This window comes from Kribbella sp. ALI-6-A (genome assembly GCF_001984195.1).
Classification (GTDB): Bacteria; Actinomycetota; Actinomycetes; order Propionibacteriales; family Kribbellaceae; genus Kribbella.
Map to the genome: position 1 here is coordinate 1 of NZ_MTQN01000010.1, position 57671 is coordinate 57671.

Consider the following 57671-nt stretch of genomic DNA (forward strand, 5'->3'; position numbering starts at 1 on the left):
TGGTTTTCCTGCCCGTATTTTGAGAACTGTATAGTGGACGCGAGCATCTTTTGTAAGCGATTTTATTGTTCCTTTGTATGTGTGACAAGCTACTAAGGGCAATCGGTGGATGTCTAGGCACCAAGAGCCGATGAAGGACGTAGGAGCCTGCGATAAGCCCCGGGGAGTTGGCAACCAAGCTGTGATCCGGGGGTGTCCGAATGGGGAAACCCAGCTGGCATTCTAAAGCCAGTTACCAGTTCCTGAACACATAGGGTTCTGGAGGGAACGCGGGGAAGTGAAACATCTCAGTACCCGCAGGAAGAGAAAACAATAGTGATTCCGTGAGTAGTGGCGAGCGAAAGCGGATGAGGCTAAACCATGTGCGTGTGATAGCCGGCGTGCGTTGCGTATGTGGGGTTGTGGGAGCATTCAGACACTAATGCCGTGGTGTCAGGGAGTTATAAATCATTGTTGAAGCCGAACCGGTTGGAATGCCGGGCCGTAGTGGGTAATGGCCCCGTAGGTGTAAGACAGTGACTTCCGAGTGTTTTCCCGAGTAGCACGGGACTCTTGAAATCTCGTGTGAATCTGGCGGGACCACCCGCTAAGCCTAAATACTTCTTGGTGACCGATAGCGGACTAGTACCGTGAGGGAAAGATGAAAAGTACCCCGGGAGGGGAGTGAAATAGTACCTGAAACCGGTTGCCTACAATCCGTCGGAGCGCTCACCTTGTGTGGGTGTGACGGCGTGCCTTTTGAAGAATGAGCCTGCGAGTTAGTGGTATGTGGCGAGGTTAACCCGTGTGGGGTAGCCGTAGCGAAAGCGAGTCTGAATAGGGCGTTTTAGTCGCATGCTCTAGACCCGAAGCGGAGTGATCTATCCATGGGCAGGTTGAAGCGCGGGTAAGACCGCGTGGAGGACCGAACCCACCAGGGTTGAAAACCTGGGGGATGACCTGTGGATAGGGGTGAAAGGCCAATCAAACTCCGTGATAGCTGGTTCTCCCCGAAATGCATATAGGTGCAGCGTCGCGTGTTTCTTACCGGAGGTAGAGCACTGGATGGTCTAGGGGGCTTACCGGCTTACCGAAATCAGCCAAACTCCGAATGCCGGTAAGTGAGAGCGCGGCAGTGAGACTGCGGGGGATAAGCTCCGTAGTCGAGAGGGAAACAGCCCAGATCACCAGCTAAGGCCCCTAAGCGATTGCTAAGTGGAAAAGGATGTGGAGTTGCCCAGACAACCAGGAGGTTGGCTTAGAAGCAGCCACCCTTGAAAGAGTGCGTAATAGCTCACTGGTCAAGTGATTCCGCGCCGACAATGTAGCGGGGCTCAAGCAATCCGCCGAAGCTGTGGCATTCACATTAGTACTCGGCACCGACTTGATTGGTGTCCAGGTGTGTGGATGGGTAGGGGAGCGTCGTGCAGCGTGTGAAGCAGCAGAGTGATCTAGTTGTGGATGCTGCACGAGTGAGAATGCAGGCATGAGTAGCGAATGACGGGTGAGAAACCCGTCCGCCGAATGATCAAGGGTTCCAGGGTCAAGCTAATCTGCCCTGGGTAAGTCGGGACCTAAGGCGAGGCCGACAGGCGTAGTCGATGGACAACGGGTTGATATTCCCGTACCGGCATTAACACGACCCGACCGAGGTCACTGATGCTAAGACCGAGAAGCTAGGCGGCTTTCGGGCCAAGTAGTGGATCTGTTGACCCTAGGTGGTATTAGGTGCACTAAGGAGTGACGCAGGAGGGCAGTCCAGCCGCGGCGATGGTAGGCGCAAGCTGATCCGCGGGCAAGGTGGTAGGGCGAGGCATAGGCAAATCCGTGTCTCATGGAGCCTGAGAACCGAGGCGGACCCGTTTAGGGGAAGTGGATGATCCCATGCTGCCAAGAAAAACTTCGTAGTGAGTGTTAGAGCCGCCCGTACCCCAAACCGACACAGGTGATCAGGTAGAGAATACCAAGGCGATCGAGTGAACCATGGTTAAGGAACTCGGCAAAATGCCCCCGTAACTTCGGGAGAAGGGGGGCCGGATGCGTTACACCACTTGCTGGTGGAAGCGTTGATGGCCGCAGAGACCAGGCCCAAGCGACTGTTTACTAAAAACACAGGTCCGTGCGAAGAAGTAATTCGATGTATACGGACTGACGCCTGCCCGGTGCTGGAACGTTAAGGGGACAGGTTAGCTGGTTTAGGCCGGCGAAGCTTTGAACTTAAGCGCCAGTAAACGGCGGTGGTAACTATAACCATCCTAAGGTAGCGAAATTCCTTGTCGGGTAAGTTCCGACCTGCACGAATGGCGTAACGACTTGGGCGCTGTCTCAACCATGGACTCGGCGAAATTGCATTACGAGTAAAGATGCTCGTTACGCGCAGCAGGACGGAAAGACCCCGGGACCTTTACTACAACTTGGTATTGGTGGTCGGTACAACTTGTGTAGGATAGGTGGGAGACTGTGAAATCCGGACGCCAGTTCGGGTGGAGTCATCGTTGAAATACCACTCTGGTTGTTCTGGCTGTCTAACTTCGGTCCATTATCTGGATCAGGGACAGTGCCTGGTGGGTAGTTTGACTGGGGCGGTCGCCTCCTAAAAGGTAACGGAGGCGCTCAAAGGTTCCCTCAGCCTGGTTGGCAATCAGGTGTCGAGTGTAAGTGCACAAGGGAGCTTGACTGTGAGACAGACATGTCGAGCAGGGACGAAAGTCGGAACTAGTGATCCGGCGGTGGCATGTGGGAGCACCGTCGCTCAACGGATAAAAGGTACCCCGGGGATAACAGGCTGATCTTCCCCAAGAGTCCATATCGACGGGATGGTTTGGCACCTCGATGTCGGCTCGTCGCATCCTGGGGCTGGAGTAGGTCCCAAGGGTTGGGCTGTTCGCCCATTAAAGCGGCACGCGAGCTGGGTTTAGAACGTCGTGAGACAGTTCGGTCCCTATCCGCTGCGCGCGCAGGAGACTTGAGAAGGGCTGCCCCTAGTACGAGAGGACCGGGGTGGACGAACCTCTGGTGTGCCAGTTGTTCCGCCAGGAGCACGGCTGGTTGGCTACGTTCGGGAGTGATAACCGCTGAAAGCATCTAAGCGGGAAGCACGCTTCAAGATGAGGTCTCCCACCGAGTTAATCGGGTAAGGCCCCCAGTAGACCACTGGGTTGATAGGCCAGAAGTGGAAGCGCCGTAAGGTGTGGAGCTGACTGGTACTAATAGGCCGAGGGCTTGTCTCAACACCACATTGTGGTCATGTATTGGGACATTTATTGCTGCGTAACGATGTTCGCGTTCACTGTACGGTTCCCGGAATACGGTCAACCCCAGCCCGTTTGTGGTTTGTGTGTGTTGGTTGATATTTCTATAGAGTTACGGTGACCATAGCGTCGGGGAAACACCCAGTCTCCATTCCGAACCTGGAAGTTAAGCCCGACAGCGCCGATGGTACTGCGACCGGGAGGTCGTGGGAGAGTAGGACGTCGCCGGACATTCACACTGTTAAGGGCCACCCCATCCGGGTGGCCCTTAACATTTGTCGGGGGTCCGAGAGCACGTCCGGCACCCTGTACTTTTGTCTGAGCGCTACAACCTCGTACGACCGTTAGGAGTCACCGTGGCTACGCCACCTCGCAACCCCCGTTCCGGCTCGGGTGATCGCCGTGGTTCGTCCGGCGGTGCCGGGCGTCCCGGTCGAGCAGGCGGTGGGCGTTCCGACTCCACTGACCGTGGTCGACCGGGCGCCGGCAGCTCGGGTGGATCAAGCAGTTCTGGTTCCTCTGGTGGCTCGGGCTACCGAGGCGCTTCCAGCCGTGGAGACGGTCCTCGGACCGGAGGCCCGCGCAGTGGCGGTGCGCCGCGCTCTGGTGGAGCTCCCCGTTCCGGTGGAGCTCCCCGTTCGGGTGGCGCTCCTCGAACGGGCGGACCGCGGACCGGTGCTCCCCGTGACGGTGACAACCGTCGGGGATTCGCTGGTTCCCGTGGGGACGACAAGGGCGAGCGGGACCCGTTCAAGGGTCAGCTGTCCGGGGACTCCCGGGGTGACGACCGTGGTGGGTACCGCGGCCGGCGTGACCAGGACGGTTTCCGGCGCGACGAGCGTCCCTCAGGTCCGCGTGGAGGTCAGCGCGACGACCGTGGAGGCTCGAGAGACGACCGCGGTGGGTCTCGCGCAGGCGGTGGCCGTGACGATCGCGGAGGATTCCGGGACGACCGCGGAGCTTCGCGCGACGACCGGGGCGGCGCCCGTGATGGTGGCTTCCGGCGGGACGATCGGTCCGGTGGACGCGCTGAGCGGCCGGCCGGCGGTTTCCGCCGTGACGACCGGGACGACCGCGGTGCGCGTGGTGGTGAGCGGTCCGGCGGTTACTCGCGTGACGACCGTGGCGGTTCCCGTGGTGGCGAGCGGTCTGGTGGGTTCAACCGCGACGATCGCGGTGGTTCCCGTGGGGCTGAGCGGTCCGGTGGGTTCCAGCGGGACGAGCGCGGTGCTTCGCGTGGTGGCGAGCGGTCTGGTGGGTTCAACCGCGATGACCGTGGTGGCGCCCGTGGGGCCGAACGGACCGGCGGCGCCCGGCGCGAAGAACGTGGCGGTCGGGACAAGCGGGGAACCGGTGGGCCTCGGCGGGACGAGCGGGTTGCGGGACGGCGGGACGTCCGCGGCCGTGACAATCGGCGGGACGACCGGCGGGACGAGGAGAAGGCCGGTCCGCGGCGCGACGATCCGCCGATTCCGGCCGGGATCACCGGTGCGGAGCTCGACCGGGGGGTCAAGGCGGAGCTGCGGTCGTTGCCGCGCAGTCTGGCCGACCTGGTCGCTCAGCACCTGGTCGCGTCCGGACAGTTCCTCGACGACAACCCCGAGCTGGCCTACCAGCACGCCCGGACCGCGCGCCGGCTGGCCGCGCGACTGGGTGGTGTCCGCGAGGCGGTCGCCATCACGGCGTACCTGGCTGAGCACTACGACGAGGCGCTGACCGAGTTCCGTGCGGTTCGGCGGATGACCGGTAACAACGAGGTGCTGCCGATGATGGCCGACTGCGAGCGTGCGCTCGGCCGGCCGGAGAAGGCGCTCGCGCTGTCGCGGGAGAAGATCGTGCTGCAGCTCGAGGAGGCCTCGCAGATCGAGATGCTGATCGTCGCGGCCGGCGCCCGGCGGGACATGGGCCAGACCGCGGCGGCGATCCAGACTCTCGAGGTGCCGGAGCTGACCAAGCGGACGCGCGCCGAGTGGCTGCCGCGCCTGCGGTACGCGTACGCCGACGCGCTGGCCGAGGCGGGCCGGACCGAGGACGCGTTGATCTGGTTCCACCGTGCTGCCGGTGCGGACGCCGATGGTTCCACCGGTGCGGCTGAGCGCGCGGCGGAGCTGGAAGGTCTGCGCTTCACCGACCTCGACGACGAGGACGACGACGTGATCGTCGAGGTCACCGACGAGGACGACGAGCTCGACCAGGACGACCTGGACGAGAACATCGACCTCGACGACGACGGCGCGGACGCTGACACCGCCGACGACGCCGAGGACGACTCGGTGGCCGGCAGCACGGACGAGATCGTGGTCGACGACGCACTCGACGGGCAGGTCGACGTCGACGCCGAGGACACCGGCAAGAACTGATCGAACGAAAAGCCCGGGACACCATGTCCCGGGCTTTTCTGCGTTCTGGATCAGTCGAGCGTGCGGAACAACAACCCAACCCGCGGCTTCGGCCCGAACGACGTCGCCTTCTGCGGCAGCACGATGCCCCGGACAGCAGACTGCAGCACCTGGTCCAGCCGGGGCGCCACAAGCTCCACAGCGGCCCGTGACGGCCCGGCCAGCGCCAGTGCGTCCGCCAGCGCGTGGTGGAACGTCACGTCGTCCACCGGCACGCCCCACGCCGGCAGGAGCTCCTCGTGCAGCAGCGCCACCGTCGGCTCCACCCGGTACGCAGTGGACCGCAGAGTGACCCAGGACGACCCGTCGGAGACAGCCACCCGGTCCGGTACGTCGTCGACGCGCCCAGGCAGCACCTGCCAGCTCCCCGGCGTACGGCGCTGCACTGTCTCCAGCGACAGCCCAGGCACCAGCCGGTGGATCGGGTCCAGGGTGAGCGGATGCCGCTCGTTGTCGACCAGCATGGCGAGCCCCGCCGACGTCCCTGGGCGGTGCGGCTCGCGCCGCGCCCTCTCCAGGTACGCCGCGTACCGGTGGTGGCCGTCGGCGATCAGTGCCTCGTGCTGGGCGAGCTCGGCGGCGATCACCGCGAGCTCGTCGGGGTCCTCGATCCGCCAGATCCGGTGGTGCGCGCCGTTCTCGGTGTCGGCGACCAGCCACGGTTCACCCGAGCGGGCCGCGTCGACGGCGTCGCTGGCCGCGCCACCACCGCCGTACGCGAGCAGGATCGGTTCCAGGTCCGCGTCGGTGGCGGTCATCAGCTCGAACCGGTCATCGACCCACTGGGGCATGACGTTCTCGTGAGGGAGCACTACGCGGCGCTCGGGGTCCAACGACAGCGCCCCGACCAGACCGCACAGCACTGCCCCCTGGAACTGCTGCTCGTAGACGTAGAGAGCGGGCCTGCGGTCCTGGACCACGACGCCGGCGCGCTGCCAGTCAACCAATCGCCGGGCGGCGCCGTCGTACCGGCTGGAACCGAGTTCGGGGTCGCGTGGAAGGATGAGCCTCACCATGTTGTGCAGATCAGAATCAGTCAGCCGCCGGACCAGCGCCGGTTCCAGCACGTCGTACGGCGGTGACGTGACCGCGCCGAGCCCGCTCACCTTGCCCGCGACGAACCGCCAGGCACGCAACGGCTCCAGGCGCAGGGTGGCATCCGACATGGGCGGCATCGTACGGGGGGACCGATGACGGCGAAACGCGAAGCGCCCGCACCACTGTCGGCCTGTGACGAACCGCTCGCCGCCCGGTACGACGTGGCGCTGCTCGATCTCGACGGCGTCGTCTACGTCGGACCCGACCCGGTCCCGGACGCGCCGGAGAACCTGCGCAAGGCCGCCGAGGAAGGCCTGCGGATCGGGTACATCACCAACAACGCGAGCCGGCCCGCCTCGGTGGTCGCCGAGCACCTCGCGTCGTTCGGGCTGGACGTGACCGCCGACGACGTGGTCACCTCGGCGCAGGCCGCGGCGAAGCTGATCGCGGCGGAGTTCCCGGCCGAGTCGCCGGTGCTGGTGGTCGGCGGCGAGGGGCTGACCTCGGCGCTGGAGGAGTACGGGATGCGCCCGGTGCGGTCGAGCGACGCGCACCCGGTCGCGGTGGCGCAGGGTTTCCACCCGGACGTCAGCTGGGTGATGCTCGCCGACGGTGCGCACGCGATCAACGAGGGCGCCAAGTGGTACGCGACGAACCTCGACCTGACCATTCCCACCGCGGGCGGCATGGCGCCGGGCAACGGGACGCTGGTGCAGGCGATCCGGGCCGCGGTCGAGGTCGACCCGGTGGTGGCCGGCAAGCCCGAGCCGCCGCTGCTGGAGACCAGCATCGAACGCCTGCAGGCGAAACGGCCGCTGATGATCGGCGACCGGCTCGACTCGGACATCGCCGGCGCGCACGCGGTCGGCATCGCCAGCCTGTGGGTCGCCACCGGTGTGCACGACGCCCACGACCTGGCCCGGGCGCCCAAGGACCAGCGGCCGACGTACATCGCGCCGGATCTGAGTGCGCTCGCGCTGCCGCAGCCCGGCGTCCAGGTGGAAGGTGGCAAGCACACCTGCGGGGGCTGGACGGCCGAGGTCGTGAACGGCTCGGTCACGGTGAAGGGCGAGGGCGAGCCGTACGACGGACTGCGCGCGATCCTGTCCGCCGTGTGGGCCGCCACCGACCAGCCCGCGAAGACCACCAAGCCGACCGCGAAGTCGGCCACCCGCGGTCGCCGTCCGCTGCCGAAGCCGGGTCCCGCGCTCGGCTCGATCGCGATCGACGCCGCGCTGCACCGGGTGGGACTCGACAAGTAGGTCGATTCGGCCTCGCTGTCAGAGGTGCTGTCTGAGCTGGTGCGCGATCCGGGCGATGCGTCGGCTGCGCGTGGTGGCGACGACGGCTCGCACGGGTACGGGGTGCTCGCGGCCGTGGAGTTCTAGCTCCAGCTGGTTGAGGCAGTCGCAGTTCACGCCCCACCAGCCGTCGTAGTACGCGGAGTGCACGGCGGCGATGTCCGCGAGCACGAATCGGCGGGTGGTGAGCAGTTCGGTTCGCTGGCCGGGGGGCGTCCGGGGTGGTGTCGGACGGCCGGCGCGATACCGTTGCTGGGACGACGCGAGGAGGCAGTCATGGTGATGGACGCACTGCGCGGCTACGTACAGCTGGCGAACGGCCTGACCGAGGTGACCCGGCAGCGGGCCCAGCAGGCGGCGAAGGCGCTGCTGCAGCAGACGGGGGCCGACGCGCTGACGACCAAGGTCACCGACCTGGCCGACGAGATCGTTGCCACCAGCAAGAGCAACCGGCAGTTGCTGCAGGCGATCGTGGCCAACGAGGTCGAGGGCGCGGTGTCGCGGCTCGGGTTCGTGCGCAGCGAGGAGGTCGGCGTACTGGAGCGGCGGGTGGACCGGCTCGAGCGGGAGCTGGCCGTGACGCGGGCGGCTGCCGAGGCGGCCGGATCGGTCGCGGCGACGGCAGCCGGTACGGCGGCGGCCGCGGCGGAGAAGTCCGAGCCGCTGGCGAAGCCCGCGGTGAAGAAGTCCGCGGCGCCGGTGGCGAAGAAGCCCGCGGTGAAGAAGGCGGCCAAGAAGGCGCCGGCGAAGAAGGCGTGACGTGACCGACCACCCTGGCGAGCAGGCGCCCGCCATCGACCCGGACGTCGAGCCCGGCTTCGACCCCGAGCCGGGCGAGCGCCCGGCCCCGGACTACGACACCGAGCCGGAGCCGGAGGACACCGAGCAGACCTTCGCGGCGTCGGTTGACGACGCGGCTGTCGCGGAGGCCGAGCGGCGCGCTGAGGCGGAGTTCCAGGCGGAGCTCGAGGCCGAGGAGGCTGAGCGACGCGCCGCGGCGGAGCTGGAGGCCGAGCTGAGAGCCGAGGCGGAGTTCCAGGCGGAGCTGGAAGCCGAGGAGGCCGAACGCCGTGCCGCGGCGGAGCTGGAGGCCGAGCAGCGCGCCGAAGCCGAGCTGATGGCCGAACTGGAGGCCGAGGAAGCCGCCAAGGCCGCCGCGTCCGCACCGGAAACCCCTGCTCCCAGCCCGGCCGCACCGGCGGCGGACACGCCGAAGCCGGGTGTTCCGGACGGGTTCGCGCCGAAGCCGGCTGCGCCGGGCGGATTCGCGCCGAAGCCCGGTGCCCCGGGCGGCTTCGCGCCGAAGCCCGCGGCTCCGGCCGGTACGCCGCCGCGGCCTGGGCCGCCGGCGGGATTCCCACCCCGGCCGGCGCCGCCGACCCAGGGCTTCGCGTCTCGCCCGACTCCGCCGTCGCCAGGATTCCCACCCCGTCCGGCTGCGCCGTCCGGCCAGCCGGGTTCCGGCGCCCAGCCCACGCCGGTCTCGGCTGCAGACGGGCGCGACACACTCGGCCAGAGCGCCTACGACGAGGCACGCGGCAACGCGGCGGCGCCTGCGAGCAGCTACTCGGCAGCGGAGGATTCCGCAGGTCGCGAGTCGAGCGGGGCTGAATCGGCCGGTCGGAGCCGCGAGTTCTCCGAGGACGACGTCCATCCTCTGGTGGAGGAGACGATGACGCGGCTCGACGGGTTGCGGGACCTGCCGGTGAGTGAGCATGCGGAGGTTTACGCCGAGCTGCACGAGCGGTTGCAGTCGGCGCTGGTGGAGGCGGACGCCGAACCGGGCGACCGGGGCTGACTGGAAAGGGTCGCGTGGCCAAGGGAGGCGTCAAGCGGTCTCGGCTGGATGCGGAGCTGGTACGGCGTGGGCTGGCCCGATCGCGCGAGCACGCCAGCGAGCTGGTGGCTGCGGGGCGCGTGAAGGTCGCGGGGACGGTGGCGACGAAACCCGCCACCGGCGTGGGCGCCGACGCGGCGATCCTCGTCGACACCTCCGAGGTCGACGACCCGGGCTACGCGAGTCGCGGCGCGCACAAGCTGATCGGCGCGCTGGAGGCGTTCAGCGGCGTACAGGTGAAGGGGCGGCGGTGTCTTGACGCCGGAGCGTCCACCGGCGGATTCACCGATGTGCTGCTGCGCAACGACGCCGCCAGTGTGATCGCGGTCGACGTCGGCTACGGCCAGCTGGTGTGGGCGTTGCAGACCGACGAGCGCGTCACGGTGATGGACCGGACGAACGTCCGCACGCTGACGCTGGAGGCGATCGGCGGTGAGCCGGTCGATCTGGTGGTCAGCGACCTCAGCTTCATCTCGCTCACGCTGGTGATGCCGGCGCTGCTCGCGGTGGTGAAACCCGACGGCGACCTGGTGCTGATGGTGAAGCCGCAGTTCGAGGTCGGCAAGGAACGGCTCGGCAAGGGCGGCGTCGTGCGCGACCCCGAGTTGCGGGCCGACGCGGTGCGCGGCGTGGCGGCGAAGGCGGCCGAGCTGGGCTGGGGTGTGCAGGGTGTCGCGGCCAGCCCGTTGCCCGGTCCGTCCGGAAATGTCGAGTACTTCCTGTGGATACGGCGTTCGGCACCACCTCTCGATGAGACGATGCTCCAGAACGCCGTCGAGAACGGTCCCCGATGAGTCCCCGGTGAGTGACGCTGTGAGCGAGCAGAAGGCAGGTCCGCGTGGTTGAGCCGGTCGGCACCGAGCCACGGCGCGTCCTGCTGGTGACGCACACCGGCCGGGACCTGGCGGTCGAGGTCGCCCGCCAGACGCACCGGCTGCTGACCGCCGCGGGCATCGTCGTCCGCCTGGTCGGCGCGGAGGCCTCGGAGCTCGACCTGCACCCGGCCGAGATCGCCGACGACGCGGACCAGGCGGCCCAGGACGTCGAGCTGATCATCGTGCTCGGCGGCGACGGCTCGATCCTGCGCGGCGCCGAGCTGGCCCGCCCGCACGGTACGCCGGTGCTCGGCGTCAACCTGGGCCACGTCGGCTTCCTGGCCGAGGCCGAGGTGGAGGACCTGGAGCGGATCGTCGAGGTCGTGGTCGACCGCAGCTACACCGTCGAGGAGCGGATGACGCTCGCGGTCGACGTGTTCGTCGGCGACGACCTGATCTTCGACACCTGGGCGCTGAACGAGGCGTCGGTGGAGAAGGCGGCCCGGGAGAAGATGCTCGAGGTGCTGGTCGAGGTCGACGGCCGGCCGCTGTCGCGCTGGGGCTGCGACGGTGTCGTCCTGGCCACCCCGACCGGCAGTACGGCGTACGCGTTCTCCGCCGGTGGACCGATCGTCTGGCCGGACGTCGAGGCGATCCTGCTGGTCCCGCTGAGCGCGCACGCGTTGTTCTCCCGGCCGATCGTGGTCGCGCCGAACTCCCAGCTGACGGTCGAGCTGATCGCCGCCTGGCACGGCCGCGGCGTGCTGTGGTGCGACGGGCGCCGGATGGTCGAGGTGCCGCCGGGCGCCCGGATCCAGGTCCGGCGCGGCAAGACCCCGGTCCGGCTGGCCCGGGCGCACGAGGCGTCGTTCACCGACCGGCTGGTGGCCAAGTTCGACCTGCCCGTGCTGGGGTGGCGCGGCGCGGCCGAGCACCGCCGCAAACGAAGTGCACAAGAGGAGACCTAGATGTTGTCGGAGATCCGCATCACCGGGTTGGGCGTGATCGAGGACGCCACGCTGGACCTCGATCCGGGTTTCACCGCGGTCACCGGCGAGACCGGCGCGGGCAAGACAATGGTCGTGACCGGCGTGAACATGCTGCTCGGCGGCCGGGCCGACAGCGGCCTGGTCCGGCACGGCGTTCGGCGGGCGCGGGTCGAGGGCCGGGCGAGTGCTGTGCCGCGGTCGATCGTGCAGCAGGCCGAGGACCGCGGGGGCGAGCTGGACGACGACGAGCTGCTGATCGCGCGGGAGTTGTCGTCGGAGGGTCGTTCCCGGGCGTTCCTGGGCGGCGCGTCGGTGCCGGTGTCGGTGCTGGCCGAGGTCTCCGGTGACCTGGTCGCGATCCACGGACAGGCCGACCAGTGGCGCCTGCTCCAGCCGGCCCGTCAGCGCGAGACGCTGGACACCTTCGCGGGCAAGCCCGTGCTGGCGCCGCTCGGCGAGTACACGACGGCGTACCGGCGGCACCGGGAGGTCGAGGCCGAGCTGACCGAGCTGACCACCCGCCAGCGCGACCGGCTGGCCGAGGCGGATCTGCTGCGCTTCGGGCTCGACGAGATCGCCAAGGCGGATCCGCGGCCGGGCGAGGACGTGGAGCTGGCTGCTGAGGAGGACCGGCTCGCGTACGCCGACGGTCTGCGGACGGCGGCGACGACGGCGGGCGAGGCGCTCGCGTCCGAGGACCTCGACTCGACCCGGCCGAGCGACGTACTCGGCCTGCTGTCGCTGGCCAAGCAGGTGCTCGACGGCGAACGGGAGCACGACGCGAAGCTGGCCGAGCTGGCCGATCGCGCCGGGGAGCTCGGTTATCTCGCGGCGGACCTGGCCGGCGAGCTGTCGTCGTACGTGGCGGACGTGGACACCGACCCCGCGCGACTGGCCGTGGTCAGCGAACGCCGCAGCCTGCTGACCGGCCTGATCCGCAAGTACGGCGACGCCGAGGGCACCGTCGACGAGGTGATCGAGTGGGCGAAGCGGTCCGCCGAGCGGCTGATCGAGCTGGACGGCAGTGACGAGCGGGTCGAGCAGTTGACCGCCGAGAAGGCCGAGCTGCAGGCCCAGCTGACCGAGCTCGGCGCCACCATCGGTGCGGCCCGCCGGGAAGCGGCGCAGCGGCTGGGTGTCGCGGTGTCGGAGGAGCTGACCGGGCTGGCGATGCCGCACGCGACGCTGACCGTCGAGGTGCACGAGACGGCGCCAGGCCCGTACGGCGCGGACGAGATCGAGTTCTGCTTCGCGGCGAACCCTGGCAGCCCGGCCCGGCCGCTGCAGAAGGCGGCGTCCGGCGGTGAGCTGTCACGGGTGATGCTCGCGCTCGAGGTGATCCTGTCCGACACCCATCCGGTGCCGACGCTGGTGTTCGACGAGATCGACGCCGGAATCGGCGGGCGGGCCGCGGTCGAGGTCGGCAAGCGGCTGGCCCGGCTGGCGGAAAAGGCGCAGGTCATCGTCGTCACCCACCTGCCGCAGGTGGCGGCGTTCGCGGATCGTCACGCGGTCGTGCTGAAGAGTGACGACGGTTCGGTGACCACCAGCGGTCTGGTCGCGCTGGACGACGAAGGCCGGCTGAAGGAGCTGTCGCGGATGATGGCCGGCCTGGAGAACTCCGACGCGGCCCAGGCGCACGCCGAGGAACTGCTCGCGCTGGCCGCCGAGCGTCACACCAAGCGGCGCAAGAAGAAGCGCTGACGCCCTCCGCCGAAAGAATGATTTGACCCCACGGCGCGCGGGTATCAGTCGATGAATGCGCTCTCCCGGCCGCAAAAGGCGGGCAGGGGGCTCTTGACATGGCAGGATGAGAGCGCGATGAAACTGCCCAGCCTGCGTAGAGCACGACCGACTGAGCTGCCCGGGATCGCCGGAGTGGTTCGGCTGGACCGCCGTACCAAGAATCTCACCAAACGGCTGAAGCCGGGCGAGATCGCCGTCATCGACCACGTCGACCTGGACCGGGTCAGCGCCGAGGCGCTGGTCGACTGCCAGGTCGCGGCGGTGGTGAACGTCGCGGACTCGATCAGCGGCCGCTATCCCAACCTCGGCCCGGAGATCCTGGTCGAGGCCGGCATCCCGCTGGTGGACGGGATCGGCCGCGAGGTCTTCTCGGTGCTGCACGAGGGCGAGCGGGTCCGCCTGCACGACGGGGTGCTGTACCGCGGCGAGGAAGTGGTCGCCAAAGGCGTCATCCAGGACAGCCAGAGCGTCGCGCAGCTGATGGACGACGCCCGGGCCGGACTGTCGACCCAGCTCGAGGCCTTCACCGCGAACACGCTGGAATACCTGCGGCGCGAGCGGGATCTGCTGCTCGACGGCGTCGGCGTACCGGACGTGCACACCGCGATGGACGGCAAGCACGTGCTGATCGTCGTCCGGGGCTACGACTACCGCGAGGACCTGGTCGCGCTGCGGCCGTACATCCGCGAGTACCGCCCGGTGCTGATCGGCGTCGACGGCGGCGCGGACGCCCTGGTGGAGAACGGGTACGTGCCCGACCTGATCGTCGGCGACATGGACTCGGTCAAGGACGAGACGCTGAAGTGCGGCGCCGAGGTGGTCGTGCACGCCTACCGGGACGGCCGCGCGCCGGGTTCGGAGCGGCTGGAGCGGCTCGGGGTTGACCTGGTCGAGTTCCCCGCGGCCGGCACCAGCGAGGACGTCGCGATGCTGCTGGCCGACTCCAAGGGCGCGTCGCTGATCGTCGCGGTCGGCACGCACAACTCGCTGATCGAGTTCCTGGACAAGGGACGCGCCGGGATGGCCAGCACGTTCATCACCCGGTTGCGGGTGGGTGCCAAGCTGGTGGACGCCAAGGGTGTCGGCCGGCTGTACCGCAGCCGCGTCTCCACATCCCAGATCGTCGCGCTGATCGCGGCCGGGCTGTTCGCGCTCGGGGTGGCGATGGTGGCCATCGGGGCCGACGACGTGCTCTGGTCGATCCTGCGGGCGCGCTGGAACGAAATCTACTTCCATATCCGGGAGCTGTTCACGTGATCGACTTTCGCTACCACATCGTCTCGATCGTGGCGATCTTCTTCGCCCTCGGAGCCGGCGTGGTGCTCGGTGCCGGACCGTTGAAGGGCACCGCGTCCGAGGTCGTCCAGGCCCAGGCCGAGCGGGACCGGCAGGCCCTGGAGCAGGCGCGGGCGGACGCGATCCAGGCCAAGTCGCTGGACAAGTACCGCGACGACTACGTGTCGAAGGTGACCGCCGGGCTGACCGACGGCAAGCTGGCCGGCCGCCGGATCGCCATCGTCACGATGCCCGGTTCGGACGGCGACATGACCAACGCGATCCAGGAATCGCTGGAGGGGGCCGGCGGTCAGGTCACCACCAGGGTCGCGCTGGACAGCAAGATGTTCGACCAGGGCCAGCGTCAGTTGATCGAGCCGCTGGTGAACGAACTCGTCACCCCGGACATCACCTTCCCGGCCGACAGCAACACCTACCAGCGGGCCGGACTGATCCTGGCCCGCGGCGTGCTGGCCCGTGAGCAGAACAAGGCGATCGACGCCGAGTCGACCAAGATCCTCAGCGGGATGTCGGACTCGAAGCTGATCTCGGTCAAGCCGACGCCGAAGGACCGCGCCGATCTGGTCGTCGTGGTCGCCGCCAAGCCGCCGACGCCGGCGCCGGACAACTCGTCGTACACCGACAGCGTGGACTTCGCCGAGGGCCTGGACCTGGGCAGCGCGGGGTCGGTCGTCGCGGGCATGCCGGAGAGCGCCCAGAACGGCGGCCTGCTGAAGGCGTTGCGCGGGGACAGCGACGCGACCAAGATCATCTCCTCGGTCGACGTCGCGAACATGCCCAGCGGCCAGGCCACGATCGTTTTCGCCCTGGTCGAGCAGGTCGGCGGCAAGGCCGGTCAGTACGGCGGCGTCGACGCGAAGAACGGTGTCGCGCCGTCGGCGGTGCAGGCGAAGGAGAACTGATGGGGCTGGTCGGAGCGGTCGTCGCGGCCGCGGCCACCGCGGGGCTGGAACGCGCCGCCGCCAAGCTGCCGAAGGACAAGCGGGCGCCGTTCGAGCGCACGAACCACCGCGGCGAGACCGTCACGCTGCTGGAGGGACCGGTCGCCGTACTGGGAGCCCTGGCCGGTGTCGCGGCGGGCAGCGGCAAGGGACGCGTCAAGGCCGCCGCGCTGCTGGCCGGTTCGGTGTCGGGTGCCGTCGGCGCGTACGACGACCTCGCGGGAGCCACGGAAACCAAGGGGTTTCGCGGTCATCTGTCGGCCCTGAAGCGCGGCGAGGTGACCAGCGGTGCGGTCAAGATTCTCGGCGTGGGTGCGGCCGGGCTGGCCGCGGCGGCACTGCTGCCCCGCAAATCCACAGGCTTCGGCGCGCTGACCGAGATCGTTGCCGACGGCGCCTTGATCGCCGGCACGGCGAACCTCGCGAACCTGCTGGATCTGCGGCCCGGTCGTGCGCTGAAGGCGATCACCGCGGCGAGTGCGCCTGTTGCCGGTGGACCGGCCGCGGCGGTGGTCGGTGCGGCTGTCGCCGCTGCTCCGTCGGACCTGGGCGAGCGCTCGATGCTCGGTGACTGCGGCGCCAACGGACTGGGAGCGATCACCGGTACGGCGCTGGCCGCGTCGCTGCCGCGCCCGCTCAAGACCCTTGCCCTGACAGCGGTTGTCGCGCTCAACCTGGCCAGCGAGAAGGTCAGCTTCACCAAGGTGATCGCCGGCAACCCGACCCTGGACAAGATCGACCAGTGGGGCCGACGACCCCGGTGAACAGTGCGGGCGGGCGGATCGCCCGGGCCGCGTTGCTGGTCGCGGGTGTCACGGTGCTGGCCCGCGTGGTCGGCTTCGGCCGGTGGCTGGTCTTCTCGAAGACGGTCGGCGCCGGATGTCTGGCGGAGGCCTACGCCACGGCCAATCAGCTGCCCAACGTGTTGTTCGAAGTCGTTGTCGGTGGTGCGCTGGCCGGTGCGGTCATCCCGATTCTGGCCGGCCCGGTGGCCCGCGGTGACAAAGCCGCACAGGGCCGGATCATCGGTGCGCTGCTGACCTGGTCGCTGGTGCTGCTGGCGCCTTTCGCGTTGCTGGCTTGGCTTCTGGCGTCGCAGTACACCTCGGCCATGCTGGACTCGGGTGCTGAGTGTGGTGGCTCTGGTGCGACCGCCACCAGGATGCTGGTGATCTTCGTCCCGCAGGTGTTCGGCTATGCGGTCGCTGTGGTCGCGACGGCCGTTCTCCAGTCCCACAAGCGTTTTGCGGCCGGTGCGCTGGCGCCGTTGATTTCCAGCCTGGTCGTTGTCGCGACCTACCTGGTGTTCGCGGTGGAAGCTCCGGTGGCGGACCAGGCGTCGCGCGGTGCCGCCGATCTGCTGGCCTGGGGTACCACTGCCGGCGTACTGGCGCTGGCGCTGACCGTGCTCGTGCCGATGCTCCTGCTGCGCTTGCCGATCCGCCCGACGCTCCGGCTGGACCCGGGAGTCGGTCCGGTCCTGCGGAGGCTCGCTGCCGCAGGCCTCGCCGTACTGGTCGCGCAGCAGGTCGCGTTCCTCGTCACCACCTACCTGGCCAACCACCGCGGCGTACCGGGCAGCATCGCGGTCTACACCTGGGCCAACGCGGTCTACCTGCTCCCGTACGCCGTACTGGCGGTGCCGATCACCACCGCGGTCTTCCCGCGCCTGGCAGCGGCTTTCGAGTCCGAGGACAACTCGGCCTTCGACCTGTACGCCGCGACGTCCACCCGGGCGGTCATGCTCGCCGGGGGAGCCGGTGCCGCGCTCCTGGTCGGTACGGCGGTCCCGGTCGCCCGCATCTTCGCGTACGACGACGGGCGCGTGCAGGAGCTGCAGGCGTCGTCGCTGGCCAACGGTTTGGTCGCGTTCGCCCCGGCGATCATCGGGTTCGCCGTCCTGATGCACGTCGGTCGGGTCCTCTACGCGCGGCACACGGGTCGCGCGGTCGCAGTGGTGACCGGTGGCGCCTGGCTGCTCGTAGCCGTCGCCGGGCTCGTCCTGACGCTGAAGTGGGACGCCGTACCGGCGCTGGCCGCGGCCATGTCGGTCGGCATGCTCGCTGGTGCTGTTGTCCTGCTGGTGGTGTTGCAGCGGGTCGCCGGAGCTGGTGTGCTGCAGGGGTTGTCCCGTGCGACTGTCGCGGCTGTGGTCGGTGCGGCGTTGGCCGGTGCGGCCGGCTGGGCCGTCTCGCTGCCGGCTGACGGCGGAGGCTGGGAGAGCGCGCTGCTGTTCGCCGTACTGTCCGGGCTTGCTGTCGTTGTCGTGTACGCCGCGGTCGCCGTACTGGTGGACCGTCCGGATGCTCGGGCGCTGCTGCGCAGGGGTGTTCCAACTGTGGTGGAGGAGAAGCAATGAGGATCGGCTTGCTGCTGGCGGAGTCGCGGGGCGGGATCGGCCAGCACGTCGCCTCACTGGTCCCTCGCTTCCTGGCGGCCGGTCACGAGGTCGTGGTGTGCGCACCGCCGGGGACAGCCGAGCACTTCGACTTCGGCGCGGCAGCTGTGGTCGCGACGGCCGCCGGTCTACGTGGCGCCGACGTGGTGCACGCCCACGGCTACCGGGCCGGGATGGCCGCGCTGCGCGACCGGTCCCATCTGCGGCCGCTGGTGGTGACCTGGCACAACGCGGTGATCGCACCAGGCCCTCGCGGTCTTGTGATGCGGCTGGGACAGCGCCTGGTGGCCCGTGGCGCCGACTTGACGCTCGGTGCGTCCTCCGACCTGGTCGAGCTCGCCCGACGCCTGGGAGCCCGTCAGGCCCGGCTGGCGCCCGTCGCGGCGCCGGCCATGCCGCAGGTGCGTAAGCCGTCGGCCGCTGTCCGTGAGGAGCTGGGGATCGGCGACGCGCCGCTGGTGCTCACCGTGGGCCGGCTGGCGCCGCAGAAGGACTACCCGACGCTGCTGTCGGTCGCGGCCGAGATCGCCACGACCGAACCGGGCGTGGTGTTCGCCGTGGTCGGCGACGGGCCGTTGCGGGACAACCTGCAGGCCCGGATCGACGCCGAGAGCCTGCCGGTCAGGCTGCTGGGCCACCGCAACGACGTGGCGGACCTGCTCGGCGCGGCCGACGTCTTCCTGCTCACCTCGCACTGGGAGGCCCGGGCGCTGGTGCTGCAGGAGGCGCTGCTGGCCGGCGTACCGGTGGTGGCGACGGCGGTCGGCGGCGTACCGGAACTGGTCGGGGACAGCGCGATCCTGGCTTTTCCGGGCGACACGCGCGGGCTCGCCGACGGCGTTCGGAAACTTCTTTCCGAGCCGGAAACGGCCGCGCTACAGCGCGCCGAAGGCCTGCAGCTGGCCTCCGGATGGCCGGACGAGGACGCCGTGGCGAAGAATCTGCTGGACATCTACGGGGGTCTCGTCGCCGGAACCGCTTGACAAGCGGTAGGCTGGAGGCCCGTGGACAGGGCTTCGAATTCCCAGCAGACCAAGCACGTATTCGTCACCGGTGGCGTCGCCTCCAGTCTCGGCAAGGGGCTGACGGCGTCCAGCCTCGGCAGTCTGCTGACGGCACGGGGCATCCGGGTCACCATGCAGAAGCTGGATCCGTATCTCAACGTGGATCCCGGCACCATGAACCCGTTCCAGCACGGCGAGGTGTTCGTCACCAACGACGGCGCCGAGACCGACCTGGACATCGGTCACTACGAGCGGTTCCTCGACCGCGACCTGTCGCAGGTCGCGAACGTGACCACCGGGCAGATCTACTCCTCGGTGATCGCCAAGGAGCGCCGCGGCGAGTACCTGGGCGACACCGTCCAGGTGATCCCGCACATCACCAACGAGATCAAGGACCGGATGCTGGCGATGGCCGGTCCGGACGTCGACGTGGTGCTGCACGAGATCGGCGGCACGGTCGGCGACATCGAATCACTGCCGTTCCTGGAGGCGGCCCGGCAGGTCCGGCACGACGTCGGCCGCGACAACGTCTTCTTCCTGCACATCTCGCTGGTGCCCTACATGGCGCCCAGCGGTGAGCTGAAGACCAAGCCGACCCAGCACTCGGTCGCCGCGCTGCGCTCGATCGGCATCCAGCCCGACGCGATCGTCTGCCGCGCCGACCGGCCGATCCCCGACGGGGTCAAGCGCAAGATCTCGCTGATGTGCGACGTCGACGTGGAGGCCGTGGTGGCCGCCGTGGACTCGCCGAGCATCTACGACATCCCGAAGGTGCTGCACTCCGAAGGCCTGGACGCGTACGTCGTCCGCCGGCTGAACCTGCCGTTCCGCGACGTCGACTGGACCCGCTGGGACGAGCTGCTGCGGGTCGTGCACCACCCGAAGGACCAGGTCACGGTCGCGCTGGTCGGCAAGTACATCGACCTGCCGGACGCGTACCTGTCGGTGGCCGAGGCGCTGCGCGCGGGCGGGTTCGACAACGACGCGAAGGTGACGCTGCGCTGGATCGCCTCCGACGAGTGCGCCACCCCGGAGGCGGCCGCCAAGCTGCTCGGTGACGTGGACGCGGTCTGCATCCCGGGCGGGTTCGGTGTCCGCGGGATCGAGGGCAAGATCGGCGCGATCCGGTTCGCCCGCGAGGCCGGCATCCCGATCCTCGGGCTGTGCCTGGGGCTGCAGTGCATGGTGATCGAGGTCGCCCGCGACCTGGCCGGCCTGCTCGACGCGAACTCCAGCGAGTTCGACCCCGACGCGGAGCAGCCGGTCGTGGCCACGATGGAGGAGCAGAAGCACATCGTCTCCGGCACCGGCGACCTCGGCGGCACGATGCGCCTGGGCCTGTACCCGGCGAACCTGGCCGACGGATCGATCGTCCGTTCCCTGTACGGCGCACCGTCGGTGCAGGAGCGGCACCGCCACCGCTACGAGGTCAACAACGCCTACCGGGACAAGCTGGAGAACGCCGGGCTGGTGTTCTCCGGGCTGTCGCCGGACAACGAGCTGGTCGAGTTCATCGAGCTGGACAAGTCGCTGCACCCGTTCTTCGTGGCCACCCAGGCGCACCCGGAGCTGCGGTCGCGGCCGACCAAGCCGCACCCGCTGTTCTCCGGGCTGATCGGCGCTGCACTGGTCCGGCAGCGTGAGTCGCGGCTGCCGGTCGAGGAGGTCCCGCCGGCCCCGAAGACCGCAGAGACGAAGGCCGCCGAGGCCAAGGAGCCGGTGAAGGCCGGGGCCGCCAAGGCGAAGGCCCGATGACCGACGGCAAGACGCCGGAGGTCGCCGAGCTGCGGTTCGGGGCCGGGCTGGCCGACGCGCCGGCGTCCTGGCAGGTGACCTCGTCGCAGACCGTGCACGCGACCGGCCGGGTCATCTCGGTACGGCGGGACCAGGTGGTCCCGCCGAACGGCGGCGAGCCGTTCACCCGTGACGTCGTCGTGCACCCCGGCGCGGTCGGCGTGGTGGCGCTCGACGAGAACCACCGGATGCTGCTGGTCCGCCAGTACCGGCACCCGGTCGGCTACCGCCTGCTCGAACCGCCCGCGGGGCTGCTCGACGTACAGGGTGAGGCGTACCGGATCGGCGCCGAGCGGGAACTGTGGGAGGAGGCCGCGACCAAGGCCGCCGACTGGCGGATCCTGGTGGACGCGTTCACCTCGCCAGGGCTGACCAACGAGGCGGTCCGGATCTTCCTGGCGCGTGAGCTGTCGGCGTCCGACGAGGCCTACGACCGGCTGCACGAGGAAGCCGACATGGAAACTGTCTGGGCTCCGCTCGAGGACGTCGTCAAGGCGGCGCTGGCCGGCGACCTGCACAACCCGATCCTGGTGATGGGCTCCCTGGCCGCGTGGACCGCGCTCAACGGCGACGGCTTCGACGCGCTGCGTCCGGCCGACGCGCCCTGGCCCGCTAAGGACCGCTGACGCCCGGCGAAGTATCGGCCGCTGTCAGGCAGCGGCCGCGAAGTAGTGGCGGGCCCCCGGGAGTCGTCGGCAACGAGCGCAGCACCTCGCCCGTCGGCAGGCATCCCGGGGGCCCGCTCTCGTGTTCGAGTATATGTTCGAATACGCTGCACTGGCAAGTCAGTCCGGCCGGCGGCAGGAGTACGCGACGGCGTCGCGGCCGATCCGGGTGACGATCAGCGTGGCGGACCGAGAGCCCTTGGGGGACAGCTTCTTGCGCAGCACCGCGGGGTCCACGTCGACACCGCGCTTTTTGATCTCCAGCGTGCCGATGTCGTTGGTCCGGACCCACGCTTTCAGCGTCTTCTCCCGGTACGGCAGCGTCTCGATCACCTCGTACGCCGACGCCAGCGCGGTCTCGACCAGGAACGGCCCGGTGACGTAGGCGATCCGCGGGTCCAGGAGCCAGCCGTCGACCTCGGCGGCGACCGCCGTGACGAGTCCGGCCCGCACGACCGCGCCGTCCGGCTCGTAGATGTACTGGCCGACCGGACCGACTTCAGCCTCCGGTGCATCGGCGATCGTGGCTCCGCTCGGCAGCAGGGTCGCGCGGCGGGCAGCACCGCCGTACAGCTTGCCGGACCACAGAGCGGCCTCCTTGACCTCACCGGCGTCGCTGACCCACTCCGCTTCGACCCCCTCCGGTACGGCGTCGTGCGGGATGCCCGGCGCGACCTTGACGCAGGCTGTGCCCTCCAGCAGCGACGTGATGAACGACCAGGGCGGGGAGTACGCGTTGTGGTCGAACACCCGCCGGCCGTCCGCCCGTCGCGCCGGATCCGCGAACACCACCTCGTACGGCGTGAGGTCCTGCTCCTCCGCGTCGCCCAGCAGCACCTCGCCCGGCAGGTCCAGCGCTGACAGGTTGGCCGCAGCCGCGGCGGCCGTCGCCGGGTCGCGTTCGACGCCGGTGACGCGCAGTCCGGCTCGCGCTGCGCTGATGAGGTCGCCGCCGATCCCGCAGCCCAGGTCGATCACCGATGTGCCGGGCAGTGCGCCGGCGATCCGCGTGGAGCGGTGCGAGGCGACAGCGGAGCGAGTCGACTGCTCCAGGCCGTCCGGGGTGAAGAACATCCGCGCCGCGTCGTCCGCGCCGAACTTGGCGACGGCCCGGTGCCGCAGCGAGGCCTGCGTGACCGCGGCGGTCACCACCGCAGCGTCGTACCGGCGGCGGAGCTTCTCGACCAGCTGCAGCTCGCTGCCGGGGGTGTAGGCCGCGCAGGCTTCGGTCAGCACGGCGGACCCCGGCGGGGTGAGCAATGCGGTGATCGAGTCGGGTGTCACGCGCTCATTCTGCGCTGAGCGCTCACAGCGGGCTGTAGCAGCCGCTGCTCCAGATCCGCTTGGCCGAGTGGTAGAGGCGCCAGTTCATCGCCGAACGGGTCTGCGGGCCGTAAATGCCGTCAGCTGCGAGTTTGTGCCGCTGCTGCACCTGCTTGACGACCGCACGGGTGTTGCTGCCGTAGACGCCGTCGACTGTGAGCTTCGAGCCGTAGCAGTAGTTCAGGTTGCGCTGGAGTGTGCGGATGGCGGTGTCCGGATCGCCGAACCGCTCGTTGCCGCGCTGCGGGTCGTCGCCGTACATGAGGTTGCAGCGGGTGCTGCTGCTCTCCCAGACCGAAGGAGCCGGCACGCCCCACCCGTTGCCCGCGGGCACGAGCCGGGCGCTCCGGCATTGCTCCATCGCGGCCGCCGCGGCAGCCCGTACGCCGGCGTCGCCGGTCACTTCGGCCGGCGCGGGTTCCGGTGCGGTCCGGGCCGCCGGAGCTCCGGCGCCGTTGGCCTGGTCGGAGTCCGTGCCGGAGTGGCCGCCGGCGGCAGCCGCTCCGACGGCGATCGGGCTGATCACCAGCGCGGCGATCGTGACCAGGGCCTTGCCCGACGGCCTGGACGGTTTCGGGAACGCGAAGCGGAGTTTCATCTGAGCTCCTCGTGCTGGTGATCGCTCAGACCCAACGGTCCCACGTCAAGGCCGCTTCCGCCCAGGGTCTGGTCGCGGAAAGTGCCTACCAGGTCACAGCGGGCTGTAGCAGAGGTCGCTGGACACGCCGAGCCGGGGGTTCCACAGCCGCCAGTTCATCGCGGACCGGGTGGCCGGGCCGTAGACGCCGTCCGCCGTGATCCCGTGCCGCTTCTGGACCGTCGTGACGGCGGTGCGGGTGGCGCTGCCGTACCGCCCGTCGACCGTGAGCTTCGCGCCGTAGCAGTAGTTGAGGTTGGTCTGCAGCGCCTTGATCGCCGACGCCGGGTTGCCGAACGGGTTGCTCGGGTCGCGGTACGGCAGGTCGCCGTACTTGAGGTTGCAGTTGGTGCTGCTCTCCTCCCACAGCGACAGCGCCGGCACGGTCCAGCCGGCGCTGTTGACGGTCTTGTTGTAGACCTGCTCGCACTGCCACAGGGCCTGCGGGGCGGCCGACGCGCTGGTGACGGCGGCGGTCAGCGGCACCGCGGCGACCGCGGCGGCGGACACGGCGACGGCGACTCGGCGGACGGTGGTGGTGCGCCAGGACTTGAGGACAGCAGCCATGATGGGTTCCCTCCCGAGTGGCCACCGGTGGGCCGGCGACCTGTGTGCTACCAGATGACGCGGCCCGCCACGAAGGTTGAGCCGGTGCCCGGCTCGAGATGTTCGCCGGGGGCGGACTTTCTGGCACTCGAGTTGACCGAGTGCTAATCGCGGCCTAGATTCGGTGTTGGCACTCTCCACCCGAGGGTGCCAGCGGCCCCGGCCCCTGACCCCCGCGACGGCAGGCGGCGGGACGGCCGTCTCGACGCACTGTGAATCACAAGAACTCGACCGTGGAGGTCAGCAAGTGTCGGTCACGATCAAGCCGCTCGAGGACCGCGTCCTCGTTGCGCCGCTCGAAGCCGAGCAGACCACGAAGTCCGGCCTGGTGATCCCGGACACCGCCAAGGAGAAGCCGCAGGAGGGCGAGGTCCTCGCGATCGGTCCCGGCCGCATCGACGACAACGGTAACCGCGTCCCGCTGGACGTCGCCGTCGGCGACAAGGTCATCTACTCCAAGTACGGCGGCACCGAGGTCAAGTACGACGGCCAGGACTACCTGATCCTGGGCGCCCGCGACATCCTCGCCGTCGTCAGCAAGTGACGACTGCTCAGAGTTCCTGACTGACACCGCCCCGGTGCCGATCACCGGCGCCGGGGCGGAGTCGGTCCAGGACCGGCTGGGCCATTGAACGCAAGAATTCAGAGAGGGACTGGTTTTTCCATGCCGAAGATCCTCGAGTTCGACGAGAACGCGCGGCGCGCCCTGGAGCGCGGCGTCGACAAGCTCGCGAACACGGTGAAGGTGACGCTGGGGCCCAAGGGCCGCTACGTCGTGCTGGACAAGAAGTGGGGCGCCCCGACCATCACCAACGACGGTGTCACCGTCGCCCGTGAGGTCGAGCTGGACGACCCGTTCGAGAACCTCGGTGCGCAGCTGGCCAAGGAGGTTGCCACCAAGACCAACGACATCGCGGGTGACGGTACGACGACCGCCACGGTGCTGGCGCAGGCTCTGGTGCACGAGGGCCTGCGGGCCGTCGCCGCCGGGGTCAACCCGATGGGTCTGAAGAAGGGCATCGAGGCCGCCGTCGAGGCCGTCTCGGCCCGGCTGGTCGAGACCGCCCGCCCGGTCGACGACAAGGGCGACATGGCCCACGTCGCCACGATCTCCGCCCGGGACGCCGAGATCGGCGGCCTGATCGCGGACGCCTTCGACAAGGTCGGCAAGGACGGTGTGATCACCGTCGAGGAGTCGAACACCTTCGGTACCGAGCTCGAGTTCACCGAGGGCATGCAGTTCGACAAGGGCTTCATCTCGCCGTACTTCATCACCGACGCCGAGGCCGGCGAAGCGGTGCTGGACGACCCGTACATCCTGATCCACCAGGGCAAGATCTCCGCCGTCGCGGACCTGCTGCCGCTGCTGGAGAAGGTCGTGCAGTCGGGCAAGACGCTGCTGATCATCGCCGAGGACGTCGAGGCCGAGGCCCTGTCCACGCTGGTCGTGAACAAGATCCGCGGCAACTTCACCTCGGTCGCCGTCAAGGCGCCGGGCTTCGGTGACCGCCGCAAGGCGATGCTGGAGGACCTGGCCGCGCTGACCGGCGCGCAGGTGATCGCTCCCGAGGTCGGGCTCAAGCTCGACCAGGTCGGCCTCGAGGTGCTCGGCACCGCGCGGCGGATCGTCGTGAGCAAGGACAACACCACCGTTGTCGAGGGCGCCGGCAAGGCCGACGAGATCGAGGCCCGGGTCAACCAGATCAAGGCCGAGATCGAGCGCACCGACTCCGACTGGGACCGCGAGAAGCTGCAGGAGCGGCTGGCCAAGCTGGCCGGTGGCGTCTGCGTGATCAAGGTCGGCGCGGCCACCGAGGTCGAGCTCAAGGAGAAGAAGCACCGCATCGAGGACGCCGTCTCGGCGACCCGTGCGGCGATCGAGGAGGGCATCGTCGCCGGTGGCGGTTCTGCTCTCGTCCACGCCGCGTCGGTGCTGGAGGACGGCCTCGGCCTGGAGGGCGACGAGCTCGCCGGTGTCCGGATCGTCCGCAAGTCGATCGTCGAGCCGCTGCGGTGGATCGCCGAGAACGGTGGCTACGAGGGTTACGTCGTGACCGCCAAGGTGGCCGAGCTCGAGGTCGGCAGCGGCTTCAACGCCGCCACCGGTGAGTACGGCGACCTGCTGGCCCAGGGTGTTCTCGACCCGGTCAAGGTGACCCGTTCCGCGCTGGCCAACGCCGGCTCGATCGCGGCCCTGCTCCTCACCACGGAGACGCTGATCGTCGACAAGCCCGAGGAAGAAGAGCCCGCCGCCGCCGGTCACGGCCACGGCCACGGTCACTGATTCCTCAGCACCTCAGCACCACCGACTGCCCGGCAGGTCCTCGGACCCGCCGGGCAGTTGCCTTTCCCGGACCGCGCGCCTGCCGCTGGGCCCGTTGGTCAGGACAAAGGAAGCCGGTACCCGGGAGTAGTGACAGGTTGTAATGAAAAATGCTCAGTGATCACGAATTGCCACTAGGCAGCGGCGCATCGGGGCCGTAGCATCTTGCAGGCTGACCGGTCTGACACGAGGGGGCGAGGGGTGACCGAGGTACACGTGCCGCACACCCAGGACCGGGTCGAGCTCCGCGATCTGGCCGCGCTGGCCAGCGGCGGGGACTCAGGGGCACTCAACGACCTGCTGACCAGGGTGCGCGCGGTCGCTCACCGTTACGTCCGTTCCCGCCTGTGGACCTATCCGGGCGGCGCCGACATGGTCGACGACGTCGCGCAGGAGGTCTGTGTCGCGGTCTTCGGGGCGCTCGGGCGCTACCGCGACGAGGGCCGGCCGTTCGAGGCGTTCGTGTACGGCATCGCGGCCCGCAAGGTCGCCGACGCGCAGCGGGCGTTCGCGGTCGCCGACGTGTCGACGCCGGACCTGCCGGACGGGGCGGACGAGTCCCCGACGCCGGAGGAGCACGCGGTCAGGCACTCGGAGGTCCAGCACATCGTGGGGCTGCTGGAGAAGTTGCCGGAGAAGCTGCGGGAGATCCTGCGCCTCCGGGTGGTTGCGGGGATGTCAGCCGAGGAGACCGGCCGGGCACTGGGGATGACACCGGGGGCGGTGAGGGTCGCACAACATCGAGCGTTGAACACGCTCAGGGGGTTTGTGGGGCATGAGGCAAAGCTGGAGCGAGGAGCAGGGGAGGAGCGGCATGGCTGAGCGCTTTGACTTAGACGCGATCGAAGCCGACGACGCGCTGCTCGACCTGCTCGCAGCCGGTGGGGAGTCCGCGTGGGAGGCGGGCGAGCACGACCCGACCCTGAAACTGCTGGCGGAGTTGCGCCTGGCGGTCGAGGTCGAGGGCGAGCTCCCGGTGGAGTCGATCGACGATCCGGAGAGCTTCCTGGCGCGGTGCGCGGCGCTGAACCCGGTGACGGACCCGTTCACCCGCAAGGTGGCGGCCCGTGGCCTGGCCGTGGGCGTGGCCGCCGTCGCGGCGCTGTCGGTGTCCGGGGTTGCGGCCGCGGTCAGCGGCGACCCGCTGGCGCCGTACGAGAAGGTGATCGAGAAGGTGGTCGACGGCCTGCGGCCCGAGACGAGCTTCCCGAAGGAACAGCTCGACGGCATGCCCGTCGGCGACAGGTCGAAGATCGTCCAGGTCGCCAAGGACTACCAGGACAAGATCCGGGAGCAGCGCAAGGAGGAGCAGCGCAAGGAGGACCAGCGCTGGACCGACCCGCTCGCGGTCGACCTGCAGGGTCTCGACACCTTGATGCCGAAGCCGCCGCTGGCCCGGCCCGAGCCGCCGGACGTCGACAAGCCGATCGTCGGTACGCGCGACCCGCTGGTGCCGAAGACCGAGCCGACCGAGGACAAAGCGGTCGTCGAGCCGGAGGCCAAGCCGACCACCGGAGTCGAGGAGCCGACCGGCGACCCGACGGACAAGCCGAGCGACCCGCCGACGTCCGAGCCGACGGAAGAGCCGTCGGTCCCGCCGGCCACGCCGAGCGACCCGCCGCCGACCACCGAGCCCAGCGACCCGCCGCCGACGCCTGAGCCGACCGATCCGAACGGCGGCGGCAACGGCCAGACCGGCGGTGAGACTCCGGCACCGGATCCGACCACCACGCCCGTTCCGGGCGACAACACCGGCGAGAGCGGCGCCGGTGGCGAGACCGGTGCCGGTGGCGAGGAGCCCGAGCCGGGCTCGGGCGACACGAAGCCGGCCGACCCGTCGACCGGCGACGCGGGCGACCAGACCGGTGAGGAGCCGGCCGGCGACTCGAAGCCGGCGGACGACACCAAGCCCGCGGACACGACGCCCGCGGACAAGCCGGCTGGCGACTCCGAGCCTGCCGAGTCGAAGCCGTCGCTGCCGACGACCGACGCGCCGGTGGAGCCGAAGCGGCTCGAGCAGTACGTGAACCAGCGGCTCGAGGCGGCGGCCAAGCACTCCAACGGCAAGTTCGCGCTGGGCTACGCCAAGCAGCAGTACCCCAAGGGCAAGCACTCCAACGGCCAGTACGTCGAGGGCAAGCACGCCGCCTTCGAGCGGGCCCACGGTTCGATGTCGCCGGTGACGCTGCGCCAGATCCTCTGGGTCCTGAACCACCCGACCGGCCGCTGACCGATCGCCCGGCCCGTCTCCCAGGAGGCGGGCTCGGGCCCAGGTCCCAGCGGCCCGGCGTACGGCGTACGGGGAAAGCTCGGGCGTCGCTCGTGGCGCTCACCTGAACGGGCCGCGGGTTCCTCCCCGGAACCCGCTCGATCCACAGGTCCGGACACCGATGCGTGGCACGCGCGCGGCCCGGCATACCATGGTGTCCCGTTCTCGCCGTGCAAAGGTGCCTTCCTTCCTCATGGACATCACACCCTCCGGAGTTCCCGACAAGTTCGCCGTACTCGGTCTGACTTTCGACGACGTGCTGCTGCAGCCCAACGAGTCCGACGTGATCCCGTCCGAGGCGGACACCAGATCCCGGGTCAGCCGCAACATCGAGGTGAACATCCCGCTGCTGTCCAGCGCGATGGACACCGTCACCGAGGCCCGGATGGCGATCGCGATGGCGCGCCAGGGCGGCTTGGGCGTGCTGCACCGCAACCTCTCGATCGAGGACCAGGCCCAGCAGGTCGACCTGGTCAAGCGCTCGGAGTCCGGCATGATCGCGCAGCCGATCACGATCGGCCCGGACGCCACCATCGGCGAGGCCGACGCGCTGTGCGGCCAGTACCGGATCTCCGGTGTGCCGGTCGTCGACAAGGCCGGCGTGCTGGTAGGCATCGTCACCAACCGCGACATGCGGTTCGAGACGCGCCACGACCGCCCGGTGCACGAGGTGATGACCAAGCAGCCGCTGATCACCGGCAAGCAGGGCATCTCCGCCGACGACGCGATGGCGCTGCTCAGCAAGCACAAGGTCGAGAAGCTGCCGCTGGTCGACGCCGAGGGCAAGCTGACCGGCCTGATCACGCTGAAGGACTTCGTCAAGCGCGACCAGTTCCCGCTGTCCACCAAGGACGAGAGCGGCCGGCTGCGGGTCGGCGGCGCGATCGGCTTCTACGGCGAGGCGTACAAGCGCGCGATGACGCTGGTCGAGGCCGGCGTCGACCTGCTCGTCGTGGACACCGCGCACGGCCACTCCCAAGCCCAGCTGGAGATCATCCGCAAGCTCAAGGCCGACCCGGCCACCCGCGGCGTGGACGTCGTCGGCGGCAACGTCGGCACCCGCGCGGGCGCCCAGGCGCTGGTCGAGGCCGGCGCGGACGGTGTCAAGGTCGGCGTCGGACCGGGCTCGATCTGTACGACGCGCGTCGTGTCCGGCGTCGGCGTCCCGCAGGTCACCGCGATCTACGAGGCGTCGCTGGCCTGCAAGCCGGCCGGCGTCCCGGTGATCGGCGACGGCGGCCTGCAGTACTCCGGTGACATCGCCAAGGCGCTCGTCGCCGGCGCGGACACCGTGATGCTCGGCTCCCTGCTGGCCGGCTGCGAGGAGTCCCCGGGCGACCTGGTCTTCATCAACGGCAAGCAGTTCAAGGCCTACCGCGGGATGGGTTCGCTCGGCGCGATGTCGTCGGCCGGCGGGCTGCGCAAGTCCTACTCCAAGGACCGCTACTTCCAAAGCGACGTCGGCAGCGACGAGAAGCTGATCGCCGAGGGTGTCGAGGGCCAGGTGCCGTACCGTGGCCCGCTGTCGGCCGTCGCGCACCAGCTGATCGGTGGTCTGCGGCAGTCCATGTTCTACTGCGGCTCGCGCACCGTGGCCGAACTCCAGGACAAGGGCCGCTTCGTCCGGATCACCTCGGCCGGCCTGCAGGAGTCGCACCCGCACGACATCCAGATGACGGTCGAAGCCCCGAACTACTCCGGCCGCTGACCGCCTGCACCAGAAGAGGAACCAGATGACCGAGATCGAGATCGGCCGGGCCAAGCGCGGCCGGCAGGCGTACGCGTTCGACGACATCGCGATCGTGCCGTCGCGGCGGACCCGGGACCCCGAGGAGGTCTCGGTGGCCTGGCAGATCGACGCGTACCGGTTCGAGCTGCCGATCCTGGCCGCGCCGATGGACTCGGTGATGTCGCCGGCCACCGCGATCGCGATCGGCAAGGCCGGCGGTCTCGGCGTCCTGAACCTCGAAGGGTTGTGGACCCGGTACGAGGACCCGACCTCGCTGCTCGAGGAGATCGTCACGCTCGACCGCGAGCAGGCGACCACCCGGCTGCAGGAGATCTACTCGGCGCCGATCAAGCCCGAGCTGATCTCCCAGCGGGTGCAGGAGATCCGCGACTCCGGCGTGACGGTGGCCGGTGCGCTGTCGCCGCAGCGGACCAAGCAGTTCGCCAAGCACGTGGTGGACGCGGGCGTCGACCTGTTCGTCATCCGCGGTACGACGGTCTCGGCCGAGCACGTCTCCGGCCAGGCCGAGCCGCTGAACCTCAAGCAGTTCATCTACGACCTCGACGTTCCGGTCATCGTCGGCGGCTGTGCGACCCACCAGGCCGCGCTGCACCTGATGCGGACCGGCGCGGCCGGCGTACTGGTCGGCTTCGGTGGTGGCGCGGCGCACACGACGCGCAAGGTGCTCGGCGTCGCCGTGCCGATGGCCTCCGCGGTCGCCGACGTGGCCGCGGCCCGGCGCGACTACATGGACGAGTCCGGCGGCCGGTACGTGCACGTCATCGCCGACGGCTCGGTCGGCCGGTCCGGCGACGTGGCGAAGGCGATCGCGTGCGGCGCCGACGCCGTGATGGTCGGCTCCCCGCTGGCCCGCGCGAGCGACGCGCCCGGTGGCGGGTTCCACTGGGGCGCCGAGGCGTGGCACGCGGATCTGCCGCGCGGCGAGCGGGTCGAGGTCGGCGTGACCGGCACGATGGAGCAGATCCTGTTCGGCCCGTCCTGGGTCCCGGACGGCACGATGAACTTGGTCGGCGCCCTCAAGCGCGCGATGGCGACCACGGGCTACACGGAGCTCAAGGAGTTCCAGCGGGTCGAGGTCGTCGTCGGGTGACGCCCGTACTTGATGCCGCGACTCGGTCGCCGCGGGTCATGGGGCGGTAACTCCCGCCCGGCGAAAGTGCTGGAGGCCGCGGGGTGCGAGGTGCTCGCACCCCGGGTCCGGCCGCACATTCTGCAGGTGCTTGCCGGCTGACGCGGCGGCGCGCCGGGGGTGAGGTGGGACACCTGTGGCGGCCCGCTCGGGGATCGGGCCGCTCTGGAAGGATTGGTCCATGGGACTGTTCAGCCGCCGCACCGAAGCCGACAACGTCGCCCTCGCCGCTGCGCGGGCGCAACTGTCCTCCGGGGACGTCGATCAGGTTCGTTTTCTGCTCACCACGCGTAAGTCCGTCTTCGCGGTGAAGTACGTGATGGACCGGACCGGCGCGGAGCTCAAGCACGCCAAGGAACTGGTCGACGACATCCGCCTCGGGCGCTACGTCCCACCGGTCACCGGTACGCCGCCGGTCGTCCGGCTCCCCGGGGCGAATCTGGCCGAGCGGACGCGGGCGCTGAAAGCCGCGGGTGACCTGCACCAGGCGACCGCCCTGGTGGTCAGCGAGACCGGCATGACAGAAGCCGAAGCCGGCCTGTTCGTCGGAGCGCTCAGGCCCGAACAGGACTGATCCGCCCGGCGCGGTTCAGAACGGCCCGCCGCGGTTCAGGAAGGCTCGGCGCCGCCCGGCGTCCACGACACGTCCCGGCCGAAGGCGCCGAGCAGACGAGGCACTGGGTCGGGCCCACTCGGCACCCGGGCCCCGATCGCCCCACCGTCCCGGTACGCCGCCTCCCGCTGCTCGAACCACCGAGCCACCTCGTCGACCACCTCGGGGTCCATCCTGGGTGTCGAACCGATGGCGACCGCGAGGTCCCACCCGTGGATCAACTGATCGGCGACCAGTTGCCGAAGGTACTCGGTGGTGTCCTCGTCGCCGTACGAAAGGTGGACCGTCGGGACCGGATCGGCCGTCGCCGCCTGGGCGTCCATGGCGGCTTGCGCGGCGGCAGCGGCCGGATCGTCGCCGAGCAGATCGCCGTCGAGCGCGTCGCCGACGTCCGCGATGGTCCTCCCCGCCAGCAGCGGGACCGCCCAGCGCTCTTCGCCGACCACGTGGTTGACCAGGGCGCGTACGTCCCAGTCCGCGCAGGGTGTCGGTGCGCTCCATTGATCTGGCCCGACAGCTTCCACTTGCCGCACGAACTCGGCACCGGCCCGGCGATGCATCTCGACGACGTCCACGGCCCTCGCCCCCTTGGCGCCAGCGTGCGCCCGGTGCCGCGGCCGGTCAACGGTTCGCGCGAAGCCGGTCAGGTCTGGAGTTGAGCCGCCGCCTCGTGGGCGTGCTGCGAGGCCAGGAAGTCGCCCTTGGCGGCCAGGAGGTCGCCGTGGTGGCGGTAGCAGGAGCCGGCCAGTTCGGCGACTTCGCCGTTGCTCGTGGTGAACGGGATCAGCGCGGTCGCGACCTCCGCACTCCAGCCGGCCAGGTCCAGCGCCATCTCGGTCTGCCCGGCCGCGTGGTACGCCTCCGAGATGTCCAGCAGCAGCCGCGCCCAGATCGGCGCGTAGGTGCTCGTCTCGTAGCGCATCCGCTGCGACTCCCGCTCCGACGAGATCGCGAACAGGTAGTGGGCCTCCAGACCGAGTGTCAGCGCGGTCTCCGCGTCGTGCGCCAGCAGCGGGCGGACCAGCTCGGCCAGCTCGGTGGCGCGCACCACCGCCGACTCCGGATCGGTCCGCCCGGACACGGTCGCGAGCGTCATGCCCGGTGCCGGCTCGCTCAGTGCCATCAACCGGAAGTACTGCTCGAACGGCCCGAGCTTGATCTCCGCCGTCTCCAGCGCCGTCGTCAGTGACGGCGGAATGCCGCGGTCGAGCTCGTCGACGACCCGCTGGGCGGCTTCCTCGTCGGTGGCGAACGCCGTCCGCAGGCAGTTCTCGCCCTCCAGGACCCGGCCGACCTGGTTGAGGTGCCGGCCCTTACGGGTGAGCGCCGCGACCAGCGTGCGCAGGTCGGTCGCCGACTCGGAGTCGGCCAGCGTGTCCGCCGTACTGAGGCCGATCTCGTCCGCCTCCAGCGCCAGGTCGAGCCGGCCCTCCGCCGCGTGGATGTCGGCCGAGACCGCTGCGGCCGAGCACAGGTAGCGCGCGTAGGACAGCGACTGGGCGCTCTCGTTGATCTGATTGGCCAGCTGCAGGAAGAGCTGCACGGCCGCGTCGGCGGAGGCCACCGCCAGGTCGGGATCGCCGTACCGGCGCAGGATCAGCGCGTTCATCGCCAGCACGCGGGCGAAGTCGGGCTGGTGGTGCAGGCTGTCCGGACCGCCGACGAGCTGCCCGTACGCGATCACCGCGCCGTCCATCTCCAGTACGGCGGTCGCGCCCCAGCCGCGGTGGGCCTGGGTCATCGCGCGCCGGGCCCGGACGTCGGCCAGGAACGAGGTGGCGTCCAGGACGCCGGCGTCGCTGAGCTCGGTGTAGCCGAGCTGGGCCTCGTGCAGCGCGACGAGGGCTTCCTCGTGCCGGCCGGAGGCGTTCAGCGAGCCCGCCAGCTCGTACTGCGTGGCGGCCATCAGGTGCTTGGCCTCGTAGTGGTCGGGCCGGTCGAGCGCCCGCTCCTTGGCGAGCTCGATCACCCGTTGCTGGTAGGGCCCGGCCTCGTCGGCGCGGCCCTCCTCGATCAGCACCTGGGCGGTCTGCAGCGCCTCACCGAGCTCGTCCTCAGGAGGCGTCCAAAGCCCCCCGCTGTCCACCATCTTGACGTTCCACCCCTTCGCTGACTCAACGGATCACCTTAGTGCTTTCGGCCGTGATCCACCTCACCTCGGCCCTGCGAGTCCGTGCCGATGGCGCACTGCTGACACGAGCTGTTACCCACAGGTAGCCTGATGAGATGAGCGAGCAGACCTCGATCCCCGCCGACCCCGAGCTGGACCCGACTGCTTCCTGGGCCACCGACCAGTCGGTGGTCCGGCGGCTGACCGGCCTGCTGCGGGCCACGGCGGGCACCCGTACGACGTACGCGCCGGCCACCGGGCAGCCGATCGCCGAGCTGCCGCTGTCGACAGCCGACGACGTGGTCGCCGCGGTCCGCTCCGCCCGGCGTACGCAGCGCAGCTGGAAGCAGACCGCGCTGGCGGACCGAGCGGCGATCCTGCTGCGCTACCACGACCTGATCCTGGATCACCGTCACGAGCTGGTCGACCTGGTCGTGCTGGAGTCCGGCAAGGCCCGCAAGCAGGCCTTCGAGGAGGTCGCGCACGTCGCGCTCACCGCCCGGTACTACGGGCGCAAAGCCGCCGAGCTGCTCGGGCCGCAGCGGCGGCTGGGCATGTTCCCGGTGCTGACCCGGGCTGAGCAGCGGTTCGTGCCGAAGGGTGTCATCGGCATCATCTCGCCGTGGAACTACCCGCTCAGCATGGCGATGTCCGACGGGCTGCCCGCCGTACTGGCCGGCAACACCGTCGTGCTCAAGCCGGACAGCCAGACTCCGCTGACGGCGCTGCGGGCGATCGAGCTGCTGCACGAAGCCGGTCTGCCGCGCGAAGCCTGGCAGGCGGTCAACGGTGACGGCCCGACGGTCGGCGGCGCGATCATCCAGAACGTCGACTACGTCTGCTTCACCGGTTCCACCAAGACCGGACGCCTGGTCGCCAAGCAGGCCGGTGAGCGGCTGATCGGCTGCAGCCTGGAGCTCGGCGGCAAGAACCCGATGCTCGTGCTGCGCGACGCCGACGTGCACCGCGCCGCCGAAGGCGCGATCCGGGCCTGTTTCAACAGCGGTGGCCAGCTCTGCGTCTCGATGGAGCGCCTGTACGTCGCGGACCAGATCTACGACGCCTTCGTGACCGCGTTCATCGACCGGGTGAAGAAGCTGAAGCTCTCGGCCGGGACCGGCTGGGACGTCGACATGGGCTCGCTGATCTCCAAGGCCCAGCTGGAGACCGTCACCCGGCACGTCGAGGACGCCCGGTCCAAGGGCGCCGTCGTCCTGGTCGGCGGCCGGGCACGGCCGGACCTCGGCCCGCTGTTCTACGAGCCGACCGTGCTGTCCGGGGTGACTCCGGAGATGGAGTGCTTCGACCAGGAGACCTTCGGGCCGGTGGTCTCGCTGTACCGGTTCTCCGACGAGTCCGAGGCGATCGAGCGGGCCAACGAGGGCGAGTACGGGCTGAACGCCAGCGTCTGGACCCGCGACGGCCGCCGGGGCCGGGCGATCGCCGCCCAGTTGGTGGCCGGTACGGTCAACGTGAACGAGGGCTACGCGGCCACCTTCGGCTCGATCGACACCCCGATGGGCGGCATGCGGGCTTCCGGTCTGGGCCGCCGTCAGGGCGTCGAGGGCATCCGCCGGTACGTCGACCCGCAGGCGATCGCGACCCAGCGCTTGCTGCCGATCGCGGCGTCGCACGGGATCGGCGACGAGACCTACGCCGAGGTGATGACGACCGCGCTGCGGGTCCTGAAGAAGCTCGGCCGGGCCTAGGACTCGAGGGCCTGGCCGCACGAAAGGGAGATGCATGAGCTTCGACCACGACGTGGTGATCATCGGGTCCGGCTTCGGCGGCAGCGTGAGCGCACTGCGGCTGACCGAGAAGGGGTACCGGGTCGCGGTGCTGGAGGCCGGCGCGCGGTTCGACGACGCCGGGTTCGCGAAGAACTCCTGGGACAAGAACCGGTTCCTGTTCGCCCCGAAGCTCGGCTGGTACGGGATCCAGCGGATCAGCGCGCTGCGGGACGTGATCATCTTGTCCGGCGCGGGCGTCGGCGGCGGCAGCCTGGTCTACGCCAACACCCTGTACGAACCGCTGCCGGCCTTCTACACCGACCGGCAGTGGGCGCACATCACCGACTGGAAGTCCGAGCTGGCGCCGTACTACGACCAGGCCAAGCGGATGCTCGGCGTCACGACGTACCCGCACTTCACCCCGGCCGACAAGGTGATGAAGCAGGTCGCCGACGACCTGGGCGTGGGGGACACCTTCCACCCGACGCCGGTCGGGGTGTTCTTCGGTGAGCCCGGCGTCGAGGTGGACGACCCGTTCTTCGGCGGTGCGGGCCCGCGGCGGACCGGCTGCATCGACTGCGGCGAATGCATGACCGGATGCCGGCACAACGCGAAGAACACGCTGACCAAGAACTACCTCTACCTGGCCGAGAAGGCCGGCGCGCAGGTCTACCCGATGACCACGGTGACGTCGGTCGAGCCGCTCGCCGGGGGCGGGTACGCGGTCGAGACCCGCCGTACGTCGAACCGGAAGCTGATCCGGCGGTTCACCGCCGAGCAGGTGGTCTTCGCGGCGTCCGCGCTCGGGACGGCCAGACTGCTGCACCGCTTGCGTGACGAGGGCAAGCTGCCGCGGCTGTCGGACCGGCTCGGCGTGCTGACCCGGACGAACTCCGAGTCGCTGCTCGGCGTGATCGCCAAGGGCCGCGACATCGACTACAGCCGCGGGGTCGCGATCACCTCGTCGTTCCATCCCGACGAGACCACCCACATCGAGCCGGTCCGCTACGGCAAGGGCAGCAACGCGATGTCGCTGCTGCAGACCGTGCTCACCGACGGCGACGGCGACAAGCCACGCTGGCGGACCTGGCTGCGCGAGCTCGGCGTGCAGCGCCGCAACATCCGCAGCCTGTACGACCTGAAGCACTGGTCGGAGCGGACCGTGATCGCGCTGGTGATGCAGACCGACGACAACTCGATCACCACCTTCGGCAAGCGGGACCGGTTCGGCCGCTGGCGGCTCACCTCCAAGCAGGGCCACGGTGCCCCGAACCCGTCCTGGATCCCGATCGCCAACCAGGTGGTCCGGCGGATGGCGAAGATCATGGGCGGGACGCCGGGCGGCACGATCGGCGAGCCGTTCAACATGCCGATGACCGCGCACTTCATCGGCGGCTGCGCGATCGGCGACTCGGCGGAGACCGGCGTGGTCGACCCGTACCACCGGGTCTACGGCTACGACGGGCTGCACATCATGGACGGCTCGACGATCTCGGCGAACCTCGGCGTCAACCCGTCCCTGACGATCACGGCGCAGGCCGAGCGGGCGCTGTCGTTCTGGCCGAACAAGGGGCAGCCGGATCCGCGACCGGCCGTCGGTACGCCGTACCGGCGGGTTGCGCCGGTGGTGCCGGAGCGACCAGTGGTGCCGGTGAATGCTCCCGGGGCGTTGCGACTTCCCATTGTGGAGATCACTCAGCCGCGCGCTGTGACGAAACCGTAACGCCAGGAGAATATGAAAAAGCCCTCAGCTTCGGGCATTCCGCGCTGAGGGCTTAATTCGGGCCAGAAAAGGGAGCAGGCCCCTCGGGAACGTTTCCGCCCAAATCGTTTCCCGAGGGGCCCACTCAAGCCGGGGTGAGGCGCCCGGCGCTTTTGGGATCGGGTCACCAACCACAGCTGGCGACCCGAGCTCTTGTGTGCCCCACTCTACTACCGATTCCGGGAGATTCGAGCTGCGGAGGGTGGTTGTGACCACTCTGCGTGCTATTCGTAATATCCCGGTTCCGGAGCGGCGATCTCCTTGCGGTGACCGCCTCTGCACACATCAACGAGCCCGTCCAGAGGTGGTTACGAGGTTCTGGAAAATCTTTCGGACTTTCTTTTGGCCGCCGGGTGACGGCGGTCGACCGCCACCGGACTCGTCGGGCCAGACCCTCGGCCGGCGAGTGCTCCCCGGCGCGATTACAGTCCCGCTGAGCTGCACCGATACCCTCTAACGGTGACTGATCATGACCTGGTTCTCGTCGTCGACTTCGGTGCGCAGTACGCGCAGCTGATCGCCCGCCGGGTGCGCGAGGCGAAGGTGTACTCCGAGATCGTGCCGCACTCGATGCCGGTCGAGGAGATGCTGGCCCGCAAGCCGAAGGCGATCGTCTTGTCCGGCGGCCCGCAGTCGGTGTACGCCGAGGGCGCGCCGCGGGTGGACTCGTCGCTGTTCGACGCGGGCGTTCCGGCGTTCGGCATCTGTTACGGGTTCCAGGCGATGGCGCAGACCCTGGGCGGCGACGTCCGCAAGACCGGGCTGCGCGAGTTCGGCCGGACCCCGGTCGCGGTGGGCGAGGCCGGCACGCTGCTGGCCGGGATCCCCGAGGACCTGAACGTGTGGATGTCGCACGGTGACGCCGTGTACGCGCCGCCGGCCGGCTTCGCCGTACTGGCTGCGTCCGGCGGTGCGCCGGTCGCCGCCTTCGAGGACCTGGACCGCAAGCTGGCCGGTGTCCAGTGGCACCCGGAGGTCCTGCACTCGCAGGCCGGTCAGGCCGTGCTGGAGCACTTCCTGTACGACATCGCGGGCTGCACCGGCGACTGGACCACCAGCAACGTCGTCGACGAGCAGGTCGAGCTGATCCGCCAGCAGGTCGGTGACAAGCAGGTGCTGTGCGCGCTGTCCGGCGGTGTGGACTCCGCGGTGGCCGCGGCGCTGGTCAGCAAGGCGATCGGCGACCAGCTCACCTGTGTGTACGTCGACCACGGGCTGCAGCGCGCCGGTGAGTCCGACCAGATCGAGAAGGACTTCGTCGCCGTCACCGGGACGCGGCTGGAGGTCGTCGACGCGGAGGAGCAGTTCCTGACCGCGCTGGCCGGCGTCACCGACCCCGAGCAGAAGCGCAAGATCGTCGGCCGCGAGTTCATCCGGACCTTCGAGGCGACCGCCCGCAAGCTCGACGCCGAGCGGCACATCGAGTTCCTGGTGCAGGGCACGCTCTACCCGGACGTGGTCGAGTCCGGCGGCGGGACCGGCGCGGCGAACATCAAGTCGCACCACAACGTCGGCGGCCTGCCCGACGACCTGCAGTTCTCGCTGATCGAGCCGTTGCGCACGCTGTTCAAGGACGAGGTCCGCGAGCTCGGGCTGGCGCTCGGGCTGCCGGAGACGATGGTCTACCGGCACCCGTTCCCGGGCCCGGGGCTGAGCATCCGGATCGTCGGCGAGGTGACCAAGGACCGGCTGGAGATCCTGCGCGCCGCCGACCTGATCGCCCGGACCGAGCTGACCGCGGCCGGCCTGGACCGCGACATCTGGCAGTTCCCGGTGGTGCTGCTGGCCGACGTCCGCTCGGTCGGCGTACAGGGCGACGGCCGCACCTACGGCCACCCGGTGGTGCTGCGTCCGGTCACCAGCGAGGACGCGATGACCGCCGACTGGGCCCGCCTCCCGTACGAGGTGCTGGAGAAGATCTCCACCCGGATCACCAACGAGGTCGACGAGATCAACCGCGTCACGCTCGACATCACCAGCAAGCCGCCGGGCACCATCGAGTGGGAGTGAGCTAGGGCGTGTCTCCCCATTCCCCGCCTACTGCGCGGAACTGGGAGGCACGCCCTGGCCGACTGCCCGCGCGGCGATCGCGCGGGCGCACTCCGGCGTCCCGGTCGTGCCGGTGTCGACCTCCAGGTCGTAGCCGACGCCTTCGTGCACGACCTCGGCCTGCAGGGCCGCCATGCCGGGAGTCCGGTCCCCTCGGGCCCGCTCTCGTTCGGCGGCGATCGCAGGATCGCAGCGGACGCCGACCCAGAGCACGTTCAGGCCGTCGAGCTGGGCGCGCATCCGGGCTTGCGACTGCGCTCCGCCGAGGAACACGTCGTCCAGGACGATCCGCGCCCCGGCCCGCGCCATCGCCGCGATCCCGGCCATCCAGGCCTTCTCCAGCGCCCCGAAGCCGTCGCCGACCGAGACCTCTCCCTGGTCGCCGAAGCTGATCCCGGAGCCGTCGTCCACCAGCGACGGCGGCATCGCGTCGACCAGGTCGTCGATGCTCAGGCTGAGCCATGGACCCGGCAGCACCTTCTGCAGCTCCCGCGCGAGCCGGCTCTTGCCAGAGCTCGATCCGCCGTTCAGCACGATCAGCTGGTAGCTCACGAGGTCTCTCCGGTCGATGTCACCGGGCTACGGTAGCGGCGGTCAGCCGGTCTGCGCCGCCGGTTTACCGGTAGGCGGCGACCTCGAGTTTCACGCTGCGGATCTCGTTGCTGGGGCTGACATCCACCTGCGCTACGGCGTACCACGGCCAGCCTGCCGGTACGACGAAGTCGGTGACGGTGGTCGAGTCGACGCAGGCCACCCGGCGCGCACCGGGCACCGGCTTGCCCGGCGGAGTCGGCGGCGGGTCGAGCTGCTGCTTGGTGAAGGGTTGCAGCGACACCGCCAGCCTCACCGGGTCGGCGCTGGTCGCGGTCGGGCAGAGCATCCGGACCCGGACCAGGTCGTTGCGCCGGAGCCCGTCGAGCCCCAGGTAGAGACCCGCGTGGGCTTCGAGCTCGCGGTGCGGCGCCGGAACGTTCAGCAACTTCCGCTCGCCGACCTCGAGCGGGGTGTCGTCGAGTGCTCCCAGGGGGATCTCGGTGGCGACCGGCCCGGCCGGCTCCACCGGGTCCTTCGGCCACAGGTCCACCGCGCCAACCACACCGGCGGCGACGACCGCCGTACAGGCGACTGCCGCGAGGGCCTGCGTGCGCCGGTGGCGCCGGGCGCGCTGCCGGATGACGGGGACCGGGTCGCCGGGGGAGTCGACCGGCCGGCCGGCCTCCTTGAGCAACGTGCGTAGTTCGTCGGTGTTCATCGGGTCTCCGTGGTCGCTTGGGAGTTGAGATCGACGCGCAGCTTGGTCAGGGCCCGATGGGTCTGGCTCTTCACCGTTCCGATCGAGCACCCCAGTACGTCGGCCGTCTCGGCCTCGGACAGGTCTTCGAAGTACCGCAGGACAACGGCCGCGCACATCTTCTTCGGCAGCCGCCGCAACGCCTGCATCAGGTCGGAGTGCTCGACCAGCCGCACCGAACCGGCCCCGTACGCCGCCGGCGCGACCGCCGACAGGTCGTCGGTCGGCAGCTCCTTGCCGCCTCGCCGCCGGCGCCACCACTCGGTGTGCGTGTTGACCATCACCCGGCGCACGTACGCCGTCGGATCGTCGGCCTGCACCTTGCGCCAGGCCAGCCAGCACTTGGTCAAGGTCACCTGGACGAGGTCCTCGGCAAGCCCTCGGTCCTGCGTCAGCAGGTAGGCCAGTCCCAGCAACGCGCCGTACCGGGCCGCCACGTAGGCCTCGAAATCAGCCCGGGTGCCACCGTCGGCCACCCGGACCTCCAACTTCGCAACCCCAGCGTCACCCTGCATACCGGACAAGAGGCAACTTCGGTCCCGAAGGTTGCACGTCGTTGGTCACCTGTTCCCGCGCGACTCACCGGCGCAGATCTCAGGCCGACCGCCCGGCCGACGAGTTGACCCGCCGGAACGCCACGGTGACGGCCGCGCCGACGGCCAGCATGACCACGACGAGGGCGACCGCGATCCAGCGACGACCGGAGTGCGGAGTGGCGATCGCGGCCGCTGCGAACAGGGCGGACATCACCAGGACGAGGACCCAGAAGGCGACCAGCCGCCAGCGGGGGAGCGGGCGTGGTGGCGCCCAGCCGGGGCGGCGGATCTGGCGTAGCAGGAGCAGGGCGACTGCGGCGCTGAGTAGAGCGGAGGCAGCGGACAGCCAGCTTCCGTCCAGGAGCAGGAGGACGCCGCCCACCAGGCTGAGCGCGATCCCGACGGCCAGGACCACCGTCCCGAGGCGTTGGTTCATCTCCTGGTTCTACCCGGGGACACGGGCGGTCAGTCGGATGGTTGCAGGTTCCTGCATCTCAGGCGGTGCTCAGGCGGGCCTCCAGTTCGTCGGCTTCCTGAGGGCGGTTGAGTTCGCGGAGGCGGTCGGCCAGGAGGTAGCCGGTGCGGTGGTACGCCGGATGGCCGGTCGGGAGAATGTCGAAGATCTGCCGCAAGGCGGTCTCGTCCTCGGTCGCGTGTTCGGCGAGCAGGAGGCGGGCGTTGAGGTGCTGGTCCTCGAAGCCGCCGCGTTCGTAGGCCTCGGCGGCGTGGGTGGCGCTGGTGACGAGAGCAGCGACGTCACCCTGCTGCAGGGCGAGGATGGCGCGGTCCCAGTGGACACCTGCTTGCTGGAAGAGCACCTGCTCGTCGGCTGACGGCAGCGACTCCAGCACGGGCTCGGCGCGGTCGAGCAGCTCGCGCACCTGGGCGAAGTCGCCGGTGTACCGCGCTGACTGCCCAGCCAGGCGTAGAGCTTGCACGTACTCCAGCGGCTGCTCAGCGGCCTCGAAGTACGCCGCCGCGGCCAGGAACACGTCCACGGCCTCCTTGTCGCGGTCCAGGCGCTCGAGCAGGTTGCCTTCGTCCTGCTTGGTCAGGCCGAGCCAGTGCGGGTGCGCGTCAGCCGGTGCCTCCGCCAGCAGCGCCCGCACCTGCATCAGCGCCGACTCCAGCTCGCCCAGTGCCCGGTAGGCATCAGCCAGTACGCCGCGAACGTCGCCGAGCAGACTGGCGAGCTCCGGGTCACGTAGCGCCGGCAGCGCCTCTTCGGCAGTCTCGGCCGCTTCCAGCGCGCGACCGCTGAACAGGTACGACTTGGCAAGCTCCAGCCGGCAGATCGCCAGGTGAATCTCACTGCCCGGCGTACCGGTCGCCAGCGCGATCGCTTCTTCCAGGTCGCCGGCAGCCTCGGCCGGTCGCTGCAGCGCCAGCCGGATCCACCCGCGCTGGCGATAGGCGAACGACCGCGGCATCAACTCCCGCACCTGAGTCCCAGCGGTGGCGGCCTCTTCAGCCTCCTCCAGCCGCTCGAGCTGCAGCAACAGGTTGCACTGCAGGATCCCAGCACCCGACCGGAGATCCGCATCGGTGTTCGGGCGGTTCCGGAGTACGGCCAGCTCTGCAAGAGCCTCTTCGGTGCGACCCGCCTGAGCCAGCATCGTCGCCAGCGAGTACTGCCAGCCGCCACGGCGTCGCGGCTCGTCGTCCTCGATCAGCTGACGCAGCGGCGCCTCACCGGTCGCCAGGCCTTCGTCCAGCTGCCCGGCCTCGCACAGCACCCGGCCGATCCGCCCGCGGTCGCGCAGGACGCGGATGTCCTCGCCCAGCTCCGAGTAGATCGTCAAAGCCTCACGCCACGACTCCAGCGCGACCTCGACGTCTTGGTTGTCGGAGGCCATCAGCCCACGTCCGTCGAGCACCCTGGCCCGGTCGAGCGGCGTACGGTCGCTCTCCGGTACCTCCTGCTCGTACGCCGTCCACGCGGCGATCGCCTCCGTACGCCGGTCGGTCTGCCACGCCTCTTCGGCCCGGTCGAGCCAAGCCCGCCCGGTCCCCTCCGGCAGAGGCTCCGCCTGCACCGGCGGCGCAGCCTGTGCCCGCTGGTGAGCCCGGCGAGCAGTCTCCGACAGCGGCAGGTACTCGACCCAGGGCTCCGCGGACAGCACCGCCCTGACGTTGTCGCTCTGGCGCGTCGTCCCGTTGCGTGCGTCGAACTGCGCGGCCAGCTCCAACGCCTGCTGGGCCAGCTCCTCGGCCAGTTGCGCGGACGACACTTCGTCAGTGGACTTCGGGCGGCGGATCCGCAGATCGACACGGCTCAGCGCGTGCGACGCGGCGGCGCTGAAGTCCATCGTGGCCAGCGGGCTGGGGGAGTCGGCCAGGTCCGGCAGGTGTCGCTCGATCAGCTCGACGGCCCGCGGCAGGTTCCCCGTCCGCGCACAGAAGCGGATGTGGTCGGCGTACGCGCTGAGCTCGCCCGGCTGGTTACGCAGGATCCGGTACGCCCGCCGGTGCGCGTCGACCGCCTCGGCGTACATGCCCTCGGCAACGTACGCCGGCAGCAGCGTGGTCAGCATCTGCTGCGGCTGCTCGTTGCAGGTCAGCTGCCCGTCCAGTACGCCGACCGACAGCGCGACGGCCTCGGCGGTCTGCCCGGTGTTCGTCAGGTGCAGCACCTTGTGCGTCGGGTCGCAGCCGATGCAGTCCGACAGGTCGTCGCGCGGTGCGGTCGACCAGAGCCGGAACTGCTCGGCCGCCGTCGCGTCGTCGCCGATGTGCGACGCCACCTGCCAGCGGTGCTGGTGCACGGCGTGCGGACTGTGCCCGCCGAGCCGCCAGCGGCGTTCCATGTCGTCCAGGACGGCGTAGGTCCGGTCCAGCGGCACCTCGGGGAACTTGGTCAGCGTGTTCGGCGCGTACTTGAAGCACCACAGGAACAGGTGCGAGTGCTCCTGGTACTTGGCCGGGTCGGCGTCCCAGTCCGCCACGCAGCGCGCGAACGGCACCAGCGACTTCCGCGGCTCCCCACCCATCACGTACGCCGTGACCAGCGAGAGCCGGGCGTAGAACGCGAGGTCCTCGGCGCCGGTCGCGTCGGCCCGCCGGACCACGTCCTCCAGCATCGCGGCGCGCGCCTTGCCGTACGGCGTGCTCTGGGCCTGGTGCAGCCGGTCGAGCAGGTCGTCTGTCATCGCGTCGGGTCCTCCGAAGTGGGAACGGCCTGGTCGAGCAGGCCGAGGAACGACCGGTTCACCAGCGCGGAATCCGCCGGGCCGATCGGGTGGTAACCGAGCATCAGCGCGTGCCCGTACAGGCCTTCGACCGCCAGCTTGGCCAGCTCAGGGTCGGCCAGCGCGGCCATCCGGCGTACGAGCGGGCTGCGGTGGTTCAAAACGAGCTGGGGGCGGCTGTCGTCGTGGGTGTCGAGCGCGCCGAGCACCTCCGACCAGAGCGCGTCGGTGCGCTCTCTGGTCGCCCGCAGTTCACTGGCGAACTGGGCAGACCGGTCCACGAGGTAGATGGCCGACAACGACGCCGGGTCGAACGCACGGACCACCACCTCGCAGCCGACCGAGTCCAGCGCCTCCTGGGCCAGCTGGACGAACGGGCGCAGTTCCAGCTCGGTCTGCGGGTCCAGACCGTCGAAGCTGGTGCTCAGCTCGGTCGGGTCGAACCTGGTGGTGACCAGATCGGGTACGACGTCCGGCAGCCGGCTGAGCAGCTCGGCGTCGTAGGTGTAGCCGGCGTTGACGATGGTCAGGTCCTGCGCGGAGGCGACGGCCGCGAGCTGGCGGAACTCCTCGATCGTCGCGACGTACCGGATCTCGCCCTTGCGCTCCTGCAGCTCGGCCGCGGTCATCCGGCCGTGGTTGGTCTCGAACCGCAGCCAGCGGTACACCAGCCGGAGCATCTCGTCGTCGTGCAGCGCGAGCGCCTTCACGCCGAGCTGGTGGATGCCGAGGAACCGGTCCAGCTTCTGCGGGTCGGTGCTGCCGAGCCGGACCATCCAGCCGCGCAGCTGCTCGCCGAGCGCCTCGCGGGTGGCCTCCAGGTTGCCGTCGTCGAACAACGCCTCCCGGCTCGCGGTCGGGCGCAGCTCCGAGGTGTCGATCACCGCGCGGACGAAAAACGCCCAGTCCGGCAGCAGCCCTTCGACGCCTTCGGCCAGCAGCATCCGCTTCAGGTAGACGCGGTGGGTCGCGCGCTCGGCCGGGTTCGCCGCGAACGGCAGCACGAAGGCCACGCCGGTCAGCCCGGCGGCCGGGTTGTTCAGCGGGATCACGTCGAACGGCGTGAAGCCGAGGTGGTCCTGCGCGTAGCCGACCAGATCGGCGCGTCCGTTGCCCTCCCAGGGCGCGACGCCGTCGGTGACGCGCTCGCCGTTGACGCTGATCTCCAGCGGGAGCAGGGCTCCGAAGAGCTTGACCAGCTCGATCACGGTCGCGGTCTTGAACCACTGCTCCGCGCCCCGGCGGGCCTGCAGCGTCACCGTCGTACCGATCGCGTCGCGGTCCGGGGCTTCGCCGATCGTGTAGCGGCCGTCCGCCGTACCGTTCCAGCGCGTGGTCGGGCCGTCGGCCGGCCGGGTGATCACCTCGATCTCGTCGGCCACCATGAACGCCGACAGCAGCCCGATCCCGAACTGCCCGAGGAACTCGGTCCGCGCGAACCCGATCTCGTCGCGCTTCGAGCTCCGCCCGATCGTTGCCAGCAGCTCGCGCACCTCGTCCGGCCGCAGTCCGATCCCAGTGTCGCTGATGCTCAGCCGCTGCCCGTCGACCACCAGGTCGATGCGGCCGGGCGCCGCCGGGTCCACGTTCCGTCGCGCGGTCACCGCGTCCACGGCGTTCTGCAGCAGCTCCCGCAGATAGACCCGCGGACTGCTGTACAGGTGATGACTCAGCAGGTCGACAACACCCTGCAGGTCCACCCGGAAGTTCTCGCTACCCACGTCCACAGCCCTTTCCGCCCACCCCCGCAGCCCGCCACACGCTACGCCATGCGAAGGCGAGCCCGCTCGGCTCCGGCGACGGCCTCGGAGGCGGCAGGCACCAGTTTCCGAGGGGGTTTCGCGGGTACCGGCCCGCCCACCTCGACAACCCAAGGAGAGCTTTCGTGAGCGAGAACCCCACCGCGTCCGGTACTACTGCGTCCGCACCGCCGGAATCCGGCTCGGCCCCGGTGGAAGAAAGCGTCGAAGGTTCCGCGGGTCCGTCGGTGACCACGGGAGCCACCGCGCCGAGCGACACCGCGCCCGCCCCTGCCGCCCCGGAGGCTGCTCCGCCCGCCGCCCCGGCGACCACCCCTCCCGAGCAGTCGAGCCTGGCCGCACCTCGCGGGCTGAGTTACGCCGTCGACATCGTGTTCTGCGTCGACGTGACCGGCAGCATGACGCCGATCATCGACCAGGTGAAGGCCAACGCGCTGGGCTTCTACGACGACGTCCAGACGAACTTGACCGAGAAGGGCAAGAACGTCGCCCAGCTGCGGGTCCGGGTCATCGCGTTCCGCGACTTCGTGGCCGACGGCTCGGCGGCGCTGGAGGAATCTCCGTTCTTCACCCTGCCGGGAGACCGCAACGGCTTCTCCGAGTTCGTGAACGGGCTGGTCGCCGAAGGCGGCGGTGACGCCCCCGAGTCGGGGCTGGAGGCGGTGGCGCTGGCGATCAACTCGCCCTGGACGACGACCGGTGACCGGCGTCGGCAGGTGATCGTGGTCTGGACCGACCAGCCGGCCCAGCCGCTCGACCCGTCGGTCCTGCCGGCCGACCTGTCCGCTCGGGTCCCGGCCGACTTCAGCGCGCTCACCGACCTGTGGGAGGACGAGCAGGGACCGATGGGTTCCAGCGCCAAGCGGCTCATCCTGTTCGCACCGGACGGCCCGGGCTGGAGCGACATCTCCTCGGTGTGGGAGAACGTCGTGCACCACCCGTCCCAGGCCGGTGGTGGGTTGTCGGAGGTCGACTACGGAACGATCATCGACTCGATCGGCAACTCGGTGTGAGTGACGTTCACGGCACAGCGTCGGCGACCCACCCGTCGCCGCTGCCCGGTCCGACGTTCTCGTTCGGATTCAACCTGGGCAAGATTCCGGGTCACGGCGAGGACTCCGATCCGATTCTGCGCGACGGCCCGGACCTGGGGCTGGTCGCGGTCTTCGACGGGATGGGCGGCGCCGGCGGCACGGTGTACGAGACGCCGGAGGGCCGGCGTACCGGCGCGTACCTGGCCTCCCGGATCGCCCGGGACGTGGTCGAGCAACGCATGCTCGACCTGCTGGAGCCCGACTGGAACCTGAACGGCGAGGCAGCCGCCGAGGACTTGCACGGGTCCGTGCAACAGGCCCTGCGCGAGCGGCTCGCCGAGCTCAAAGCGCCGCCCAGCGGTCTGCGGTCGCGGTTGCTCCGGGCCCTGCCGACCACGATGGCGGTCGTCGCCCTGCAGCGAACCCAACCGGGTGGATCGACGTGGGCGTGTCACGTGCTCTGGGCCGGCGACTCGCGGGCCTACGTCTTCGAACCCGCCGGCGCTCGGCAACTCACCACGGACGACCTGCGCGACCCCGGTGACGCGCTGGCGAACCTGCGCCAGGACTCGGTGGTCAGCAACGCGATGTCGGCCGACACCGACTTCCAGGTGAACTACCGCAGGATCGAGCTGCAAGCACCGTTCCTGGTGGCCTGCGCGACCGACGGTTGCTTCGGCTACCTGCAGACGCCGATGCACTTCGAGCACCTGGTGCTCGGCGGCCTGCAGCAGGCCCGTTCCACCACTGCGTGGTCGTCGTCGCTGCAGTCGGAGATCGTCTCGGTGACCGGCGACGACGCGGCCATGTCGATGATGGGCGTGGGGGCGAGCCTGCAGGAGTTCCAGACCCTGTTCGCTCCCCGGGTCGCCGAACTCGAGCAACAGTTCATCGGTCCCCTCGACGAGCTCGCGAACGCGGTGGACACCGCAGAACGTGAGCTGGAAGCACTGCGGCAGCGTCAGTTGGAGACGACGAAAGAGGTCTGGGGCCGGTACAAAACCGGCTACGAGCGTTACCTGCGGCCGACCGACGAGGCGGCCGGGGCCGACGCCGACGCCGACGCCGACGCCGACCCGGCCGCGGACAGCGGGGAGACGACGTGAAGGCCGGTGAGACGATCAACGGCTACACGATCCTCGAGGACTTCAAGGTGGTCGGCGCCGGCCTGAGCAAGTGGACGTTCGCGGCGCGGGGCGGACGGGAGTTCTTCATCAAGGAGTTCCTCAGCCCGACCTATCCTGACCACGACGCACCCGGCAGCGAGCGGACGAAGGCGAAGAAGCGGGCCCGGTGCGCTGTCTTCGAGGCGCACCACCGCGGCCTGCAGAAGGCGCTGGCCCCGCTGTCGGCGTACGGCGGGAACCTGATCGTCACGCTCGACTTCTTTCGCTGGGGCGCCAAGTACTACAAGGTGACCGAGAAGGTCGACGCCGCGGCGCTGAGCGGTGCGGACGTCGCCGCGTTCGACGTCCGTACCAAGCTCGTGCTGATGAAGTCGGTGGCGCACAGCCTCAAGATCCTGCACGACCTGCGCATCGTGCACGGAGATCTCAAGCCGAGCAACATTCTGATCAAGCGCACCGAGCTGGGCTACACCAGCAAGCTCATCGACTTCGACAGCTCCTACGTCGCCGGTAGCCCACCTCCGCCCGGGGAGATCGTCGGCACCATCAACTACTACTCGCCGGAACTGCTCGGATACATCCAGGAAGCCGGTGTGGCCGGCCACGAGCTCGGAGTCGCGTCGGACCTGTTCGCGCTCGGGCTGATCTTCACCGAGTTCCTCACCGGTGCGACACCGCCCTTCGACGCGGCGACGTACCACGAGCCTGCGGTGGCGGTGCGCAGCGGGGAGGTTCTCACCGTTCCCCGAGCAGGCGTCGCGCCGGTGCTGGCCGACCTGGTCGACTCGATGTTGTCGGCGGATCCCGCTCGACGGCCCACCATCGCCCAGGTGCACTCCACCCTGATGGCCATCCGGCCGGCCGAGGAGATGAGGGAGCCGGCCGCGGCTCCGGCGTCGGCGCCCACCGCGCTGCGGGGCAAGGGCGTACGTACCGGCCTGCGTGCCGGGCCCACCGGCTCCGCTCCGCCGAGCCGGCTGGTCGGCAAGCTCTTGAAGAAGCTCGACGGCCGGAGTTCGTCATGAGCGTGTGGCGCTGCAGGGTGTGCGAGGGAGTGAACCAGGGCGGGCGGACCTGCGGGATCTGCGGCGCGGAGGTGCCGCCGGGCGAGGTCCTACGGACTGCTGTCCGGAGCCGGATTCCGAGTGCCGTGCCTCCGGTGCCGCCGACTCCCCGCCGCCGGGAGTTGCGCGAGCTGCCGACTCCGGACGAGCTGCGTCCGTTGGAGCCGGGAGACCTCTTCGGATCCCTGGAAGACGTCGACATCAGACCGTTGCCCGGTGGCTGCCTCGTCTCGGTGGTTCCCCGTCCCCGCCGGCGGCGGTGACAAGCACCTGAGTCGGCGGCTCGCGTACTACGCGCCCGCGGCGATGCCGTCGAGCAGGTGGTCGAGGCCGAAACGGTAGGCCTGGGTGGAGACCTCGCGAGTGCCGCCGCCGTACGACGTACCGCCGCCGGCGCCGTCGTTCCAGACCGCGGTCATCGTCGGGTAGCGGTCGACGTCGAAGTAGTTCTCCCACAGATCGCCGCGCTCGTGCCACCAGGCGTCGTTGGTCTGGCCGGTGGTGCGCTCGATCAGCTCGCTCTCGGCCTCGGCGCCGGCGGCGGAGTCGACGTACGTCGCGATCGCCAGGGCGGCGAGATTGGCGCGGGCCGGTGGCAGGCCGAGCGCGAACATCGTGGACAGCAGGTACTCCCGGGCCGCCAGCATGCCCGGACCGACCGGCGGCCGAATCGTCGAAACGCGGGCCAGCCAGGGGTGGCGGGAGAACATCGCGCGCGTCTCGTCGGAGTACAGCTCGACCTGCGCACGCCAGTCCGCCGGGCGGTCGTCGCCGGGGCCGGGCAGCCGTCGTTCCAGCAGCACCTGGTCGACCATCAGGTCGAGCAGCTCCTCCTTGGACGGCACGTAGGTGTAGAGCGTCATCGTCCCGACGCCGAGCGCCTTGGCGACGTTGCCCATCGAGGCGGCGGCGATCCCGCGCTCGTCGGCGAGCGCGATCGCGGTGTCGACGACGGTGTCCAGCTGCAGGGTCGGTTTGCGGCCGCGGGCTCTGTCCGGCGTCGGCTGGGTCTTGCGCCAGAGCAACGCGAGCGTGCGGTCGGGCGGACCGCCTCCGCTGTGCTGCACCGTCATCCCGACCTCCTTGCCGCATCCTATGAGGCGCTATTCTCGTATACCCTACGAGAATTGATGGCGTGGTGAAGGGAGCTGGCATGACGATCTTGGTGACGGGTGCGACCGGCAGCGTCGGGCGGCTGCTGGTGGACAAGCTGGTGGCGGCAGGAGTGCCGGGAATCCGGGCGCTGACCAACAATCCGGCGAAGGCGGCGCTGCCGTCGGAGGTCGAGGTGGCGCGGGGATATCTGGGCAAGCCGGCCACGCTGCCCGCGGCGCTCGAAGGGGTCGACACGGTCTACCTCGCGCCGCTGCCAGCGTTCGTGGACGAGTTCGTGACGGCGGCGCAGAAGGCCGGCGTGCGGCGGGTTGTCGTGCTGTCGGGGGAGCCCGCGGAGTACGAGGCGCAGGGGGAGCCGTCGACCTGGCACTACTACAAGGTCGAGCGGGCGATCGAGGACGGCGGCTTCGAGTGGACGCATCTGCGGCCGGGCCAGTTCATGAACAACACGCTCGACTGGGCGGAGTCGATCAAGACCGAGGGTGTGGTCCGCGGCCCGTACGCCGCGGCGGTGCAGACGCCGATCGACCTTGGCGACATCGCGGCGGTGGCGAGCGTCGTACTGCGGGACGAGAGCTACACCGGCCAGCGGCTCTTGATGAGCGGGCCGGAGCAGCTCACGCAGCCGGAGGAGGTCGCGCTGATCGGGAAGGCGATCGGGCGGGAACTGCGGTTCGAGGAACTGACGCACGAGGAAGCGGTTGCAGCGTGGACGCCGTTCATGGGCGCCGAGTCGGCCAAGTGGCTCGTCGACGGCTTCCGGATGATGGCCGAGTACGCCGCCGAGCCGTCGCCCGTGGTGCGGGAGGTGACCGGGCGGCCGGCCAAGACGTACCGGCAGTGGGCGATCGACAACGCGGCGGCCTTTCGCGGGTAGTTTGAAACCTGGCCGAACATGTGTTCGACTGTACGTCATGAGATGGGCAGGTCAGCAGCTCGACGCGGAAGCTCCCGGGGCGTTGCCGGGGCTGGGCTCGATCGCGGGCCTGGTGCGGTCGGTGACGACGCCGGAGTTCCAGGGCGTCACGTTCCACGAGGTGCTCGCGCGCTCGGCGCTGAACTCGGTGCCCGGCACGGGGCTGCCGTTCAACTGGACGATCAATCCGTACCGCGGTTGCACACACGCCTGCCGCTACTGCTTCGCCCGGCCGACCCACAAGTACCTCGAGCTGGACGAGGGCGCCGACTTCGACCAGCAGATCGTGGTCAAGACCAACGTCGCCGACGTGCTGCGGCGTGAGCTGGCCCGGCCGTCCTGGGGCTTCGAGCAAGTTGCTCTGGGCACCAATACCGATCCCTACCAGCGGGCCGAGGGGCGCTACCGGCTGCTGCCCGGCATCATCCAGGCGCTGGCCGACTCGGGTACGCCGCTGTCGATCCTGACCAAGGGGACCTTGCTCCGCCGCGACCTGCCGTTGTTGCAGGCCGCGGCCGAGCAGGTCTCGGTCGGCATCGGTGTCTCCCTGGCGCTCGGCGACGAGGAGCTTCGTCGCCGGATCGAGCCCGGGGTGCCGTCGGTCCGGGGTCGGTTGGAGCTGATCCGTGCGGTCCGGGAGGCAGGCCTGCCGTGCGGAGTGATGGTCGCGCCGGTGCTGCCGTGGCTGACGGATTCGGCCGAGCACCTCGACCACCTCTTCGGCGAACTGGCCGCGGCCGGCGCCACCGGTGTGACCACGCTCGTACTGCATCTGCGCCCTGGGGTGAAGCCGTGGTTCATGAGTTGGCTGGCCGAGGAACACCCTGAGCTGGTCAAGCGCTACGAAGACCTTTACAGCCGAGGGTCGAACGCTGCTCCCAGTTACCTGAAGGCGTTCGAGGTGAAGGTCAGGCCTCTGTTGGAGAAGCACGGCTTCGGCCGAAGCTCCCACCGTGCCGGCCGCGACGCTTCGCTGCGCTCGAATCGACGCTCGTCGCCGCGCCCCGGGATGCCCGTCGAAGCCGCCGGCCAAGGCTCGCTGTCCGGCTGGGGCGAGCCGACGAGCGACCGTTTCCGAGGCCCCCGCCGAGCCGACCCCGCGCCGTTCGACACCTCCACCACCCGCCGGCATGCCCCTCGCCGCCAGCCGGCGCCGGTCCCCCCGATCACTCCGGAACCGGACCAGCAGACGCTGTTCTGACGTTCCGCGACGAAAGCCGCCATCAGCAAGCGCATTCGCCGGGGTGATCCCCGAACTCCCGCACAGCTCATCCGCCCCGTTCATTCGGTCCGTCGACCCGGTAGTCACCCCAGCGCCGTTGTCCCAACCGACCTTGTGTACGCACCGGCCGGGTGATGTGCCGGTAGGTGGCGGGGCGGTGCTCAAAGTGTGCGTTGATGGCGGTGGGCTCCGGGGTGGCCGGAGTGGGGTTGGCAACCGGGCGGGTGGGGTAGCGGGAGCGCCGGGGGCTACTCCCGCAGCGTGAGGATCTCGGGCCCGTTCTCCGTGATGGCGACCGTGTGTTCGGCGTGGGCGCCTCGGGTGTGGTCGGCGGAGCGCAGGGTCCAGCCGTCGTCGTCGATGACGTACGTCGAGCCCGGGCCGTGCCAGAACCACGGCTCGATGGCGAGCACGTGGCCGGCGCGGAGCTTGAGGCCCCGGCCGGGGCGGCCGCCGTTGGGCAGATGGGGTTCCTCGTGCATTCGGCGGCCGATGCCGTGGCCGCCGAAGTCCAGGTTGGTGCCGACGCCGGCTTGGTTGCCCACGGCACCAATTGCGGCACCGATGTCGCCCAGCCGGGCACCCGGTACGGCGGCCGCGATGCCCGCGGCGAGCGCGCGTTCGGTGGTGGCGATCAGCTCGAGATCCTCCGGGCGCGGCGTACCGACGACGAAGCTGGTGGCGGAGTCGGCGCACCAGCCGTCGAGCGACGCGCCGCAGTCGACGTTGAGCAGATCGCCGTCGGCGAGGCGGAGGTCGGAGGGCAGGCCGTGCAGGACGCCGTCGTTGACCGACGTACAGATCACGCCGCTGAACGGCGACGACGCGAAGCCGGGCTGGTAGCCGTCGAAGAGCGAGACCGCCCCGGCCGAGCGCAGCACGTCGCGGGCGACCCCGTCGAGTTCGAGCAGGGAGACACCGACGGCAGCGGACTTCTGGACGGCGGTGAGTGCGGCCGCGACGACCTGCCCGGCCGCGCGCATCGCCTCGATCTCGGCCGGTGTCTTCAGTTCGACCATCAGCTTCTCCTTGCGCCGCCGTGTCCAGAACCCCACGGGATAGTTATACCGGTACCGCTGCCCGACGGAGATCGCGCCCGTCTCGTCGAGCGCCGGAAATCCCCTGAGTGATCAACCTTTTGCCCGCCCAGGGCGTCTTCAGGATGTCCGCTCCTGTGCGAGTGGAGACCTGGGGGCAACACGATGCTTGGACGTCGGCGATGGATAGCGGCGGCGCTGCTGGCCGTCGGAGCGTTGGCGGTCGGCGGGTGCGCGGACGTCCCGAGCGCAGGCAGTTCGCCTGCTGGGCCGGCGACCGGCACCGGCTCCGGTCCGGGCGCGCATCCGCCGGCCGGTCCGCAGGAGATCAGCCTGGTCGCGACCGGCGACGTCCTGCTGCACGAACGCCTGTGGACCACGGCCCGCCAGGACGGCCGCAACGGCCAGTGGGACTTCGCCCCGCTGCTCAGCGGCGTGAAGCCCTTGGTCCAGGGCGCCGACCTGGCCGTCTGCCACCTGGAGACCCCCGTCGGTACGCCGTACTCGGGTTATCCGCTCTTCCAAGGGCCGCCGCAGATCGTGCCCGCGCTGAAGAAGACCGGGTACGACGCCTGCACGACCGCGAGCAACCACAGCTTCGACAGAGGGGCCGCGGGCATCGACCGGACCCTGCGCACGCTCGACCAGGCCGGGCTGCGGCACGCAGGCACGGCCCGGACGCCGGCGGAGGCCGAGACGCCCACGATCGTGGACGTGAAGGGTGTCAAGGTCGCCCTGCTCAGCTACACCTACGGCTTCAACGGCATGCCGTACCCGAACGGCGAGACCTGGCGGGCCGGCACGCTCGACCCGGTGCGGATCAAGGCGATGGCGCGCAAGGCCCGCGATCACGGCGCGCAGATCGTGGTCGTCAGCTGCCACTGGGGGACCGAGTACTCGTCCAGCGTCAGTCCCAAGCAGCGCGCCCTGGCCGCCGAACTGCTTGCCGACAGCAACATCGACCTGATCCTCGGCCACCACGCTCACGTCGTCCAGCCGGTCGAGCAGCTCAACGGCAAGTGGGTCGTCTACGGCCTGGGCAACCTGGTCGCCGCGCACCGGACCCCGGCCGCGCCGAAGTCCGAGGGTCTGCTGGTGAAGGTCACCTTCCGCCGCGACGGCGACCGCTGGACAGCTGCCGCACCGCGGTACGCGCCGCTGCTGATGACCGACGCGCTCCCGGTCCGCGTGCTCGACGTACGCCGCGAGCTCGCCAAGCCCGGGCTGTCCGCGGCGCAGCGGCAGCGCCTGGAGCTGGCCGATCGACGGACCTCCGCGACGGTCGAGAAGCTCACGTCGCTGCCCGAAGGGCTGTAAAACCCTTTGAAGACAAGGCACATCGACCTCTAGCCTCGGTCGCATGTTCACCAACTTCGTGATGGTCCGTCGTGCCCGCCTCCGGGCAGGCGAGGGGTGCCTGGGGATGGCATCCGCTCGATAGTCGTTGGGCCCAACGCGTCGTCGACGAGGCCGGGGTTCGTCCCGGTGAGCTCGTCCTCGACGTCGGGGCCGGTCTCGGCGCGCTGACCGGGCCACTGGTCCGGGCCGGCGCCGAGGTGGTTGCGGTCGAACTCCATCCGGGCCGGGCGGACACGCTGCGCCGACGGTTCGCGGGTGATCCGGTCCGCGTGGTCCGGGTCGACGCGGCCGATCTGCGGTTGCCGACCAGGCCGTTCCGGGTGGTCTCGAGCCCGCCGTACGGGGTCTCCACCGCGCTGCTGAAGAGGTTGCTGGCACCGGGTTCGCGCCTGCTGTCGGCCGATCTCGTCCTGCAGCGGCAGGTGGTGAACCGGTGGGTGCAGGGCCGCGCGCCGGGAGCCGCGCGTTGGAGCCGGCACTACGACACGTCGATCGGAATTCGCCTTCCTCGCAAGGCCTTCACCCCGCCGCCGCAGGTCGACTCAGCTGTGCTGCGGATCGAGAGGAGGTAACAGACACCAAGACCCCGTTCCCCTGCTGGGGAACGGGGTCTTCGACGTCAGCCGGGCGTGTCAGCCGTGCCAGGACTTCCACAACGCCGCGTAGGACCCGTCCCGGGCGACCAGCTCGTCGTGGCTGCCCAGCTCGCTGATCGTGCCGTCCTCGACGACAGCGACCCGGTCGGCGTCGTGCGCGGTGTAGAGCCGGTGGGCGATCGCGATCACCGTCCGGCCTTCCAGTACGGCGGCCAGCGACCGCTCCATGTGCCGAGCGGCCCGCGGGTCGATCAGCGACGTGGCCTCGTCCAGCACCAGCGTGTGCGGATCGGCCAGCACCAGCCGGGCCAGCGCCAACTGCTGGGCTTGCGCCGGAGTCAGCGGGTACTGCCCCGAGCCGACGCGCGTGTCCAGCCCGTCCGGCAACGCCTCGGTCCACTCGCGCGCGTCCACGGCGTCCAGCGCCTCCAGCAGCTTCTCGTCCGAGGCGTCGGGCGCCGCCATCGACAGGTTGTCGCGCAGGGTGCCGACGAAAACGTGGTGCTCCTGGGTGACCAGCGCGACCTGCCGGCGCAGCTCGTCCAGCGGCAGATCGGTCATCCCGACCCCACCGACGCTGACCGATCCCGTGCGTGGCGGGTGAATGCCCGCGATCAGTCGCCCGAGCGTCGACTTGCCCGCGCCGGACGGTCCGACCATCGCGATCCGCTCACCCGGCTGGACGGTCAGGTTCACGCCGTGCAGCACGTCGCGACCGTCGACGTAGGAGAACCGCACGTCGCGCGCCTCGACCAGTTCGCCCTTCGGCTGCCGGCCCGACGGCGTCCGGTCGTCCGGTACGTCGGTGATGCCGAGCAGGCGGGCCAGCGCGGCACCACCGGACTGCAGCTCGTCCATCCAGGAGATCAGCCGGTCGACCGGGTCGATCAGCTGGCTGGCGTAGAGCACCGCGGCGGTGACTGCGCCCAGAGAGACGTGCCCGTTGTTGTGCAGCCAGCCGCCGAACAGCAGCGTGCCGACCACGGGCACCAGGTAGCCGACCTCGACCACCGGGAACCAGACCGTGCGCAAGTGCAGCGTGTACCGCTCGGCGTCGAACGAGCCGCGGATGTCGCGGTCCGACGTGCGGACGCGCGCGTCGTACCGGCGCAGGGCCTCGACCGTGCGGGCACCCTCGACCGTCTCGGCCAGCGAGCTGGTCATCTGCGCGTACGCCGCGTTCTCGCGCAGGTAGCCGTCCTTGGCGCGGCGCAGGTACCACCGGGTGCTGACCGCGAGCACCGGGACCATCGCGAGCAGCGGCAGCAGCACCCAGACGCCGACCAGCAACGCGGCGGCGACGGTGAACAGCACGGTGACGAACGCGATGATCGTCTCCGGTACGGCGAACCGCACGGTCCTCGACAGCGTGTCGACGTCCCGGGAGGTGCGCGACAGCAGGTCACCCGTGCCGGCCCGCTCGACCGTGCCGATCGGCAGCGCCAGCGCGTCGTCGACGAAGTCCTCACGCAGCTCGGCCAGCACCTGCTCGCCGAGCGCGAACGACCGGTATCGGGCCCAGCGGGTGAGCAGCGACTGCACGACGACGAACACGGCGATCACCGCGATCACCTTGTTCACCGCGGCCGTCGTCGTCCCGTGCTGGACGTTCTCGACCAGTTCACCGATCAGCCGGGGCGTGGCCAGACCGGTGACGGCGGCCAGACCGTG

48 protein-coding genes and 2 rRNA genes (1 of these 50 running past the window's edge) are annotated in these 57671 nt (G+C 69.8%); 33 read left to right on the forward strand and 17 right to left on the reverse strand.

Features of this window, described 5'->3' with window-relative positions:
- Nucleotides 1–82 precede the first annotated feature (82 nt).
- Both BWI15_RS14345 and rrf read left to right on the forward strand, forming a co-directional pair.
- Nucleotides 83–3209: ribosomal RNA gene (locus BWI15_RS14345) — 23S ribosomal RNA — on the forward strand.
- Nucleotides 3210–3343: 134 nt separating this feature from the next.
- Nucleotides 3344–3461 (forward strand): 5S ribosomal RNA (gene rrf, locus BWI15_RS14350).
- Nucleotides 3462–4075: 614 nt separating this feature from the next.
- Here the strand turns inward: rrf and BWI15_RS38820 are convergent.
- Entirely contained in the window at nt 4076–4795 is a 720-nt protein-coding gene (locus BWI15_RS38820) for a hypothetical protein (RefSeq protein WP_143465603.1), read from the reverse strand.
- Between BWI15_RS38820 and BWI15_RS14355 the strand changes: the two genes are divergently transcribed.
- Complete coding sequence (locus tag BWI15_RS14355) at nt 4760–5590, forward strand: hypothetical protein (RefSeq protein ID WP_083750769.1); 831 nt, start codon at nt 4760–4762, stop codon at nt 5588–5590. The two genes, BWI15_RS38820 and BWI15_RS14355, sit on opposite strands and share 36 nt — an antisense overlap.
- A gap of 50 nt (nt 5591–5640) precedes the next feature.
- On the opposite strand, the gene BWI15_RS14360 is transcribed toward BWI15_RS14355, so the two are convergent.
- Nucleotides 5641–6795, reverse strand: a complete 1155-nt coding sequence (locus BWI15_RS14360) for a DUF1015 domain-containing protein (protein WP_083750770.1) — start codon at nt 6793–6795, stop codon at nt 5641–5643.
- A gap of 24 nt (nt 6796–6819) precedes the next feature.
- On the opposite strand from BWI15_RS14360, the gene BWI15_RS14365 reads away from it, so the two are divergent.
- Nucleotides 6820–7929, forward strand: a complete 1110-nt coding sequence (locus tag BWI15_RS14365) for an HAD-IIA family hydrolase (RefSeq protein ID WP_077014919.1) — start codon at nt 6820–6822, stop codon at nt 7927–7929.
- Nucleotides 7930–7947: 18 nt separating this feature from the next.
- Here BWI15_RS14365 and BWI15_RS14370 read toward each other — a convergent pair whose 3' ends face one another.
- Entirely contained in the window at nt 7948–8139 is a 192-nt protein-coding gene (locus BWI15_RS14370) for a hypothetical protein (RefSeq protein WP_077014920.1), read from the reverse strand.
- A 105-nt stretch (nt 8140–8244) separates the two neighbouring features.
- Here BWI15_RS14370 and BWI15_RS14375 point away from each other — a divergent pair, with 105 nt between their 5' ends.
- From BWI15_RS14375 to BWI15_RS14430, 12 genes are all read left to right on the forward strand, one after another.
- Nucleotides 8245–8727 carry a phasin family protein gene (locus tag BWI15_RS14375; protein WP_077014921.1) on the forward strand — a complete coding sequence of 161 codons (483 nt, stop codon included), beginning with the start codon at nt 8245–8247 and terminating at the stop codon, nt 8725–8727.
- A 1-nt stretch (nt 8728) separates the two neighbouring features.
- A complete protein-coding gene (locus BWI15_RS14380; protein ID WP_077014922.1) occupies nt 8729–9766 on the forward strand; it encodes a hypothetical protein in 1038 nt (345 codons plus the stop codon).
- Between the two features lie 14 nt (nt 9767–9780).
- Entirely contained in the window at nt 9781–10599 is an 819-nt protein-coding gene (locus tag BWI15_RS14385; protein ID WP_077014923.1) for a TlyA family RNA methyltransferase, read from the forward strand.
- A 44-nt stretch (nt 10600–10643) separates the two neighbouring features.
- Nucleotides 10644–11588: an NAD kinase gene (locus BWI15_RS14390; RefSeq protein ID WP_077014924.1), complete on the forward strand. Its 945-nt coding sequence runs from the start codon at nt 10644–10646 to the stop codon at nt 11586–11588.
- Complete coding sequence (recN, locus tag BWI15_RS14395; RefSeq protein ID WP_077014925.1) at nt 11589–13313, forward strand: DNA repair protein RecN; 1725 nt, start codon at nt 11589–11591, stop codon at nt 13311–13313.
- 117 nt (nt 13314–13430) lie between these two features.
- The gene (gene steA, locus BWI15_RS14400) at nt 13431–14612 is read left to right on the forward strand and encodes a putative cytokinetic ring protein SteA (RefSeq protein WP_077014926.1); all 1182 of its coding nucleotides are present in this window, start codon (nt 13431–13433) and stop codon (nt 14610–14612) included.
- Nucleotides 14609–15553, forward strand: a complete 945-nt coding sequence (locus tag BWI15_RS14405; RefSeq protein WP_077014927.1) for a copper transporter — start codon at nt 14609–14611, stop codon at nt 15551–15553. The genes steA and BWI15_RS14405 overlap by 4 nt, the downstream gene beginning before the upstream one ends.
- Entirely contained in the window at nt 15553–16356 is an 804-nt protein-coding gene (locus BWI15_RS14410) for a hypothetical protein (RefSeq protein WP_077014928.1), read from the forward strand. Before BWI15_RS14405 ends, BWI15_RS14410 begins: the two co-directional genes overlap by 1 nt.
- Nucleotides 16335–17951 carry a murein biosynthesis integral membrane protein MurJ gene (gene murJ / locus BWI15_RS14415; protein WP_237771285.1) on the forward strand — a complete coding sequence of 539 codons (1617 nt, stop codon included), beginning with the start codon at nt 16335–16337 and terminating at the stop codon, nt 17949–17951. The genes BWI15_RS14410 and murJ overlap by 22 nt, the downstream gene beginning before the upstream one ends.
- On the forward strand, nt 17948–18973 hold the full coding sequence (locus BWI15_RS14420) for a glycosyltransferase family 4 protein (RefSeq protein WP_077014929.1): 1026 nt from the start codon (nt 17948–17950) through the stop codon (nt 18971–18973). Before murJ ends, BWI15_RS14420 begins: the two co-directional genes overlap by 4 nt.
- A gap of 21 nt (nt 18974–18994) precedes the next feature.
- Complete coding sequence (locus BWI15_RS14425; RefSeq protein WP_077014930.1) at nt 18995–20749, forward strand: CTP synthase; 1755 nt, start codon at nt 18995–18997, stop codon at nt 20747–20749.
- Nucleotides 20746–21414, forward strand: coding sequence for an NUDIX domain-containing protein (locus tag BWI15_RS14430; RefSeq protein ID WP_077014931.1), 669 nt, complete (start codon nt 20746–20748; stop codon nt 21412–21414). Before BWI15_RS14425 ends, BWI15_RS14430 begins: the two co-directional genes overlap by 4 nt.
- Before the next feature lie 159 nt (nt 21415–21573).
- Here the strand turns inward: BWI15_RS14430 and BWI15_RS14435 are convergent, their stop codons facing one another.
- The 3 genes from BWI15_RS14435 to BWI15_RS14445 form a co-directional block, all read right to left on the reverse strand.
- A complete protein-coding gene (locus BWI15_RS14435) occupies nt 21574–22737 on the reverse strand; it encodes a class I SAM-dependent methyltransferase (protein WP_077014932.1) in 1164 nt (387 codons plus the stop codon).
- 22 nt (nt 22738–22759) lie between these two features.
- Complete coding sequence (locus BWI15_RS14440; RefSeq protein ID WP_077014933.1) at nt 22760–23374, reverse strand: peptidoglycan-binding domain-containing protein; 615 nt, start codon at nt 23372–23374, stop codon at nt 22760–22762.
- Nucleotides 23375–23467: 93 nt separating this feature from the next.
- Complete coding sequence (locus tag BWI15_RS14445; protein ID WP_077014934.1) at nt 23468–23980, reverse strand: peptidoglycan-binding domain-containing protein; 513 nt, start codon at nt 23978–23980, stop codon at nt 23468–23470.
- Between the two features lie 286 nt (nt 23981–24266).
- Between BWI15_RS14445 and groES the strand changes: the two genes are divergently transcribed.
- From groES to BWI15_RS14480, 7 genes are all read left to right on the forward strand, one after another.
- Nucleotides 24267–24563 carry a co-chaperone GroES gene (gene groES, locus BWI15_RS14450; protein ID WP_077014935.1) on the forward strand — a complete coding sequence of 99 codons (297 nt, stop codon included), beginning with the start codon at nt 24267–24269 and terminating at the stop codon, nt 24561–24563.
- 120 nt (nt 24564–24683) lie between these two features.
- Nucleotides 24684–26303 (forward strand): chaperonin GroEL, encoded by a 1620-nt coding sequence (groL, locus tag BWI15_RS14455; protein WP_077014936.1) that lies wholly within the window; start codon nt 24684–24686, stop codon nt 26301–26303.
- A 240-nt stretch (nt 26304–26543) separates the two neighbouring features.
- Nucleotides 26544–27164 (forward strand): RNA polymerase sigma factor ShbA, encoded by a 621-nt coding sequence (gene shbA / locus BWI15_RS14460; RefSeq protein WP_077014937.1) that lies wholly within the window; start codon nt 26544–26546, stop codon nt 27162–27164.
- Nucleotides 27157–28572: a hypothetical protein gene (locus BWI15_RS14465; RefSeq protein WP_077014938.1), complete on the forward strand. Its 1416-nt coding sequence runs from the start codon at nt 27157–27159 to the stop codon at nt 28570–28572. The genes shbA and BWI15_RS14465 overlap by 8 nt, the downstream gene beginning before the upstream one ends.
- Nucleotides 28573–28804: 232 nt before the next feature.
- Nucleotides 28805–30319 carry an IMP dehydrogenase gene (guaB, locus tag BWI15_RS14470; RefSeq protein WP_077014939.1) on the forward strand — a complete coding sequence of 505 codons (1515 nt, stop codon included), beginning with the start codon at nt 28805–28807 and terminating at the stop codon, nt 30317–30319.
- A 25-nt stretch (nt 30320–30344) separates the two neighbouring features.
- Complete coding sequence (locus tag BWI15_RS14475; RefSeq protein ID WP_077014940.1) at nt 30345–31451, forward strand: GuaB3 family IMP dehydrogenase-related protein; 1107 nt, start codon at nt 30345–30347, stop codon at nt 31449–31451.
- A 220-nt stretch (nt 31452–31671) separates the two neighbouring features.
- A complete protein-coding gene (locus BWI15_RS14480) occupies nt 31672–32064 on the forward strand; it encodes a hypothetical protein (RefSeq protein ID WP_077014941.1) in 393 nt (130 codons plus the stop codon).
- Nucleotides 32065–32099: 35 nt separating this feature from the next.
- On the opposite strand, the gene BWI15_RS14485 is transcribed toward BWI15_RS14480, so the two are convergent.
- Together BWI15_RS14485 and BWI15_RS14490 are read right to left on the reverse strand one after the other, a co-directional pair.
- Nucleotides 32100–32678, reverse strand: coding sequence for a TIGR03086 family metal-binding protein (locus BWI15_RS14485; protein WP_083750771.1), 579 nt, complete (start codon nt 32676–32678; stop codon nt 32100–32102).
- Between the two features lie 68 nt (nt 32679–32746).
- The gene (locus BWI15_RS14490) at nt 32747–34192 is read right to left on the reverse strand and encodes a hypothetical protein (RefSeq protein WP_077014942.1); all 1446 of its coding nucleotides are present in this window, start codon (nt 34190–34192) and stop codon (nt 32747–32749) included.
- Between the two features lie 137 nt (nt 34193–34329).
- Between BWI15_RS14490 and BWI15_RS14495 the strand changes: the two genes are divergently transcribed.
- The 3 genes from BWI15_RS14495 (at nt 34330) to guaA (ending at nt 39715) form a co-directional block, all read left to right on the forward strand.
- Entirely contained in the window at nt 34330–35922 is a 1593-nt protein-coding gene (locus tag BWI15_RS14495) for a succinic semialdehyde dehydrogenase (protein ID WP_077014943.1), read from the forward strand.
- 34 nt (nt 35923–35956) lie between these two features.
- On the forward strand, nt 35957–37666 hold the full coding sequence (locus BWI15_RS14500) for a GMC oxidoreductase (RefSeq protein ID WP_077014944.1): 1710 nt from the start codon (nt 35957–35959) through the stop codon (nt 37664–37666).
- 498 nt (nt 37667–38164) lie between these two features.
- A complete protein-coding gene (gene guaA, locus BWI15_RS14505) occupies nt 38165–39715 on the forward strand; it encodes a glutamine-hydrolyzing GMP synthase (RefSeq protein ID WP_077014945.1) in 1551 nt (516 codons plus the stop codon).
- A gap of 27 nt (nt 39716–39742) precedes the next feature.
- On the opposite strand, the gene cpt is transcribed toward guaA, so the two are convergent.
- The 6 genes from cpt to BWI15_RS14535 all read right to left on the reverse strand — a co-directional run bounded on the left by cpt (nt 39743) and on the right by BWI15_RS14535 (nt 46496).
- Complete coding sequence (gene cpt, locus BWI15_RS14510) at nt 39743–40306, reverse strand: chloramphenicol phosphotransferase CPT (RefSeq protein ID WP_202817659.1); 564 nt, start codon at nt 40304–40306, stop codon at nt 39743–39745.
- A gap of 64 nt (nt 40307–40370) precedes the next feature.
- Nucleotides 40371–41006, reverse strand: a complete 636-nt coding sequence (locus BWI15_RS39390; protein WP_083750772.1) for a hypothetical protein — start codon at nt 41004–41006, stop codon at nt 40371–40373.
- Nucleotides 41003–41521 carry a SigE family RNA polymerase sigma factor gene (locus tag BWI15_RS14520; protein WP_077015983.1) on the reverse strand — a complete coding sequence of 173 codons (519 nt, stop codon included), beginning with the start codon at nt 41519–41521 and terminating at the stop codon, nt 41003–41005. The genes BWI15_RS39390 and BWI15_RS14520 overlap by 4 nt, the downstream gene beginning before the upstream one ends.
- Before the next feature lie 118 nt (nt 41522–41639).
- Nucleotides 41640–42017: a hypothetical protein gene (locus tag BWI15_RS14525; RefSeq protein ID WP_077014946.1), complete on the reverse strand. Its 378-nt coding sequence runs from the start codon at nt 42015–42017 to the stop codon at nt 41640–41642.
- A gap of 58 nt (nt 42018–42075) precedes the next feature.
- Nucleotides 42076–44730 carry a tetratricopeptide repeat protein gene (locus tag BWI15_RS14530; RefSeq protein ID WP_077014947.1) on the reverse strand — a complete coding sequence of 885 codons (2655 nt, stop codon included), beginning with the start codon at nt 44728–44730 and terminating at the stop codon, nt 42076–42078.
- Nucleotides 44727–46496 carry an HSP90 family protein gene (locus BWI15_RS14535; RefSeq protein WP_237771286.1) on the reverse strand — a complete coding sequence of 590 codons (1770 nt, stop codon included), beginning with the start codon at nt 46494–46496 and terminating at the stop codon, nt 44727–44729. Before BWI15_RS14535 ends, BWI15_RS14530 begins: the two co-directional genes overlap by 4 nt.
- A gap of 260 nt (nt 46497–46756) precedes the next feature.
- Here BWI15_RS14535 and BWI15_RS14540 point away from each other — a divergent pair, with 260 nt between their 5' ends.
- The 3 genes from BWI15_RS14540 to BWI15_RS14550 are packed head-to-tail and all read left to right on the forward strand — an operon-like array spanning nt 46757 to nt 49715.
- Nucleotides 46757–47542 carry a vWA domain-containing protein gene (locus tag BWI15_RS14540; RefSeq protein WP_237771287.1) on the forward strand — a complete coding sequence of 262 codons (786 nt, stop codon included), beginning with the start codon at nt 46757–46759 and terminating at the stop codon, nt 47540–47542.
- Nucleotides 47539–48669, forward strand: coding sequence for a PP2C family protein-serine/threonine phosphatase (locus tag BWI15_RS14545; protein ID WP_077014948.1), 1131 nt, complete (start codon nt 47539–47541; stop codon nt 48667–48669). Before BWI15_RS14540 ends, BWI15_RS14545 begins: the two co-directional genes overlap by 4 nt.
- A complete protein-coding gene (locus BWI15_RS14550) occupies nt 48666–49715 on the forward strand; it encodes a protein kinase domain-containing protein (protein WP_077014949.1) in 1050 nt (349 codons plus the stop codon). The genes BWI15_RS14545 and BWI15_RS14550 overlap by 4 nt, the downstream gene beginning before the upstream one ends.
- A 329-nt stretch (nt 49716–50044) precedes the next feature.
- On the opposite strand, the gene BWI15_RS14555 is transcribed toward BWI15_RS14550, so the two are convergent.
- Entirely contained in the window at nt 50045–50827 is a 783-nt protein-coding gene (locus BWI15_RS14555; RefSeq protein WP_077014950.1) for a TetR/AcrR family transcriptional regulator, read from the reverse strand.
- An 80-nt stretch (nt 50828–50907) separates the two neighbouring features.
- On the opposite strand from BWI15_RS14555, the gene BWI15_RS14560 reads away from it, so the two are divergent.
- Complete coding sequence (locus BWI15_RS14560; protein WP_077014951.1) at nt 50908–51747, forward strand: NmrA family NAD(P)-binding protein; 840 nt, start codon at nt 50908–50910, stop codon at nt 51745–51747.
- 37 nt (nt 51748–51784) lie between these two features.
- Nucleotides 51785–52987, forward strand: coding sequence for an Rv2578c family radical SAM protein (locus tag BWI15_RS14565; protein ID WP_077014952.1), 1203 nt, complete (start codon nt 51785–51787; stop codon nt 52985–52987).
- A 269-nt stretch (nt 52988–53256) separates the two neighbouring features.
- Here BWI15_RS14565 and map read toward each other — a convergent pair whose 3' ends face one another.
- Nucleotides 53257–54027 carry a type I methionyl aminopeptidase gene (gene map / locus BWI15_RS14570; RefSeq protein ID WP_077014953.1) on the reverse strand — a complete coding sequence of 257 codons (771 nt, stop codon included), beginning with the start codon at nt 54025–54027 and terminating at the stop codon, nt 53257–53259.
- Between the two features lie 183 nt (nt 54028–54210).
- Here map and BWI15_RS14575 point away from each other — a divergent pair, with 183 nt between their 5' ends.
- Together BWI15_RS14575 and BWI15_RS14580 are read left to right on the forward strand one after the other, a co-directional pair.
- Nucleotides 54211–55362 (forward strand): CapA family protein, encoded by a 1152-nt coding sequence (locus tag BWI15_RS14575; protein ID WP_077014954.1) that lies wholly within the window; start codon nt 54211–54213, stop codon nt 55360–55362.
- A 71-nt stretch (nt 55363–55433) separates the two neighbouring features.
- Nucleotides 55434–55976 carry an rRNA adenine N-6-methyltransferase family protein gene (locus BWI15_RS14580; RefSeq protein ID WP_077014955.1) on the forward strand — a complete coding sequence of 181 codons (543 nt, stop codon included), beginning with the start codon at nt 55434–55436 and terminating at the stop codon, nt 55974–55976.
- 60 nt (nt 55977–56036) lie between these two features.
- On the opposite strand, the gene BWI15_RS14585 is transcribed toward BWI15_RS14580, so the two are convergent.
- Nucleotides 56037–57671, reverse strand: the 3' portion of a protein-coding gene (locus BWI15_RS14585; RefSeq protein ID WP_077014956.1) for an ABC transporter ATP-binding protein. It continues 102 nt past the right edge of the window; only the last 1635 of its 1737 coding nucleotides appear in the window; the start codon falls outside the window, past its right edge — the gene reads right to left on this strand; the stop codon is at nt 56037–56039.

Bases quoted from the DNA above. Each gene is read 5' to 3' on its own strand.
- groL (WP_077014936.1), top strand. From the start codon at position 24,684: ATGCCGAAGATCCTCGAGTTCGACGAGAACGCGCGGCGCGCCCTGGAG.
- BWI15_RS14440 (WP_077014933.1), bottom strand. From the start codon at position 23,374: ATGAAACTCCGCTTCGCGTTCCCGAAACCGTCCAGGCCGTCGGGCAAG.
- BWI15_RS14495 (WP_077014943.1), top strand. From the start codon at position 34,330: ATGAGCGAGCAGACCTCGATCCCCGCCGACCCCGAGCTGGACCCGACT.
- BWI15_RS14525 (WP_077014946.1), bottom strand. From the start codon at position 42,017: ATGAACCAACGCCTCGGGACGGTGGTCCTGGCCGTCGGGATCGCGCTC.
- BWI15_RS14465 (WP_077014938.1), top strand. From the start codon at position 27,157: ATGGCTGAGCGCTTTGACTTAGACGCGATCGAAGCCGACGACGCGCTG.
- BWI15_RS14530 (WP_077014947.1), bottom strand. From the start codon at position 44,730: ATGACAGACGACCTGCTCGACCGGCTGCACCAGGCCCAGAGCACGCCG.
- steA (WP_077014926.1), top strand. From the start codon at position 13,431: ATGAAACTGCCCAGCCTGCGTAGAGCACGACCGACTGAGCTGCCCGGG.
- BWI15_RS14575 (WP_077014954.1), top strand. From the start codon at position 54,211: ATGCTTGGACGTCGGCGATGGATAGCGGCGGCGCTGCTGGCCGTCGGA.
- BWI15_RS14420 (WP_077014929.1), top strand. From the start codon at position 17,948: ATGAGGATCGGCTTGCTGCTGGCGGAGTCGCGGGGCGGGATCGGCCAG.
- recN (WP_077014925.1), top strand. From the start codon at position 11,589: ATGTTGTCGGAGATCCGCATCACCGGGTTGGGCGTGATCGAGGACGCC.
- BWI15_RS14500 (WP_077014944.1), top strand. From the start codon at position 35,957: ATGAGCTTCGACCACGACGTGGTGATCATCGGGTCCGGCTTCGGCGGC.
- BWI15_RS14375 (WP_077014921.1), top strand. From the start codon at position 8,245: ATGGTGATGGACGCACTGCGCGGCTACGTACAGCTGGCGAACGGCCTG.
- BWI15_RS14555 (WP_077014950.1), bottom strand. From the start codon at position 50,827: ATGACGGTGCAGCACAGCGGAGGCGGTCCGCCCGACCGCACGCTCGCG.
- BWI15_RS14475 (WP_077014940.1), top strand. From the start codon at position 30,345: ATGACCGAGATCGAGATCGGCCGGGCCAAGCGCGGCCGGCAGGCGTAC.
- map (WP_077014953.1), bottom strand. From the start codon at position 54,027: ATGGTCGAACTGAAGACACCGGCCGAGATCGAGGCGATGCGCGCGGCC.
- BWI15_RS14430 (WP_077014931.1), top strand. From the start codon at position 20,746: ATGACCGACGGCAAGACGCCGGAGGTCGCCGAGCTGCGGTTCGGGGCC.
- BWI15_RS14445 (WP_077014934.1), bottom strand. From the start codon at position 23,980: ATGGCTGCTGTCCTCAAGTCCTGGCGCACCACCACCGTCCGCCGAGTC.
- BWI15_RS39390 (WP_083750772.1), bottom strand. From the start codon at position 41,006: ATGAACACCGACGAACTACGCACGTTGCTCAAGGAGGCCGGCCGGCCG.
- BWI15_RS14560 (WP_077014951.1), top strand. From the start codon at position 50,908: ATGACGATCTTGGTGACGGGTGCGACCGGCAGCGTCGGGCGGCTGCTG.
- BWI15_RS14410 (WP_077014928.1), top strand. From the start codon at position 15,553: ATGGGGCTGGTCGGAGCGGTCGTCGCGGCCGCGGCCACCGCGGGGCTG.
- BWI15_RS14565 (WP_077014952.1), top strand. From the start codon at position 51,785: ATGAGATGGGCAGGTCAGCAGCTCGACGCGGAAGCTCCCGGGGCGTTG.
- BWI15_RS14365 (WP_077014919.1), top strand. From the start codon at position 6,820: ATGACGGCGAAACGCGAAGCGCCCGCACCACTGTCGGCCTGTGACGAA.
- BWI15_RS14490 (WP_077014942.1), bottom strand. From the start codon at position 34,192: ATGGTGGACAGCGGGGGGCTTTGGACGCCTCCTGAGGACGAGCTCGGT.
- BWI15_RS14360 (WP_083750770.1), bottom strand. From the start codon at position 6,795: ATGTCGGATGCCACCCTGCGCCTGGAGCCGTTGCGTGCCTGGCGGTTC.
- BWI15_RS14480 (WP_077014941.1), top strand. From the start codon at position 31,672: ATGGGACTGTTCAGCCGCCGCACCGAAGCCGACAACGTCGCCCTCGCC.
- guaB (WP_077014939.1), top strand. From the start codon at position 28,805: ATGGACATCACACCCTCCGGAGTTCCCGACAAGTTCGCCGTACTCGGT.